The organism is Micromonospora parathelypteridis (assembly GCF_014201145.1).
GTDB lineage: Bacteria > Actinomycetota > Actinomycetes > Mycobacteriales > Micromonosporaceae > Micromonospora > Micromonospora parathelypteridis.
In genome coordinates this window covers 2,234,918-2,291,663 of record NZ_JACHDP010000001.1, presented here as the reverse complement: position 1 = coordinate 2,291,663, position 56,746 = coordinate 2,234,918, and the positions used below count along the sequence as shown (strand labels likewise).

Here is a 56,746-nt window from a genome sequence, read left to right as displayed (position 1 = left end):
GCTCCACGCCTGCTCCGTTGACGGTCGACGCGACCCCGCCGATCGTCACGCCTGCTCGGCAGCCTGGCGGCGGCGGAGCACCGCGTCGAAGACCTGCGCCAGCTCGGCCGCGTCCTCCCCGGCGTGGTGCGTGTGCGGCACGTCGTGCAGGCCCAGCTCGTTCTTGATCTTGCTCTTGTGGGTCTGGACCCACTCGCTGCCGGTCAGCCCCATCCAGTAGCTGCGGAGATCGACACCAGAGCCGGTGGCACCGAACGGGCTGTGGCCGACGAAGCGGACGAAGTACCAGTGCACGAACATCCCGTCCCAAACGGCGGGTGCGGCGAGGAAGACCGGGCGGCCGATCCGGCGCAGCCCGTCGACCCAGGCCGCCGCGGCTGACATCGCCTCCTGCGCGGTGGGCGCCTCCCGCAGCAGGCGGTCCCGGTCCAGGCCGGAGACGGCCAGCGCCGCCGGCACGAACTCGTCGGAGATGGGACGCAGCTCCGTGTAGAAGGTCAGGTCCGGCTGGCCGGTCACGGCCATACCCAGCGAGATCATGCTGTACGGCCCGGGAATCGGCCCGTCCGCCTCGACATCGACGGCGATATACAGCTCGGGCAAGGTCGAGGTCATCCCACCTCCAAGAGCGAGACATCGAATCGGGAAGGGTAGCAATGCCTGCCGGGGCACGGCGGCAGCGACGATCGATCGCCCGGCCCGTCGAATCGGAGCCGCGTGGGCCGGCCCCGTCGGCACCCGCGTAAGCTGGCTGGTCGTGAGTCTCTCCATCGGCATCGTCGGCCTGCCCAACGTCGGCAAGAGCACGCTTTTCAACGCGTTGACCAAGAACGACGTGCTGGCGGCGAACTACCCGTTCGCCACCATCGAGCCCAACGTCGGTGTGGTCGGGCTGCCCGACGAGCGGCTGGGCAAGCTGGCCGAGATCTTCTCCTCGCAGAAGGTGCTGCCGGCCCCGGTGTCGTTCGTCGACATCGCCGGCCTGGTTCGCGGCGCGTCGAAGGGGCAGGGCCGGGGCAACGCCTTCCTGGCCAACATCCGCGACGCCTCGGCGATCTGCCAGGTGGTCCGGGCCTTCTCCGACCCGAACGTGGTGCACGTCGACGGCAAGATCTCCCCGGCTGACGACATCGAGACGATCAACACCGAGCTGATCCTCGCCGACCTGCAGACCCTGGACAAGGCCCTGCCCCGGTTGGAGAAGGAAGCCAAGCTCCGCAAGGACCGATCCGCCGCGGTCGCCGCCGCGAAGGCCGCCATCGAGGTGCTCGACGGTGGCACCACCCTCTACTCCGGGGCTGCCGCCGCCAAGATCGAGCTGGAGCACCTGCGCGAGCTGCACCTGCTCACCACGAAGCCCTTCCTGTACGTCTTCAACGTCGATGAGGCCGAGCTGGCCAACGAGTCGTTCCTCGACGAGCTGCGCGCCCTGGTCGCCCCCGCCGAGGCCGTCTTCATGGACGCCAAGATCGAGTCTGAGTTGGTGGACCTGCCCGAGGAGGAGGCCCGCGAGCTGCTGGAGTCGATCGGGCAGAACGAGCCCGGCCTCAACCAGCTTGTCCGGGTCGGCTTCCGCACCCTCGGCCTGCAGACGTACCTCACGGCCGGCCCCAAGGAAGCGCGTGCCTGGACCGTCCCGGTCGGCGCCACCGCGCCGGAGGCCGCGGGTGTCATCCACAGCGACTTCCAGCGCGGCTTCATCAAGGCCGAGGTGGTCTCCTACCACGACCTGGTCGAGCACGGTTCGATGTCGGCGGCCAAGGCGGCGGGCAAGGTCCGCATCGAGGGCAAGGAGTACGTCATGCAGGACGGCGACGTCGTGGAGTTCCGCTTCAACGTCTGATCCTGCTCGGTCGCCGCAGCCGAACGGGTGGCCCCGCCGGCCGGACTTCAGCGAGGTGGGACGCACGGAGAGTCTCCGCCGGATTGACCGCCCCCAATTGGGACCGGTGCGACGGTAGGGTGACCGCGTGGATGAACGGGTGCTGCTCAGTTCGTCGTTCGGTGCGGCGGCAACCGCGTACGCCGAGCACCGCCCGGATTACGCGGAGGCCGCGGTGCGCTGGGCGCTTGAGCTCGCACCTGGCTCGCGAATTCTCGATCTCGGCGCCGGCACCGGCAAGCTGTCCGCCACGCTGGTCACACTGGGTGCGGATGTTGTCGCGGTCGAACCCGACCCGGCGATGCTCACCGAGCTACGCCGGACGTTGCCGGCCGTCCGTGCCCTGCCGGGCAGCGCCGAGGCGATCCCGTTGCCGGACGCTTCCGTCGACGCCGTGCTGGCCGGTAACGCGCTGCACTGGTTCGACATGGCGGTCGCGGGGCCGGAAATCGCCCGAGTCCTCGCACCCGGAGGCACTCTGGCGGGCCTGTGGAACATCATGGACGACCGGATCGACTGGGTCGCCGGGCTCGAACGGGTCAGCGGGAGCGCGGCCATCGGCCCCCGTGACACGCTGGGCAGTTGGCGCGCGGCGACGGCGGACCTGCTCGTTCCCGGCAGTGGCCTGGTCGCCCGGTTCGGTGCGCGGGAGCAGGCCGAGTTCCCGCACGGGCAGCGTCGTACCGCTGACTCCCTCGTCGCGACACTCGCGACGCGGGCGGGGATGCTGGTCATGGCAGATTCGGACCGGGAGGCCGCCCTCGGCGAAATCCGCGCGTTCCTGGGGAACAGAAGCGAAACCGCCCACGGCGAATTCACGCTGCCGATGCTGACCGGCGTGCTGCGCGTTCGGCGGCTGTGACCCATTACCGGACCGGGACCTTGAACGCAGTGCTGGCAGGCGTCGACGTGGCGCTGGTGGGCCTGTTTTCGGCCAAGGACAAGGAATTTGGCAGGAAGCTCGATCTTCTGGCCGCCTCCGTGGAAGCCCGCGGCGGCCACGTCGTGAGCCGACACGTTCAGCGGCGGGGTGTCTCGTCCGGCGGTGTGGACAAGATGGCCACGCCCTTCTCGCGACGGACGTTGCTCAGCCCCGGCAAGGCCCGCGAGGTCGCCGATGCGTGCCGGGCGTGCGGAGTCGGCGTCGCGATCTTCGCGAACCCCTTGACCGACCACCAGCGAGCTGTCCTCAACGACATGTTCGGCTGCCTCGTCATAAGTGGCGAGGACCTCCGGTAGACCAGTCAGCGCCCGTCAAGATCGCGCTCGATCCTGGATGTAGTGGCCTCGCCGGAGGTGGAACACCACTACATCCATGATCGAGCATGATCTTGACGAAGAAACGGGCGCCAGCCGCCCGGACGGCGTTGAGGCGCGCTACTGCTCGGCCCAGACGCCCAACTCGTTGCCGCTGGTGTCGGTGAAGTGGAACCGGCGGCCGCCGGGGAACTCGTACGGCCCCTTCACCACCTGGCCGCCAGCGTCCTTCACGGCCTGCACGGACCCGTCCAGGTCGCTCGAGTAGAGCAGGATCAGTGGGCCGCCGGCCCGGACGTCCTGGTCCAGACGGAGGCCGCCCACCTCGGGTGCGGCGTCGCCGTGCGGGCTCCGGATGCCGGCGTACCCCGGCCCGTAGTCGTTGAACTGCCAGCCGAACGCGTCGGCGTAGAAGCGCTTGGCCTCGACGAGGTCGGTCACCGTGAGCTCGACGTAGTCGATGGCGTGGTGCCGGTGCGGAGAGGGCTCAGACATACGCGGCATTGTGCGCCCCGGGTACGACGAGATCGCGAATCCCCCGGCGATCACGCCGAGCGTCACGATCGCCACGGCGCAGAGCAGCATCGTCGGGCGGGCGCCGATGGCACCCACCAGGGGCCCTCCCAGCATGGTGCCCAACGGCACCGCCAGCACGAGGATGGCGCCGTTCGCCGCGAGTACCGCGGGTAGCTGCGCCGTCGACGTGCTGCGCTGGAAGAGCGCCATCGAGGTGGACCGGTACGGCGCCCAGATCACGCCGGCGAGCGCGAAGGCCGGCAGCGAAAGGCTGACCGGTGCGCCCAGGCCGAGGGGCAGCATGGCAGCCCCGAACCCGATGACGATGCCGATGGTGGTGGCCCGCATCGGCCAGTTGCGGAGATGACCGGCGATCACGCCTCCGACGAGGCCGCCGACGCCGAAGGCGGTGTGGTAGATGCCGAGCAGCGTCGCGGAGGCGTGCAGGTCGTCGGTGATGTGGATCGGCATGGCCACGTACACCGGTCCGAAGAGGAAGAAGAACCCGAGGCTCAACACCAGCAGGCCCAGCAGGGTGTGGTCGTGGCGGATGACCGCGAAACCGGCCGTCCGCGAGGCGCCGCGCTCGGACCGGTGGACGCCGCCGCTGACAGGCAGGGCGAAACGGTACGTGAGGGCCAGCGCGGCGAAGGTGACGGCGTCGACAGCGATGACCCACACTGGGCTCACCCAGCCGATCATGATGCCCGCCAGCGGCGGGCCGACGATGGTGGCGAATGCGGCGACGGTGGTGAGCAGCGCGTTCGCCGGCAGGTGGTGCTGCGGCGGCAGCAGCTCGGCGATCAGGGTGAAGCGCCCAGCGGTACCCCACGAGTGCAGTAACGCCGAGGCGGCGAGCAGGACGACGTACAGCCAGACGGTGAGCACACCGGTGAGGTGCGCGAGAGGGATCGCCGCGAGCGCCGAGGCCCGCAGGATCGCGTCCCATCCGGCGAGTTGGGCGCCGCTGCGCCCCCGCAGCAGCCGGCCGAAGATGACGGTCCCGGCCGCGCTGGGCAGTGTGTACGCCGCCATGGCCAGCGCGATCCAGGTGCCGCGCTGGCCCGACGGCGCGAGTTGGATGGCGAGCCAGGTGACCGCGACCACCGCCATGCCGTCGCCGAGTGCGGACACGGCAAGCCCGGGCAGGACGCGCCGGAGCTGTGGGTGACTGACCACCGGCCAGTACGGCGAGGAGCGCGGGAAGCGGGACGGCATGATGCCAGCTGACCCGTCGAGGGCCCTGCGGATCAACAATGACTGCCAACAGCAGAATCCGCCCAGGGTGAGCGACAGCGCCAGGGACGACCAGGTCGGCTTGTTCGATCTCGCTTCCGCCAACGGGGATCGACCCCGGCCCCCTCGTGACTGGTCGTCGGGAGCCGGGGTCGACCGACCGCCGCTACTCCGCCCGGTAGACGGAGATGTGCGACGGGCTGTCGGCGGTGAACGGTCGCCGGTGCCAGTCGGCGTACCGCTCGGTGAGCCGGAGCCCTGCCTGCTGCGCCATCTCGTCGATCTGGTGGGGCCAGGCATAGCGCATGGCGAACGGCTTCAGGTGCACACCGTCCGCGTCGAACGTGATGGTCTGCCGGATGAACCGCTGCGCCGGCCGGTCGTACCGGTGCAGCCGAATCGTCGCGGAGTCCTCGGTGACCGCACGCACCTGCACCTGCTCGTCCGAATCGAAGCTGCGCGGGTCGGGCACGAACGTCTCGATGACGAATGCGCCGCCGGGCGACAGCACCCGGGCGACGTTGCGGAAGCAGTCCGCCTGCCGCTCGGCGTCCACCAGGTTGAACAGGGTGTTGAAGACCAGGTACGCGAGTCGGAACTCACCGACCACCGGTACGTCCGCCATGTCGGCGACGACCACCGGGATCCGGTCGCCGCCGGGCTTCGCCCGCAGTTGCGCGAGCATCTCCTCGGACGCCTCGACGCCGTGCACGGCGAGGCCGCGTTCGGCCAGCGGCAGCGCGACCCGGCCGGTGCCGATCGCCAGTTCGAGAACCGGGCCGCCGTCGGCCAGGTCGGCCAGGAAGTCCACGGCGGGTGTCGGGTCGGGGTTGGTGCCGCCATCGTCGTATCCGGCGGCCCAGAGCCGGCCGAAGAGGCCGGGATCGTCGAAGACCGACATCAGCGGCCTCCGGGGTTGGGGTCAGCGGCGCCCAGCGCCGGGGGAACGGTCCTGCTCACGAAGTCTCGATTCCTCAGGTCGGATGACGGTGGGTTCGGGGGACCTCGTCGTGTCAGGCATGGTGGCTGCTCCCTTCGCGCGGCTGTGGACCGAGGACACCAGAGACGTCGTGGGCCCGGCAAGGCAATTACGCCGGCCGGGCCCACGACGGGACGTGCGGTCAGGAGATGTGGTGCAGGATCACGTTGTGTACGTGGTGGCTCTTCTGCGCGCCACGGAACTCCACCTCGTAGGTGTGCGTCCCGACGTGGATGGCGATCGCCCCGGTGGAGAAGAACGAACCGCCCCACGACTTGTTGCTGACCACGCTCACGCTGGTGATCTTCGAGTACGGGATGCTGGTGATCGCGAACCGCTTCCCGATGAAGGAGCGGTCCTGGATGATCACGCGTCGGTCGGTCAGCCCGATGAACCCGGTGCCGGTGCCGACGGCGTCGTAGACGGCGATGATCTGCTCACCGTCGAGGAGGCCACTCTCGATCTGCTGGACCTGCTCTTTGCGGTCATACGCGATGTTCGCCATGTGTCCAAGGCTAGAAAACCGGTGCCAGCGTGCCGGCGCGGGCGATCACCACGAACTCACCGTCGCCCTGGCCCACCGGCTCGCCCCGCCAGCCGCCGTGGACGCGGTCCACAGTGAAGCCCGCCGTGGCCAGGGAGTTGCGCAGCTCGGCCTCCGTGCGGAAGCGGAGGGCCGCCGAGCTGAGCAACTCCGCACCATCGGCGAAGTGGTAGTGGTGGGTGAAGTCGACCACTCCGTCGCGTACCCCGGTGACTTTGGTCCACGCGCGGACCTCGCCGCCGTCCGGCAGCGCGATCCGCCGGTGCGAATCCACCGGGTTCCACCGTTCCCAGCGGCGGTCCGCCGGGTCGCGGGCGTCGAACGCCAGCCGGCCGCCGGGCACGAGCGCCCGCCGCAGGTCGCCGAGGGTACGCGCCCACTCCGCGGCGTCGACGAAGAATTGCGCTACGTGGCTGGTCAGGATCGCCACGTCGAACGCCTGGCTCGGCAGCAGCGCCGAGGTGCCCTCGATCCAGGTCACCCGCTCACCGCCCGGCCGGGCGCGGGCGGCGGCCAGGGACGCGCCGGCGGGGTCGACGCCGGTGACGGTGTGGCCGGCGGCGGCGAGGGCGACGGTCAGCCGGCCGGTGCCACAGCCCAGGTCGAGGACCCGGGCGGCCGGGGTCTCGTCGACCACCGCCTGGAAGAAGTCGTCGTCGGGCCCCCACGGGCACTCGGCGTCGTAGACCTGGACCAGCCGGTGGTGGCGGAACTCCCCGTGCCTCATCGGGCGTTCGCGTCGGCTGCGGCGCGGACGAACTCGCGTACCCGGGTGGTGGTGTTGCTGGGCAGCCAGACCGGCCCACGTTCGATCGGTGGCGCGTCGTGGATGGGCACGTAGGCCACGTCGGGGCGTGGGTAGTAGCGCCGCGTGTTGTCGCCCACCGGCAGTACGCCCCGACCCAGCGCGACCAGCGACAGCATCTCGGAGAAGGTGTTCCCGGAGGGACCCTTCGGCACCGGCCGGCCGGACGGGGTGCGGTCCGGGGTGCGGTCCCGCTTGAATTCCAGCGAGGTCGCTGTCGGGTACTGCACCACCGGGTGGTCGGCGAGCACCTCCAGTGACACGGACCGTTCCCGGGCGAGCGGGTGATTCGCCGGCACCGCCAGTGCCCGGTCCTCGGAGAGCAGCGCCGGGCCGGTGGCCATCCCGTCGAAGGGGTACGAGGCGATCAACACGTCCGTGGAGCCGTCGACCAGCCCGGAACGGGTGTTGGACAGCTGCGCCTCGTGCACGTCCACCCGGCAGTCGGGGTGTCGTTCGGTGAACAGGGCGACTGCGCGGAGCAGCACCGGCGCGGTCCACTCGCCGAGGAACGCCACCCGTAGCGTCCCGGTGACGCCTCGGCCGGTGTCGACCGCGCGGCGGACTGCCTCGTCCATCCCGGCGACGAGTGGAGCCAGGTCGTCGGCGAGTTGCCGGCCGATCGGAGTGAGCTGGACGACCCGACTGGTCCGGGCAAACAGTGGTGCGCCGATCCGGCGCTCCAGCTTCTTGACGACGTGGCTGACCCGGCCGGTGCTGACGGTCAGCCGCTCGGCGGTCCGGCCGAAATGCAGCTCCTCGGCGAGCGTCAGGAACGTCTCGACCTCGTACCGCTCCAGCACCACGCCTCCATCGTTGACCTGTGGACAACGATCGTAGCGGCATCAGATCTTGGTCCGAGGTCCCCGTTCGCGGATCGTAAACGCGGCACGGCAACCATTCGACCGAGAGGCTGCGAGATGAGCATCGACGACTACCTGGCCGGCCTGGCCGGCCCGCTGCGCGAGATCGGGGAGAAGCTGACACCGGTGATCGCGGCGGCCGTACCCCGGGCAACCGGCGCGGTCTGGCACGGGCACCCGGTCTGGAGCCTGGGCGACCGGCCTGGTCAACGCCCGGTCTGCTTCTTCAAGGCCCACGGGTCCTACGTGACCTTCGGGCTGTGGCGGGGGCAGGAGATCACCGACCCGTCCGGGCGACTGGTGCCCGCCGCCCGAGCGATGGCGGTGGTGAAGCTGCGTGCCGTCGCCGACATCGATCCGGCCCTGTTCACCGACTGGATGTGCGCGGCGGCCGAACTGGAGGAGGCGTGAGCGAGGTGCGGGTGACTGGCTTCGACCATCTTGTGTTGACTGTCGCCGACGTGGAGCGCTCCCTGGACTTCTACTGCGGTCGACTCGGGTTGGCACCGGTACGGGTCGACGAGTGGCGTGCGGGTGCCGTCCCGTTCCCGTCGGTGCGGATCAGCCGCGACAGCATCATCGACCTCGTCCGAGGCGAGCGGCAGGGCACGAACATCGACCACTTCTGCCTGGTGGTGGCACCGCTGGACTGGGCCCGGGTGGTCGACTCCGGGGCCTTCACGGTGCTGACCGGGCCGGTCGGGCGGTTCGGCGCGCGCGGGTCGGCGACGTCGATCTACGTTCAAGATCCGGACGGCAACTCGGTGGAGCTGCGCTGGTACCCCCAGGACGCGGAGGTGGGTCCGGACCCGGCCGTCAGGACTCGGTGACCGCCCGGTAGGCGTCCTCGATGCGGGCGGCCAACAGGACCTCACCCTCGGTCAGCGGCTCGCCGTTGCCGTGCCCGACCCGGATCTGCGTGCTGTCGGGCGAGCGGCTGATCTCGGGACGCAGGTGCAGCGCGTCCGCGACGACCTTGACCCGTTCAGTCAGGGCGGCGTGTTGGGTATCGTCGAGCGCGAGCGTCCGTCGGATCTGCTCGCCTTCGCGCGTCCAACCAGATAGCAGGGTCAACGCGTCGGAAAGATAGTCGTGCTTTGCCCTGCTGTTGAACAGCACGCGCATCACCGCACCCCCCAAGCGCCGTTGTCGGCTCGTGGCCAAATCGTCGCCATCCCGTGTCTTGTCGGTGTCCCCTAGTCTCTCGCCGCTCGGAAGGGGTGTCCACGCCCACACTTCCGTGTTCTGTTGGCCTAGCGGACGGCTACGGTACCCAAACCGCCGATTGATCTGGCACCCTGGACGCCCGTGCGGACCGAACGGGCGAATGATGGTGGGCAGGCCGAGCGACGGGACCTGAAGGTGATCGTCGGTGCGGCGATCATCCGGGACGGGCGGGTGCTCGCCTGTGCGCGTTCCGCCCCGCCGGAGGTGGCGGGGATGTGGGAGTTTCCCGGCGGGAAGGTCGAGCCGGGGGAGGCCGAGACCGACGCGCTGATCCGGGAGTGCGCCGAGGAGTTGGCCGTACGCGTGGAGATCGGCGATCGGGTCGGCCGCAACGTACGGATGGCGCACGGCCGCTCAGTGCTCAAGGTGTACGCCGCGCGCCTGCTGCACGGCGACCAGCCGCAGGCCCTGGAACACTCCGCGCTCCGCTGGCTCGCCGCCGACGAACTGGACTCGGTCACCTGGCTCCCGGCCGACGCCCCCATCGTCGCAGCCCTCCGCCCCCTCCTAAAACCCACCTAACCCCCCGGCCGGCCCCCCGCGTGCCCCCCGTTGATCATGAAGTTATTGCCGCGCTCTCCGGCGTGTCGCAGCAATAACTTCATGATCAACGGGCGGGAGCGGGAGCGGGAGCGGGGGTCGGGGTGGGTGGGGGAATGGGACGGGGGCCGGCGGCTGTTGCCGCGGCCCCCGTCGTCGTTGAGGTGCTCAGTGCTTGTCGTCCTGCTCCGGGTGCGCGAAGTTGAGGTGCTCCGGAGGCAGCGGGAAGGTCACGTCGTCGCCGAACGGCGACGGCGCGGCGGCCCGGTCGAAGGTGAGCTCGGTCAGCGGCAGCTTGCCCCGGTCGTCGACCGCCGGAGCGGTCGGGTGGGGCACCTCCCGATGCCAGTTGACGCCGCTCTGCGCCTGCGCCTCAGCCTGCGAGTCGTGGGAGCCACCCGCGTGCGAGTGCACCCCATCCCGGGCTGAGCCCGGCGTCGCAGAGCCGTGACGGGCGGTGGTCACGCTGGTCTGGGGCGTCTCGCCCCGACGGAAGATCTTGCTACCAAGCCACACAAGGGGATCGTACCTGCGGTCGACGACTCGTTCCTTCATGGGGATGATCCCGTTGTCAGTGATCTTGATGTGCTCGGGGCAGACCTCGGTGCAGCACTTGGTGATGTTGCAGAATCCGAGGCCCTGTTCCGCCTGCGCGTACTCCTTGCGGTCGGTCCGGCTGTCCAGCGGGTGCATGTCCAGCTCGGCCGCGCGGATGAAGTATCGCGGGCCGGAGAACGCCTGCTTGTTCTCGTCGTGATCGCGAATCACGTGGCAGACCGTCTGGCACAGGAAGCACTCGATGCACTTGCGGAACTCCTGCGAGCGCTCGACGTCGACCTGCTGCATCCGGTAGTCACCGGGAGCCACGTCCGCCGGCGGGGCGAACGCGGGAGTCTCCCGTGCCTTCTCGTAGTTGAACGAGACGTCGGTGACCAGGTCCCGGATGACCGGGAAGGTGCGCAGCGGGGTGACCGTGACGGTCTCCTCGTCGCCGAAGGTCGACATCCGGGTCATGCAGCCCAGCCGCGGCTTGCCGTTGATCTCCATGGAGCAGGAGCCGCACTTGCCGGCCTTGCAGTTCCAGCGGCAGGCCAGGTCGGGCGCGTCGGTGGCCTGCAGACGATGGATGACGTCGAGGACGACCTCGCCCTCGTTCACCTCGACCATGTAGTCCTGCAGGTCCCCGCCGGTCTCGTCACCCCGCCAGATCCGGAACTGACGCTTCGCGCTCATCGGTTGTCCGCCTCTCCAGCGTCGGCGACGAGGGCGTCGAAGTCAGCGAGCTCCTCGTCGGTGAGGTACTTGCCCAGCTCGGCCCGGTCGAAGAGGCCGATCAGCTCCGGCCGCATCTTCGGCAGCGGCTTGCGGGTCAGCTGCACGGTGTCGCCGTCCAACGCGCAGACCAGGTTGACCTGCCGCCACTTCGGCTCCATCGCCGGATAGTCCTCCCGGGTGTGCCCGCCACGCGACTCCTGCCGCTCCAGCGCCGCCATCGCGGTGCACTCCGAGACCACCAGCATGTTGCGCAGGTCCAGGGCCAGGTGCCAGCCCGGGTTGTAGCGTCGGCCGCCGGCCGCGCTCACCTTGGCCACCCGCTCACGCAGCTCGGCGAGCCGGCGGAGCGCGTCGGCCAGTTCGCCCTCCCGGCGGATGATCCCCACCAGATCCCCCATGACCGCCTGGAGGTCCTGCTGCAGGGTGTACGGGCTCTCGCCGGTGTCCCGCTGCAGCGGGGCCAACGCGGTTTCCACAGCAGCCTCGACCGCGTCCACGGCCACCTTCGGCCGGGCGGGCAGCCCGTCGGCGTAGCTGGCCGCGTGCCCGCCCGCCCGCTTGCCGAAGACCAGCAGGTCGGACAGCGAGTTGCCGCCCAGGCGGTTGGAGCCGTGCATACCGCCGGAGACCTCGCCGGCGGCGAACAGCCCGCGTACGTGGCCGAAGGCGGCACCCGAGTCCGGGTCCACCTCCACGCCGCCCATCACGTAGTGGCAGGTCGGCCCGACCTCCATCGGCTCGGAGGTGATGTCGACGTCGGCCAGCTCCTTGAACTGGTGGTACATCGACGGCAGCCGTCGGCGGATCTCGTCAGACGAACGCCGGCTCGCGATGTCCAGGAAGACGCCACCGGCGGGGGAGCCCCGCCCGGCCTTGACCTCACTGTTGATCGCGCGGGCCACCTCGTCGCGGGGCAGCAGCTCCGGCGGGCGCCGGTTGTTGTCCGGGTCGGTGTACCAGCGGTCCGCCTCTTCCTCGGTCTCCGCGTACTGCTTGCGGAAGACGTCGGGGACGTAGTCGAACATGAACCGCTTGCCGTCGGAGTTCTTCAGAACGCCACCGTCGCCGCGCACCGATTCGGTGACCAGGATGCCCTTCACCGAGGGCGGCCAGACCATGCCGGTCGGGTGGAACTGGAGGAACTCCATGTTGATCAGCGTCGCCCCGGCGCGCAGCGCCAACGCGTGCCCGTCCCCGGTGTACTCCCACGAGTTCGAGGTGACCTTGTAGGAGCGCCCGACGCCGCCGGTGGCCAGCACGACGGCCGGCGCCTCGAAGAGGACGAACTCGCCCGACTCGCGGTAGTAGCCGAACGCGCCGGCGACCCGGTCACCGTCGAGCAGCAGCTCGGTGATGGTGGTCTCGGAGAACACCCTGATCCGGGCGTCGTACGAGCCGAACTCCCGCTGGTCCTCCTGCTGCAGCGAGACGATCTTCTGCTGGAGGGTGCGGATCAGCTCCAGGCCGGTCCGGTCGCCCACGTGTGCCAGGCGCGGGTACTCGTGGCCGCCGAAGTTGCGCTGGGAGATCTTGCCGTCCTTGGTGCGGTCGAAGAGCGCACCGTACGTCTCCAGCTCCCAGATCCGCTGCGGCGACTCCTTCGCGTGCAGCTCGGCCATCCGGAAGTTGTTCAGGAACTTGCCGCCGCGCATGGTGTCGCGGAAGTGCACCTGCCAGTTGTCCCGGCTGTTCACGTTGCCCATCGCGGCCGCCGCGCCGCCCTCGGCCATCACCGTGTGCGCCTTGCCGAAGAGCGACTTGGAGATGATCGCGGTCTTCTTGCCGGCGAGCCGGGCCTCGATCGCCGCGCGCAGACCGGCGCCGCCGGCCCCGATGACGACGACGTCGTAGTGGTGTCGTTCGATACGAGTGGTAGTGGTCATGTCAGGGGCCCTTTAGTTGATGAACCGCAGGTCGGAGAACCAGTCAGCCGCGAGCGCCATGATGTAGAAGTCGGCCAGCGCCAGGGTGCCGAGGGTGATCCAGGCGAGCTGCATGTGCCGGACGTTCAGGGCCGAGACGAACGTCCAGGCCTTGTACCGCACCGGGTGCTTGGAGAAGTGCTTGAGCCGGCCACCGATGATGTGCCGGCACGAGTGGCAGGAGATCGTGTACGCCCAGAGCGCCACCACGTTGACCAGCAGGATGATGTTGCCCAGCCCGAAGCCGAAACCCTTTGGCGAGTGGAAGGCGAGGATCGCGTCCCAGGTGTTGATCAGCGAGATGATCGCCGCGGCGTAGAAGAAGTAGCGGTGCAGGTTCTGACCGAGCAGCGGGAAGCGCGTCTCACCGCCGTACTCCTTGTGACCGTCCGGGACGGCGCAGGCCGGCGGCGACAGCCAGAACGACCGGTAGTAGGCCTTGCGGTAGTAGTAGCAGGTGAGCCGGAATAGCAGCAGGAACGGCAGGGTCAGCGCGGCATCCGGGATGATCCACCAGCCGGGCAGGAACCGGCCGAAGTGCGAGGCTGCCTCGACACACCGGTCAGTCACGCACGGGGAATAGAACGGGGTCAGGTAGTGGAACTCGTCCACCCAGTAGTTGTCATGCTGGAAGACCCGGACCGTCGCGTACGCGACCCAGGCGCTGAGCCCGATCACGGTGATCAGTGGGGCGAACCACCAGCGGTCGGTACGCAACGTCTTCGCCGCGATGGCGGCGCGCGCCCGCGCTCCCCGCGGCCTCGTTGCCGTTGAAGTCATTCGAGTCGTCTCCTCGACGGGCCCGTACGGGCGGGCTGATCTTTCTCCGGTCGGCACGCGGACCGGCGAACCCGCACCCGCTGCCACGTCATGCGCACACCAACGACCACGCCGGGTCGACCGACGCAGCTAAGTGACACACGTTACGCCGATCTCTGCGAGCCGTCCGCGCAAGGGAGTGTCCCGTGTGTCTGGCCTGCGGAAAAGCACCGGCACGCCGATCGATGAGGCGCTGGCACGAACGTCACTGCGCTCAGCCGGACGCACCTCCGGTGAAGTGCCAGGACGCGAGTCGCAGCGAGGGCGCAGCCCACCACGCACCGTCCACCCGGTCCGGTTGGCGCACCGCCCGCGCGCCCAGCCCGAGCACCGCCCCGGGCCCGAGGGCCCGCGGGTACGACTCGGTGAACCGCAGGTCGCGTACCGCCCGCACGACGGTGCCGTCCTCGATCAACCAGACGCCGTTGCGGGTCAACCCGGTGACGACGAGGCTCTTCGGGTCCAGCACCCGGGTGTACCAGAGATCGCTGACCAACAACCCTCGGCGTACGCCAGCGACCAGCGCCGCGGTGTCCGCGTCGACCACCGCACCGGCCGCCGCGCCGGTGGTGCTCCGGCCAACCGGGCTGGCCGGGCCGGCCTGCGCGCCGGAGAGGCGTAGGTTGCGGGCCATCGGGCCCCAGGTTGCCCCACCCGCGACCGCGTGCCCGGTGGACTCCGCGCCCGCCTCGGCGGCCGTCCGCCGGTCGTGTGTCACCGCCCGGGTGGTGCCCGCCTCGACCAGGGTCAGCGCCCGTCGACCGGTGCCCTCCGCGTCGAACGGTAGACCCGACGAGCCCAGCGGGTCGTCGACCAGGGTCACCGTCGAGTCGAACTGGGCCGCCCCCGGCTCCGCGAACGACTGCCGCTCGGCGTACCGCTTGCCGTTGAAGCCGTACCAGGAGAGGTTCTGCAGCAGGTCGGCCACAGCGGCCGGCTCGAACACCACCTCGTAACGCCCCGGGGGCAGCTCGAGCGGGTCCGCCGCGGCCTGCGCCTTCGCCGCCGCCTGCGCGCCCAACTCGGCACCGTCGAGGTCGGAGAGCTGGTCGGTGTAGCGCCGGGCCACCCCGTCCGCGCCGTCGAGGCGGGCGATGCCGTCCATCGCCGCCTCCGCGGAGCGGCCGTGCGCGGTGTGCCCGGCCGAGTTGGCGAACGCCGACGAGCGGTGCGCGGTGCGGCAGTATCCGGCCGTGGTGAGGCCCCCGGCGGCGGCCACGAACGCGCCGACCCGGTCGGCCCGCTGATCCGGCTCGGCGTACGCGGTGGCCTCGTCGACTCCCGGCGCGTCCGGTGCGGGTGCGGGCGGTGCAAGCCCCGGCCAGCCCGGATCGGGCGGGCAGAGCCGCGCCGCGGCCAGGGTGCGCTCCACCAACGCGCGCAGCCCGTCGGCGGTGACCACGCTTCCGCTGCCCGCGGCGGTCCGACCGTCGACGTGCAGCCGGAGCCGAACTCCGACGGTCGACTCCGCGACGTTCTGGTGGATGGCCGAGTTGGCGAAGCGGGTCAGCGCCAGATCCGCGCGCGTCACCACCGCCTCGGCCTGCGCGGCCGGGCCGCCGAGGCGCCGGACCAGCTCGATGACCTGCCCAGCCAGCTCCAACTCCGTAGGCCCACTCACGATGCCTCCTTGGTTCGCGACTGCGGGGCTCCCAAGACCGGCTCACTCCTCGCGCTCACGCGGACACCCCCACCCGGACGTTGCGGAACCGGGCCGGCGCGGCCGGGTGGCCGGTGTGCCCGGTCTGGCCGGGTTGGCCCTTGCCGCAGTTGGGCGTGCCCCAGGAGACCGTCTCGCTGGAGAGCATGTCCATCGACCGCCAGAAGAGCGGGCCGATTCCGGTGTACGTGGGATTGCGCAGCATCCGCCCCCGCCGACCCTTCTTGATCTCCCACCCGACCTCGCAGCCGAACTGGAAGTTGAGCCGCTTGTCGTCGATCGACCAGGACCGGTTGAGGTCCATCAGCACGCCGTCGTCGGTCGCCTCGATGATCTCGTCCAGAGTGTGCGGACCGGGTTCCAGACCCACGTTGGTCATCCGCACCATCGGCAGCCGGGCCCACCCGTCGGCCCGTACGCTGCCGCCGTAGTCCAGGCTGGCGATGGCGGCGGAGTCCCGGCCGGCGAGCACACCCACCCAGCGGCCGTCGCGGACCGCGTCCCGCTTGACCGCCGGGGAACCCTCGTCGTCGAAACCGAAGCTGCCCAACGCGCCCGGGATCGTCGGGTCGATGGTGATGTTCATCAGCTCCGAGCCGTAGCGCAGCGAGCCGAGCTGGGCCAGGTCCAGCCAGGACGTGCCGGCGAACGCCGCCTCCCAGCCGAGGATCCGGTCCAGCTCGATGGCGTGACCCACCGACTCGTGGATCTGCAGGGCCAACTGCTCGCCGCCGAGGATCAGATCGGTCTCACCGGCCGGGCACGGCGGTGCGGTGAGCAGCGCCCTGGACTCCTCGGCGATCTGCGCGGCGTGCGCGGCCAGGTCGAGCGACTCGACCAGCTCCCAGCCGGTGGTGCCGTACTGCCCTCGGTAGCTCGGCCAGGACCGGCGCTGCGTCTCGCCGTCACCGATCGAGGTGGCGGAGATGCCGCCACCGCACTCGCGGATCCGCTGGTCGATCCGGTGGCCCTCGCTGGAGACGAACCACTTGGCGGTGTCCCAGATCTGGTAGAGGCCTTCGGCCAGGTCCGCGCCGTGTTCGGCCATCGTGCGGGTCGCGCCGACCAGCAGGTCACCCTTGTCCGACAGCGGCACCCCGAGCGGGTCGATCTGGCAACCGGAGGCCCAGCTGGCGGTGACCGCCTCGACCGGCACCAGGTCGACCGGCGGGCCGGGCACCCGAGCGCTGGCCATCGCCGTCCGCGCCGCACGTCGGCCGGCGTCGCGGGCGGCGGCGTCCGAGAGATCGGGTACGGCGTAGAAGCCCCAACTCGCCCCGACCAGCGCCCGGACACCGAGCCCGATGCTCTCGTCCTGGGTCAGCTCTTCCACGTCCCCGTTGCGCGCGGTCATCGACTCGTAGCGGCGGTGCATCACCCGGGCGTCGGCGTACCGTGCGCCCGCGTCGAGGGCGGCTTGGACGGCGGCGGTGGCCGCGTCGAACTCGGTCATGCGACCGACCCTAGGCCAGCCGGCCGACACCCGTCAGGGGACGAGATCCTCCGGCCGGATCGTGGCCCGCACCGGCTCGGTCAGCTCCAACGCCTCGCCGCGCTTTGTCGTTGCCTTCTCCACGAAGTGGCCGCCCTGCCGCCGGTAGAGGCGCATGGCACCCGTCACCTGCTCCACCAACAGATACCACTCGATGCCGGCCGCGGCGTAGTAGTGCATCTTGAGCACCTTGTCGGTGGACGCGTTGCTCGGCGAAATGATCTCGCAGACCAGCCGGACGTCGGTCGCCTCGATGGTCAGCTCGTCGAGATCGATCGGGTTGGTGACGACGAGGTCGGGGATCGGTATCCGACCGGGCCGGAGCCGGACGTTCACCGCCTCCAGCAGTTCGAGACCGGCGGCCTCAGCAGCTGCTTCGAGGATGTTGCCGAGCCTGCGGGAAATGCGTTGATGCCGGGGGGTGGGGGCTGGGGTCACGTGGAGGCTCCCGTCGAAGAGTTCGACGCGTTGCTGCGTCTCGCCGAGGGCGAGGTACTCCTCTTCGGTCCACGGGCCTTCGTGGTTGAACACTGCCGCGGTCATCGTCACCTCCACCTCGTGCCGGCGGGAATCCTCCCGGTGCTGCCGACACCATGGTCGCACCCGACGTGCGAACACGGCATGAATGGGCGTGGATGGCGAGGTGACGGGGGTGCGAGGCCGATGCTGACTCGTTACGCTCGGGCACGCTGACACGTGCCGACTTTGTAGCTTATTTTCACCCTCGGGACTTTCCTGTAAGTTCTCTTCGTCACTGAGGGAGGTGGCCGTGGACAGCTCGGAACCGTTGCCGTCCGGCGAACCGGACGACCATCCCACCGTGCCGGCCCAGCGCACCAACGAGGACGCCTACCTGCGGGTGAGTGATCTGCGGGTCCGGTTCGACACCGAGGACGGCGTGGTGCGCGCGGTCGACGGGGTGTCGTTCGCCGTCGAGCGGGGCCGCACCCTCGGCATCGTCGGTGAGTCCGGCTCCGGCAAGAGCGTCACCTCGCTGGCCATCCTCGGCCTGCACGACCCCAAGCGGACCACCATCACCGGGGAGATCTCCGTCGGTGGCCGGCAGGTGGTCGGCCTCGGGGACGAGGAGGTACGTCGGCTGCGCGGCCGGGACATGGCGATGATCTTCCAGGATCCACTGTCGGCACTGCACCCCTACTACACGGTGGGCCGGCAGATCGCCGAGGCGTACCGGGTGCACCACCCGAAGGTCAACCGGCGCGCGGCCCGTCAGCGAGCGATCGACATGCTGGACCGGGTCGGCATCCCGCAGCCGGCGCGCCGCTTCGACCAGTACCCGCACGAGTTCTCCGGCGGTATGCGGCAACGGGCGATGATCGCGATGTCCCTGGTCAACGACCCGGCGCTGCTGATCGCGGACGAGCCGACCACCGCACTGGACGTCACCGTCCAGGCGCAGATCCTGGACCTGCTCGCCGACCTCCAGGCCGAGTTCCACTCCGCGATCATCCTGATCACCCACGACCTCGGCGTGGTCGGCCAGGTCGCCGACGAGGTGCTGGTCATGTACGGCGGGCGCGCCGTCGAGCGGGGCAGCGTGGAGCAGGTGCTCCGCTCGCCGCAGCACCCGTACACCTGGGGGTTGCTCTCCAGCGTGCCGTCGCTGCACGGCGACGCGGACGCGGACCTGTTGCCGATCCGGGGCAACCCGCCCAGCCTGATCAACCTGCCGCCTGGCTGCGCGTTCCACCCACGCTGTCGGTACGCGGACCGCACCGGCGGCCGCTCCCACAGCGAGGTGCCCGCGCTGCGCCCCGCCGGCGAGGCCGACGCGGCCGACGGCAACGGCCACCTGGTCGCCTGCCACCTGAGCGCCGAGGAGCGCACCGCGCTCTACGCCGAGGACATCGCATCCGTGGGGGTGGCCCGATGACCGATGAGCCGTTGCTGCGGGTCCGCGGCCTGAGCAAGCATTTCCCGGTACGCCAGGGGTTGCGCGCCACCGGCCTGGTGCGGGCGGTGGACGGGCTCGACTTCGATGTGCGCCCGGGCGAGACGCTCGGGCTGGTGGGGGAGTCGGGCTGCGGCAAGACCACCACGGGCCGGATGCTGGTGCGGCTGCTGGAGCCGACCAGCGGCACCATCGAGTTTGCCGGGCGCGACATCACCCACGCGGGCCGCCGGGAGTTGCGCCCGCTGCGCCAGGACCTGCAGATCATTTTCCAGGACCCGTACGCCTCGCTGAACCCCCGACACACGGTCGGCCGGATCGTGGCGATGCCGTTGCAGGTCAACGGGATCAAGCCGCCGGGTGGGATCAAGGCCCGGGTGCAGGAGTTGCTGGAGCTGGTCGGGTTGAATCCGGAGCACTACAACCGGTACCCGCACGAGTTCTCCGGCGGCCAGCGTCAGCGCATCGGCATCGCCCGCGCGCTCGCCCTGCGACCCAAGCTCATCGTCGCGGACGAGCCGGTCTCCGCGCTGGACGTCTCGATCCAGGCACAGGTCGTCAACCTGCTGCGCGACCTGCAGCGGGAGCTTGGCCTGGCGTTCGTGTTCATCGCGCACGACCTGGCCGTGGTCCGGCACTTCTGCCAGCGGGTCGCGGTCATGTACCTGGGCCGGATCGTGGAGATCGGCGACCGGGCGGACATCTACGAGCGCCCGCAGCACCCGTACACCCGGGCGCTGCTCTCGGCGATCCCGGACGTCACCAAGCTCGGCCCGGCGGGCCGGATCCGGCTGACCGGTGACGTGCCCACCCCGCTCGACCCGCCCTCGGGATGCCGGTTCCGCACCCGCTGCTGGAAGGCGCAGGACATCTGCGCCACCGAGGAGCCGGCGCTGGTCCCACGCGACGGCGGCAACCAGGCCACCGCGTGTCACTTCCCCGAAGGGGAAGCGGCCAGCACGAGTCCCGAACCGGTGGGGTCGGCTGCCCCGATCGTCGAGGAGGTGCCGTCGTGAGCCTGTCCCCGGTGGAGGGTGTGGCGCTGGCCGAGATCGAGTCCGGTGCCGAGGGGGGCGCGCCCGAGGTGAAGGGTGTCGTCGGCCGCTCGCCGGGTCAGCTCGCCTGGCTCCGGTTGCGCCGCGACCGTACGGCCAAGGTCAGCGGGATACTGCTGATCTTCTTCATGCTGCTGGCGCTGGCCGCCCCGCTGGTCGAGATGGTCTACGGGATCAGCCCGCGGGACCAGTTCCAGAACCTGCTGGACGGCTTCGGCATGCCGCTGGGTTACGCCGGCGGTGTGACCGGGGACCACTGGTTCGGTCTGGAGCCAGGGCTGGGTCGGGACATCTTCATCCGGCTGATCTACGGGCTGCGGACCTCGCTGTTCATCGCGTTCGCCGCAGCCCTGATCACCGCGACGATCGGCGTGGTGCTCGGTGCCCTCGCCGGCTACCTCGGCGGCTGGTTCGACGCGGTGATCAACTGGATCACCGACCTGACGCTGGCCATGCCGTTCCTGATCATCGCCTTGGCGCTCACCCCCACCCTGACGCTGCGCTTCTACGGCGAGCGGGGGCAGGTGTCGGCGGCCTTCGGCGTGGGCGTGCTGATCGCCGTCTTCGCCATCTTCGGCTGGACCAGTACGGCAAGGCTGGTCCGTGGGCAGGTGATCGCGCTGCGCGAGCGCGAGTTCGTGGAGGCGGCCAAGGCCAGCGGCGCCGGGCTGGGGCACATGCTCTTCCGGCAACTGCTGCCGAACATCTGGGCGCCGATCCTGGTCTCGTTCTCGCTGGCGGTGCCGCAGTTCATCACCAGCGAGGCCGCGCTCTCGTTCATCGGCGTCGGCCTCAGCGACGAGACCCCGAGTTTCGGCCGGATGATCTACGACAGTCTGGACTTCCTCCAGACCGACCCGGCGTACGTGTTCTTCCCGGGCATCATGATCTTCGCTCTGGTGTTCGCCTTCAACCTCTTCGGCGACGCGTTGCGTGACGCGCTCGACCCGAAGTCGTCCCGGTAGGGGATAGCTCATGGCGCGATTTCTGATCAAGCGGCTCTTCTCGGCCACGCTGACCCTCTTCGCGGTGAGCGTGCTGACCTTCCTGATGTTCTTCGCCCTGCCGCGCGACCCGGTCACCGGCATGTGCCCGAAGAACTGCAACCCGGAGCGGCTGGAGCGGGTCCGCGACGATCTGGGCCTGAACGACCCGCTGGTCAGCCAGTACGCCGGCTACATGAAGGGCATCGTCACCGGACGGGACCTGGGCAGCGCTCAGGGCGGCCGGTGCGACGCGCCCTGCCTGGGCTGGTCGTACGTCAGCAACGAGGCCGTCTCGGACACCATCGCCCGGGTGCTGCCGGTGACGCTGAGCATCGTGATCCCGGCGGCCATCCTCTGGTTGCTGCTCGGGGTGGGGCTGGGCATGGTGTCCGCGTTGCGCCGGGGCACCTGGGTGGACCGGGCGGCCATCGGCTTCTCGCTGACCGGCGCCTCGCTGCAGCTGTACTTCGTGGGCGCGGTGCTGCTGCTGGTGTTCGTCTACAACCTGCGACTACTGCCGGTGCCCAGCTACACGTCCCTGTTCGACAACCCGGTGAAATGGGCCAGTGGGCTGGTGCTCGCCTGGGTGGCGTTGGCCTTCCTCTTCTCGGCCATCTATGCCCGACTGTCGCGGGCGCAGATGTTGGAGACGCTGTCCGAGGACTTCGTCCGCACCGCGCGGGCCAAGGGCCTGGCCAAACCCAAGGTGTACGGGCGGCACGCGCTGCGCGCGGCGATCACGCCGGTGGTGACCATCGCCGGCCTGGACGTGGGCGGGGCGCTGGGCGGCACGGTGATCACCGAGACGACGTTCGGCATCCAGGGGTTGGGGCGTACGGCGGTGGACGCGGTGCGCTCGGGTGACCTGCCCACCATCATGGCCACCGTGCTGATCGCGGCCGTCTTCGTGGTGTTGGCGAACGTGCTGGTGGACCTGCTCTACGCGGCCATCGATCCCCGGGTGCGGCTGCGCTGAGCGGCCGGGTGTCCGGCACGCCGACCGTGGCGAAATTTATCGACAACTGTTACACAATTTGTAGGTTTTCTTCCTTACGATCCTCGGGACGTCGGCGGTTCTCGCCCCGACGGACCGCACGGCACACATGGTGAAGGAGGTACTTCATGCGACCACGCGTGGCGGTTGCCGCAGGCGGCGCGATAGCTCTGGTTGTGGCATTGGGTGCGTGCTCGAAGAACACGGGCGAGGGCACCACGGTGGACAGCGAACGGCAGCAGACCGGGGTCATCGCGACCGACCCCAAGGACTCGCAGGGCCCGGCGGCCGAGGTGAGTGGCGCCCAGAAGGGTGGCACCTTCACCATCATCCGGGAGTCGCCGATCTCCCACCTCGACCCGCAGCGGACGTACTCGTTCGCCGGTCTGATGACCAACCCGCTCTTCGCCCGCTATCTGACCACCTGGAAGGACGACGGCAAGGGCGGCCTGGTCCTCGTCGGCGACCTGGCCGAGACCCCGGGCAAGAACGTCAACAACGACTGCAAGGTCTGGGAATTCAAGATCAAGGACGGGGTGAAGTTCGAGGACGGCCGGCCGATCACCTCCAAGGAGATCGGGTACGGCATCGCCCGCTCCTTCGACCCGGACCTCTCCGGCGGCCCCACCTACATCCAGGAGTGGCTGGCCGACACCCCGCAGTTCGACACCAAGTGGGACTTCAAGAAGAACAAGACGTCGCTGCCGCCCGGCCTGACCGCGCCGGACCCCAAGACGCTGCGCTTCGAGTTCGCCAAGCCCCGCTGTGACCTGCCGTTCGCGGTCTCGCTGCCGACCACCGCGCCGCTGCCGGCGGACAAGGACACCGGCGTCGACCTGGACAAGCAGCCGTTCTCGTCCGGCCCCTACAAGGTCGCCAAGAACCAGGTCGGCGTGCAGATCACCCTGGACCGCAACCCCAACTGGGACGCGAAGACCGACCCGGTCCGGCACCAGTACCCGGACCAGTTCGTGTGGAGCTTCGGCCCGACCGCGGACGCCGCCAACAACCGGGTGATCGCCGACAACGGCGCCGACCAGAGCGCGCTCGCCTTCAACGCCGTACCCGCCTCGCTGGTCGCCAAGGTGGCCGGGGACGCGTCGCTGAAGTCGCGCAGCATCCTCTCGCCGACCCCGAGCGCCAACCAGCTCGTGATCAACAACCAGCGGGTCAAGGACCTGAAGGTCCGTCAGGCGCTCAACTACGCCATCGACCGCGAGGGCATGGTCAAGGCGCTCGGCGGCCAGACCGTGGCCGCGCCGCTGACCACGCTGATGCCGCCGGCCACCATCGGCTACAAGGCGTACGAGGCGTACCCGGCGGGCCCGAACGGCAACGTCGACAAGGCCAAGGAACTGCTCGGTGGGCAGACGCCGGAGCTGGTCCTCGGTGTCGCCGACAACTCGACCGAGCAGCAGCAGGGCGCCCAGCTCAAGGCCAACCTGGAGCGGGCCGGCTTCAAGATCACGCTGCGGAACATCTCGGACGACGCGAAGCTCGACGAGATCAAGAAGAAGGACAACCCCTGGGACCTGTACATCGGTAACTGGGCGGCGGACTGGCCGAGCGGCGCCTCGATCCTGCCGGTGCTCTACGACGGCCGGACCATCAAGGCCGAGGGCAACAGCAACCAGTCCTACTTCAACGACCCGGCCGTCAACGCCGAGATCGACCGGATCCTCGCGCTCGAGCCGGGCGCGCAGGGTCCCGAGTGGGCCAAGCTCGACGAGCGGATCATGAAGGAGTACGCCCCGGTGGTGCCGCTCTACGTCGACGTGGCCTACAACGTGCACGGAACGAAGGCCGGTGGAATCTTCATCTCCAGCGTCTTCGGCTACCCGTCGTTCGTCAACGCGTACGTCAAGCCGTAAGTCACACCACAGGCAGGCAGGGTCCCCTTCCGACAACGTCGTCGGGAGGGGACCCTTGCCGTCCAACGCCGCGTTCAGCGGCGCGGGTGCGCGTCAGGTGCGTTGGCGTTCCTTCTGTTGCTGCATGAGCTCCTCGATGGCGGTGGGCATGGTCGTCTCGAAGTCGATCAGCTTGACCCAGGTTGGCTTCACCATGACCCGGACCATGCCGTCGTAGAGCGACTTCACGCCTTCCTCCCACTCGGCCCGTTGCTCGAGCGTCATCTGGTAAGTGCCGTTCCACTGGTAGTACTCGTCCGGGATGCCGTCGACGGCATCCATCTCCGCCTGGCCGCGGATGAGCAGGACCTTCGGCGGGTGCGACTCGGTGTCGATCGTCAGCGCGACCGCGGGATTGCGGCGCAACGCCGGGAGCTTCCGCGCGTTGGTCGCGGTGCACATGACGATTTCCGTGCCGTTCCAGACGATTCCGATCGGGATTGCGCGCGGGGTGCCGTCCAGCGCGATGAAGGCCAGCCTGGCCAGGTCACGGGCCAGTAGCTCCTGACTGAGTGGACGGTTCAGTACCTCATCGATGGCGTCCTGGTCCATGGGTTCGAGTTCCTCAGTTGTAGTAGCGGCGGGCGCTGGACCCGAGGCGGGTGATGTCGGTGCCGTAGATGTGCAGGCTGATGGCGGTCTCGTCGCCGACGTTGCGGATGCGGTGGATGTCGCCGGGCGGCGCGAGGCCGCTGACCTCGCCGGGTGGGTTGTCCCGCGTGCCGATGAGGTTGAGCGCGTCGTCGAAAAGCTCCTCGTGCTCGATGCCCGACAGCACGCCCACGACGCACCAGGTGATGTGGTCGTGGATCCGGGTGGTCTGCCCGGGACGCCAGATCAGGCCGAGAATGGAGAACGCCCCGTCGGGCTCGGCGTGCAGCAGGTGGCCCGCCACCCGGTCGGGCCGGCCGAGACGCTGATCGGGCGTCAGGATCTCGGGGCCGGGCAGATGCGCGCGGAGCTGGTCGGCGACCAGTTCTGAGGTGTCCGTCCAGCCGGCTCGCAGGTCGACCGCCTGGCGCACGGCCGCAGCGAGATCGGTGAGCGTAGCCAGTGACCGGATCATGGCCGCGTCCTCCATCGCGCAGGGGGTTTGACCCGCTCAGCGTCCCGCGCGCCGACTCATTCGTCTAATGACAATAGTTGGGCGAACCCATGCGTATCCTCTATGTATGCTGGATATCCTGCGGTTACGGGTTCTAGCGGCGATCGCCGCGCAGGGATCGGTCACCAAGGCTGCCAAGCACCTGAACTACTCCCAGCCGGCCGTCAGCCATCATCTGGCCAGGCTGGAGGCCGAGACCGGGGCCAAGCTCGTCCAGCGGGTCGGCCGGGGCATCCGGCTCACCCCGGAGGGCGAGCACCTGGCCCGCCGCGCCACCGAGATCGTCGGCCGGGTCGACGCCGCCGCTGCGGAACTGTCGGCGATGGTGGGCCTGCGCACCGGCCGCGTCCGGGTCGCCGGTTTCCAGTCGGCGCTCGCCGCGCTGGTGCCACATGCCGCGGGCACCCTGCGCCGCGAGCACCCCGGCATCGAACTGCAGTTGATCGAGGCTCACCCGCTCGTGGCACTCGACCTGCTGCGGGCCGGACAGGTCGACGTCGCAGTCGTCTTCCGCTACGACGACACGACCCCGGACGACGTCCGCGCCACGCACCTGTTCGACGACCCGATGTACCTGCTCAGCCTCGAACCCGGCCAGACACTGGCCGGTAACCGCGACTCCGCATGGATCGCGGGCTGCGAGAACTGCCGCCGCGAGTTCCTTGAGGCCTGCGAGCAGGCAGGCTTCGTCCCGCCCATCGCCTACACCAGCGACGACATCATCGTCCAGCAGGCACTGGTCGCCGCGGGCATGGGCGTGACCACCATGCCGGGGCTGGCACTGCGCACCCACCACGCTCCCGGAATCGAGGCCAGCGTCCTCCGCGACTTCCGGCGGCACGTCTACCTGGCCACCTATGGCGACCCGCCGGATCCACCCGCGACCACGGCCTTCGTCAGCGCACTGCGCCACGCCGTCCAGCAGACCCAACCAGGCGAGCCCACCCCACCCGCCTAGGGGAAGAGGACGTCGAGTTTCAGGGCGAGCAGCCGCTGATGACGGCAACCCCACGCGGTCACCGGCGCGGATCGTTTTTGTAGGCGCTACGGCTACTTCGCCTCGGCTGCTCGGCGGTTGACCCCGCTATATCGATCTGCTTGGCTGCCTTCGCAATGACCTTGAGAACCTCTCAAAAAACGGGAGATAGTTATGTCCTTCGTTGCAGCCGTCAAGTCGGTCCTCAGCAACTACGTCGGCTTTACGGGCCGGGCCCGCCGGTCTGAGTACTGGTGGTTCGTCTTGTTCACAGTCCTTCTCGGCATTGTCGCGTCCATCCTGGACAACGCGCTGGGACTGAACTTCGTGGAGGGTTCGTCGAACGGCGTCATCGGCCTAATCGTCTCGCTGGGGCTCCTGCTGCCGGGGCTGGCTGTCGCGGTGCGACGCCTGCACGACACCGACCGGGCGGGGTGGTGGGTGCTGATCGGCCTGGTGCCGATCGTGGGCGCCATCGTCCTGATCGTGTTCTTCGTACAGGACGGCACGCCCGGAGCGAACCGTTTCGGACCCAGCCCCAAGAGCTGACCGCCGTCCCGCGCTACAACCTGCACGGATTCAAGACTGGGCAGGCGGCTCCCCTTCCGGCAGCGCTGTCGGAAGGGGACCACCTCCGTCCCCCCGAGATCCGCCACCGGCCATCGACGCACGCGCTCACCCCGCTCGGCCATGAGATCCACGGCCCACCAGGTCGTCCAGCCGGCCCGGGTTCTTCCAAGGTCACGCTCGATCCTGGATGTAGTGGCCATCCAGCGCTGGGTCACCACTCGATCCAGGATCGAGCGCGATCTTGGGAGTGCGCGGCACGGAACGTGGTCGTCCGCGACCCGGACGCCCAGCGACGATCACCCAGCTCGCCACCAACCTGGGGTTCACAGCAGGTGGGTACGGAGGAAGTCCAGTTCCAGGGGGAGCAGGCGCTCGGCGGTGCCGTTCGCGGCCATGTGGGTGGCGCCGGTCAGCGGCAGCACGGCATGCGGGCGGCCGGTGCTCAACAGGGCCGCGGAGAGCCGGAGCGTGTGTGCGGCCACCACGTTGTCGTCGGCCAGGCCATGCACCAACAGCAACGGGCGAGCCTGGTCCGGGCCGGTGACCGCCTCGGCGGCCAACTCGACAAGCGAGTGGTGCGCGTAGACGTCCATGCCGTCCTCCGGCAACCCCAGATAACGCTCGGTGTACGCGGTGTCGTACAGCGCCCAGTCGGTGACCGGAGCGCCCGCGATCCCGCACCGGAACAGCTCCGGGTGACGCAGCACCGCCAACCCGGCCAGCCACCCGCCGAACGACCAGCCGCGCACCCCCACCCGACCCAGGTCCAGGTCGGGATGCTTGCCGGCGAGCGCGGTCAGGGCGTCGATCTGGTCGCTCAGGATCACGTCGGCCACCCGTCGGTGGATCGCCTTCTCGAACGACGGGGCCACTCCCGGCGTACCCCGGTTGTCGATGGTGACCACCGCGAACCCGGCGTCGGCCCACCACTGCCGTTCCAGCCAGGCGGCCCGGGCCGCCACCACCTCCTGGTGCCCCGGCCCGCCGTAGATGTCCAGCAGCACCGGCAGCCGCCGACCCGTGACGTGGTTGTCGGGGTAGAGGACCGCCGCCGGCAGCCGCCGATCGGTCACCCGTTCCAACAGCGGCAGCGGCTGGTACGGCGGGGTGGCCGCGAAGGACCGCAGCTCGGCGATCTCCTGGTCGCCGCGACGAACCGTCCACCGCACCCCGGCGTGGTCCAGCGACGCGACCCCGACGGCCAGCACGTCACCGCCCACGGCGGCGGTGTGCCAACCCGAGTCGGTAGTGACCCGGCGTGCGTCCACCCCACCACCGATGGTGGTGCGGACCCGGAACAGGTGCCGCTCGCTCGGTTCGCCGTCGCTCGCCTCCACCAGCAGGTCGGCCGGGCCGCTGGCGGCCGGCAGTCGACCCACCACCCGCCGGACGTACAGCGACGGCGGGGTGAGCAGGGTGCCGTCGGCGAAGAGGCAGCGGGCGTCGTACCCGTCGTGTGCCAACTCCCCGCCGACCAGCACCCGGCCGTCCGGCAGGTGCGCCGGTGTGCCGGCGATCGGCTCGACCCAACGCGGATCGGCCAACTCGGCGTGCACCTGCGTCTCACCCGTGCGTGGGTCCACCGCCAGCACCAGCCCGTGCTGCTGCGAGCGACGCAGCACGGTGATCAGTGGGCTGCCCTCGACCCAGCTGACCGCGGTCAGGTACGGGTAGGTCTCCCGGTCCCAGTGCACGTCGACCCAGCCGTCGTCGAGGTCCAGCAGGTGCAGGCTGACCTCCGCGTTCGGCCCACCAGCCCGGGGGTACGCGACGGCGGTCGGCGGGCTGGCCGGCTCGGCCGGGTCGTGCAGGTGCCAGCGTTCCAGGCGGGACTCGTCGACCCGGGCGGCGAGCACCATGCGGCCGTCCGGCGCCCACCAGTAGCCCCGGAACCGGCCGAACTCCTCAGCCGCGATGTGCTCGGCCAACCCCCAGCTCACCCCGGCGTCCTCGCCGGCCAGCAGACTGTCGGTGCCCTCGGCGTCGATCACCCGCAGCTCGCCCCGACGCACACCCTCGGCCGCGTCGGTCACGTACGCCAGACGCTGCCCGGTCGGGTCCGGACGTGGGTCCAGCACCGGGCCGACAGCGGCCACCTCGACCACGTCGCCGTGCACCAGATCGGCCCGGAACAACCGCCCGGCCAGCGCGAACACCGCAACCCGACCGGCGGCGTCCAGCGCGTACGAGCCGATGCCGGCGGCGCTGAGCCGTAGCCGCTCGCGCAGCGCGCGTTCGCCGGGGGACAGGACCCTGACATCCCCGCCTTCGCCCAGCAGGGTCGCCGGATCGGCGACCAGACGTTCCTCGGCGGTGGCCACGTCCAGCAGCCAGAGCGCGTCCGCCGGATCCTCCGGGCCGGCAGAGCGCAGGAAGATCACCCGGGCGCCGTCCTCAGCCACGGAGACAGCGCGTGGCGCGCCGTGGCTGAACCGGCGGGTGCGGGCGGCCAGCTCCGGAAAGTCCACACGCCAAATCGTAGAGCGGTACGGGAGGTGATGTGGCCGACCTGGGCGGACGCGTCAGTGCCGGCCGGCCGTAACCGCCAGTTAGAGTGACCGTCGTGACGATGCTGCCCGACCGCCGCCTGCTGCTGGTCCACGCGCACCCCGACGACGAGTCGATCGGCACCGGCTCGACGATGGCTCACTACGCCGCGGACGGCGCGCACGTCACGCTGGTGACCTGCACCCTCGGCGAGGAGGGCGAGATCCACGAACCCGCGCTGGCCCAGCTCGCCGCCGCCGAGGCCGACCAGCTCGGCGGGTACCGGATCACCGAGCTGGCCGCCGCGTGCGCGGCGCTCGGCGTCAGTGACTACCGCTTCCTCGGCGGCGCCGGCCGCTACCGCGACTCGGGGATGATGGGGCTCGCGACCAACGAGCACCCCCGCGCCTTCTGGCAGGCCGACCTCGACGAGGCCGCCGGGCACCTGGTGGAGATCATGCGGGAGGTCCGCCCGCAGGTTTTGATCACGTACGACCCGAACGGCTTCTACGGTCACCCCGACCACATCCAGGCGCACCGGGTGGCGATGCGCGCTGTCGAGTTGGCCGCCGCCGAGGGCTGCGCCCCGCTGAAGGTCTACTGGACGGCCATGCCGCTCAGCGTGCTGGAGGCCGGCATGACGCACTTCGCCGAGTCCTCCGACAACCCGTTCGGCGGTATCAAGGACATCGCCGACCTGCCCTTCGGCACCCCGGACGCCGAGATCGCCGCCCGGATCGACGGCACCGACCAGCACACGGCCAAGGAGGCCGCGATGCGGGCGCACGCCACCCAGATCCCGTCCACCTCCTGGCTCTACTCGATCGCCGGTAACTTCGGCGGCGAGTTCATGGGCGTGGAGTTCTTCACCCTCGCGGTCGGCGAGAAGGGCCCAGGTGCCGGGCCGTACGGCTGGGAGGACGACCTCTTCGCCGGGCTCCCCGAGGAGACCGCCCCGGACCGGTCCCCGGTCGCGGCGGCAGGTCTCCGGTGACCCTGCCCGCCGCACCGATGACACTCGTGGACGACCAGGACGCCCCACCCCCGGCAGGGCCGCCGCCGCGACTGCTGGACCTGGGCCTGCGGCTGGCCGGCGCGATCGTCGTGGTGGTCGCCGGAGTGCTCACCGGGGTGCTGGAGTTGCTGCTCGCCACGGTCCGCGTCGGCGGCCAACTGATCGGCGTGTCGGCACTCCTCGCCGTCGGCGCCAACATCGCGCTGAGCTGGTTCGCGTACGAGGCGGTTGGCCGCAGGTGGGCCGTGGCGCTGCCCGCGGTGCCCTGGTTCGCGCTGATGGCGGTCGCCGCCATCCGGACCAGCGAGGGCGACCTGTTGCTGTCCGGCGACAACTGGGTCGGTCTCGCCATGATCGTGGCCGGAGCGATGACCTTCGCGGTGATGGGCTTCCGCCAGATCCTCGCTCCGCCGACCACGCTCGGACTGATGACGCCACCCAGGTAAGGGTGGTAGATATTCCAGCCAGGGATGCGAGCCCCGCGACGGGGCGTACGGCAGGAGGTCCTGCGATGGACAGACGGTGGCGTGATGTCGGGGTGCTCGTAGCAGCACTGTTCGCGGTCAACGTGATCGCCCGGCTGATCATCCGGTTCGGCTTCGAGGGTGACGACACCACCGCCGACCGGGTGTCGTTGGCGATGTTCGCGGTGATCGGGCTGATCCTGGCCGTGGTCGCCTTCCGCTGGGGGCGTCGCCGACCGCTCGCGGACTGGGCGGCCGACATGGCCCTCGTGGTGCTGATCGCGATGGTGCTGACCGTGCTGATCGGGCCTCTGCTGATCGGTCACAACCCGTTCGCTGGCGGCGCGCCGACGTTCTTCGCCCAGATCTGGCTGTACCTGCTCGCCTCCGGTGCCGGCGTGCTGATCGGCTACCTGGTGCTCACCGCGCTCGGACGCGACTACCGCTCCTGGCAGCTCAAGCGGTACGCCGAAGTCAAGGCCGCCAAGCCCCGCCGCGTCGTCCGCCGCTGAACGCCGCTGGCCCCCGTTGTCGGCGTCGGCAGCGGGAGCACGCCTGATCGACTCGATATCGCCGATGTGGGGGTGTCCCGGGAATCCGATACCCCACGTCGGGGATATGGGAGTCGTTCATCGCCCGGGAGTCGCTCCGGCGGGTCGGTCACCGTTGTGAGTTCGGGGCGAACCGGGTCAGATAGGTGTGGTGGGTGGTGAAGCCGAGCCGCTGGTAGAGCGTGACGGCCTCCGTGTTGCGCTGCTCGACCTGGAGGAACGCGTGCGTCGCGCCGGCGGACACGCCCCAGGCGGCCAGCTCGTGGATCAGCCGGCGCGCCAGCCCCCGTCGGCGGGCCACCGGCAGCACCTCGATCAGGCTGAGGCCCAACCAGCGCCCCTGGCCGGTCACCGTGCCCCGGCCGACCGCCACCAGCTCGCCGTTGGCGTACACGTGGGCGAACCGGACCTGGTCCACGGCGGTGAGCACGTGCCGGGCGGCGTCCGGTAGGCCGCCCTTGCGGCCGGCGGCTACGGCCAGCCACGCCTCGCTCGGCGCGCTGGCCAGCTCGACGACCGCGCCGCTCCAGGCATCGGCGGGCCCGCCAGCGGCACCGACCGGGTCGGCGGAAGCGGCGGGGCCGGCGGAAGCGGCGGCGTGCCCGCCACCGTCCGGTGAGCCGGCCGTCGGTGGGTCGGCGGCTGGCGGGTTGGCCGCGGGTGGGTCCGTGGCTGGCGGGTTGGTGGGCGGGGCTCCGGCGGACGCCGACGCCAGTTGGGGGAGCGGGGTGGTCTGCACCAGTACCGGCGGGTTGACTCCCCAGCCGCGGGCGTCCAACTCCGCACCGACCGGGGCGGCGAGTGGCAGCGGCGTGTTGATCTTCGGTGTCTGGCCCTGATTGGCGTACCAGCGCTCGACCGCGTCCACGGCGGCGGGCAGCGGGCGGTCCGGGTCGCCGATCGGCAGCGCGGAGTTGGCCCGCCCGGTCCAGCCGTCAGCCGAGCGGAGCAGCCAATCACCGAGCCGATCCCGGGTCGGTGCCGGCCAGGCCTCGTCGGCGGCCCGCTCGAGCGCCACGACCGCCGCGGCGGTCGGCCGGCGGGTCGGCGGCACCCGCTTGGCGCGGTGGACCTGCGCCACCGGGACCCGCAGCTGGCCCTGTGCGGTGGAGAGGGTGAGATGAGTCTCGCTCAGCTCGACCAGCTCGCCGAGTGCATCGGAAAAGAGCGGGCGACCTTCGCGAATCCCCACAATCCGGCGGACCACGATCCGGTGTCCCACATCCTGCTGTCGGAGCACGATCGACCCCCTCCCCGGCGAGATACTAGGCTCTTACCGTCGCGGGAGATCGCGGCGCGTCTTGCGGAGGAGAAGACCGGTGACCTACATCATCGCCGAGCCGTGCGTGGATGTGCTCGACAAGGCATGTATCGAGGAGTGCCCGGTCGACTGCATTTACGAGGGCAACCGGATGCTCTACATCCACCCCGACGAGTGCGTCGACTGTGGTGCCTGCGAGCCCGTCTGCCCGGTGGAGGCGATCTTCTACGAGGACGACGTCCCGGAGCAGTGGAAGGACTACACCGGCGCCAACTACGAGTTCTTCGAGGACCTGGGTTCGCCCGGTGGCGCCTCGAAGGTCGGCAAGGTGGAGAAGGACGCCACCTTCGTCGCCGCGCAGGCGCCGCGCGGCGAGGGCCACTGAACCGGCCCGCGCCGGTCTCGTCGCGACTGCCCGAGTTCACCTGGGACACCCTGGACGCCGCGGCCACGCTGGCCGCGGCGCATCCGGAAGGCCTGATCAACCTCTCCATGGGTACGCCGGTCGACCCGGTGCCCGAGGTGATCCGCCAGGCGCTCGCTGACGCGTCCGATGCTCCCGGTTATCCGCTGACCGCCGGCACCCCGGCGTTGCGTGCCGCGATCGCGGCGTGGGTGTCCCGGGCGTGTGGCGCCGGGGTCGACGGTCTCGGCGTGCTGCCGACCATCGGCTCGAAGGAAATGGTCGCCTGGCTGCCCACCCTGCTGGGCATCGGTCCGGGTGACGTGGTGGTGGTGCCGTCGATCGCGTACCCGACCTACGAGGACGGGGCCCGGCTGGCCGGTGCGACCGTCGTCCGCACCGACTCGCTCACCTCGGTCGGGCCGACCTCGCGGGTCCGCCTGGTCTGGGTCAACTCGCCCGGCAATCCCACTGGCCGGGTGCTGCCCGCAGCGCACCTGCGAAAGGTGGTCGACTGGGCCCGGGAGCGTGGCGCGGTGGTCGCCAGCGACGAGTGCTACCTGCCGCTCGGCTGGTCGGCGGAGCCGGTCTCGGTGCTGTCCCCGCAGGTCAGCGGTGGCAGCTACGACGGTGTGCTGGCCCTGCACTCGCTCTCCAAGCGTTCCAACCTCGCCGGCTACCGGGCCGGGTTCGTGGCCGGCGACCCGGCGCTCGTCGCCGAGCTGCTCAAGGTTCGCAAGCACGCGGGCATGATCGTGCCGGCGCCGGTGCAGGCGGCGATGGTGGCGGCACTGCAGGACGAGCGACACGCCGACGAGCAGCGGGAGCGCTACCGCGCGCGTCGCGAGGTGTTGACGGCGGCCTTCACCGGTGCCGGCTTCACGGTCGAGCACTCGGAGGCCGGTCTCTACCTCTGGCTCACCCGCGGTGAGGACTGCTGGCAGACCGTCGACTGGCTGGCTCGGCGCGGCATCCTGGTCGCGGCCGGCGTCTTCTACGGCCCCAGCGCCGGCCAGTACGTCCGGGTCGCGCTGACCGAGACCGACGAGCACGTCGCGGCGGTCGCCGGCCGCCTCGCCCACGCCTGATCGCGGTCCGGGCGGTCGACCCCTGAGAGTCGACCGCCCGGACGGCGTCAGTCGGTGATCCGGCGGAAGACCTTCAGCAGGGTGTTCCGGCTCTGCTTCTCCAGCAACTCGCTGGACATCAGCTCCTGCAGAGCGACCACCCGGCCGTCGTGCAGGGTGAGCTCCGCCTTCAGCGGCACCTCCCGCTTGACGCTCACGGAGACGATCTCCTCGTACGGCAGGAACGTGTGGCGGGCCGCCAGCTCCGCGATCGGCACCGAGCCGACCAGCTCACGCAGCCGCTTCTCGCCCTGGCTGGCCTTGCCGGGATCGACGATCAAGACCAGCCCTCGGTCGAGGATGAGCACGTCGTGCTCCCTGTCGTCGATCTTGATGTTGGCCAGCGCGCCGATCAGGTCGGCGTCCCGTCCGGAGACCCGGTCCTCCACCACCGTCGCCCCGGAGGGGTCGATGCCCAGCTCGGCCAGGCGGGCGAGCGCCACGTCCAGGGTTTGCGGCGCGACGGCCAGCTTGGCGATCTCGGCGAGGTCCCACGGCTGCCCGTCCGGGCCGACGAGCTGCGCCGGGCCGGACCAGGAGAGTTGCCAGTGGGCCTGGCCGGACCGGACGGCCGCGTTGTCGAGGAGGGTCTCCATCGGCCCGGCGAACCGGGCGCTTGCCTCCTTGCGGGTGGCGTCGGAGAAGAACTGCTCGGCGAACTCGCCCAGCCGGCCGGAGCTCACCAGGTCCAGCACCGTCGTCAGGCCCGGCCCGGTGACACCGGTGAACCGCCCCGCCGCCCGGTAGATGCCGTCCGCCTGCTGTTGCACCCCGGCCGCCACCGACGCGGCGGTGAACTGCGTCCAGGGCAGCGCCTGACGACGGCCGTGGTCGACCACGATGCCCTGCAACTGCCTTCCGGCGGTGGCGATGTCAGCGAGCAGCAGCGCGGCCGGCCGTTCGTCCGGCGCGACGGTCCCCGCCGGCAGGGCCGCCATCGCGGCGACCCGGACGCCGATCGGCGGGTGGGTGTCCCACGGCGACGGCTCCCGATCGGGAGTGTTCTCCCGCATCTCGGTGATCTCATCCCGCCGGGCGTGCAGCAGTTGGCCGAAGCCGCCGAAGAGGTCGTCCGGCACCAGCTCGGCAGACCAGCCCGGCTCGACGTACCGGCGCATGAAGAAGCCCCAGGCCGCGTCGAGCGCAGGCAGCGTACGCAGCGCGGAGGCCGCGGCGTCCTGCCCGGCCAGCAGCACCGAGGACCGGTCGGCTTCCAGTTCCTGCCGCCGCGACGCGGCGTTGTCCACCATGAGGTAGAGCCTCGAGTAGCCCTTGAAGACCCAGCCGATCGGGTTGCGCGGGCTGATCCGCTCCAGCGTCTCCGCGATCGCCAGCCGACCCCGGTACGCCACCGCGCCGAGGCGGGTGTGGTTGCCGGAGTAGTGACCCAGCTCGTGAGCGAGCACCGAGCGCAACTGGTCGATCCGCATCGCCTGGAGCAGCGGCAGTCCGACATAGAGGGTGCGCCGTCCACCAACCAGGCCGAGCATCCGGCTCTGCTCGGCGACCGCGGCATTCACCTCGGGCACCAGGCGGATCTCGTCGGGCGCGCGAGTGCCGACGGCGGTGGCCAGCTCGCGTACGTTGGCCCACAGCCCCGGGGCCTCGCGTTCGGTGACGATCAGACCGGGTGCGGGTTCGTTCTTCGTACGGATCGCACGCCAGAGCCCGACGGCCACCGCGCCCAGCGCGACGACCAGGGGCAGCAGGACCTTCCCGGTGACGATTCCGTTGGTATGGCCGAACAGCCAGACCCCCAACGCGGCTACCGCGGCGAGCTGTAGGAGCGCGACGACGTAGAAGCCGATCAACATGACCACCGAGGCGAGCGCCCGGTATGTCGCGGACATTTTCGTATCCTTCCCCGCTGTGACCCCGCGTCGAAGCGGCGGGCGGAGCGGACCGTACGACGTTGGTCTGAAGAGGACAACCCCCTTCCGGATCGGCCTTGTCCAGATCTACGATCTGCCGGTCGTCACGGGGTGAGAGGAAAATTCGGCATGTGGCCGTTCCGGCGTAGCAGCAAGCAGGTGGCGGCGCCCACGCTGACCGTGGACCCGGCGGAGGGTGACCCGACCGCGCGGGCACTGCGGGAGGCCGGCGAGCGGCGGGACTGGGGTGCCATCCGGGAACTGCTCACCCCCGTGACCGATCCGGACGAGCACGCCTTCTATGTCTCGGCGGTCGCCGACGTCGACGGCCTGCAGGACTGGATCGGTGAGTGGATCGAGGCTGAGCCACGGTCGACGCTGCCGGTGCTGGTCCGTGGGGCGCACGCGGTGTACTGGGCCTGGGAGGCCCGCACCAGCGCCCGGGCCTCGCAGGTGAGCGAGGATCAGTTCAAGGAGTTCTGGCGGCGGCTGCGGTTGGCCGAGAACTGCCTGGACGAGGTGATCGGCCGCGACCCGGACGACACCACGGCGCGTACCTTCCTGGTCACCTCGGCACGCGGCCGTCAGGTGGACCGGGACGAGGCGAACCGGCGTTTCGACGAGGTGGTCACCCGGCACCCGTGGCACCGGATCGCGCACGAGCAGATGCTGCAGTACCGCTGCCGCAAGTGGTACGGCAGCCACGACGAGATGTTCGAGTTCGCCCGGGAGGCGGTGGCGAAGTCGCCCGCCGGCTCGGCGCTCGGGCACCTGGTCGTCGTCGCGCACCTGGAGAAGTGGCTGGACCTGCCGGTCGGCGAGGACGAAGAGTACCTGGACGACGACGCGGTGCGTGCCGAACTCAGCGCCGCCGCCGACCACTCGGTGCGCCACCCCGACTACCGGCGCGGGCCGGGCTGGGCGAGCGTGCACAACACCTTCGCGATGGGTTTCTCGAAGGTCGGAGACCTGCGATCCGCCGCCGGCCAGTTCGAGGTGATCGGTGATCAGGTGACCGCCTGGCCCTGGCAGTACATCAACAGGAACCCGGTGATCCCGTTCATCGCGTGGCGCGACGACGCGATGGCCGCCGAGGACTGACCCGGTCCTTGGCCCGGCCCGGGCGATATCCTCGGCCCCGGACCTGGTCGGGGCCGCGTCGGCCCCGCACCCAGTAGGAAGGTCGAGGCGTGCGGATGGTGGACAGGCCCGGTGCGCGGGTGCGGGTGGCCGTGATCGGCACCGGCCTGATCGGTGGATCCGTGCTGCTGCGCCTGGCCGACGCGGGCCTGGACGTGGCGGGTTGGGACCCGGACCCGGCGACCCGTGATCGCGCCCAGGGTCGGGGGGTGGTCGCCCCGGCCACGATCGAGCAGACCGTGGCCGATCGGGACCTGGTCTTCCTCTGCGGCCCGCTGCCCACCCTCCCGGACACCCTGGCCCGGGTGGCCGAGCTGACCGCGCCGGGCTGCGTGCTCACCGATGTCGGCAGCACCAAGGTCGAGGTGGCCGAGGCGGCTGACCGGCTCGGGCTCACCGACCGGTTCGTGCCGGGGCATCCGATGGCGGGCGCGGAGTCGGCTGGCCTGACTGCCGCCTCGCCGGCCCTGCTGGCCGGTGCCGCCTGGGTGCTCTGCCCGATGCCGGGCGCCGCGACGGACGCCTTCCGCTGGCTGACCGGGCTGCTGGTGGAGTTGTTCGGTGCGCGGGTCGTGCCGATGTCCGCGCCGGCACACGACTCGGCGGCCGCGCTCGCCTCACACGTGCCGCACCTGCTGGCCGGCGCGTTGGCCGGGGCGACGCAACGGGCGCCGCTGCGCGACGCGGTGCTGGCGCTGGCGGCGGGCAGCTTCTCCGATGGCACGCGGGTCGCCGGCACACCAGCGGAGCGGACCGCGAACATGCTGCTCGGCAACCGCGACCGCGTGCTGCACGAGCTGGCCGAGGTCCGCGCGTTCCTGGACGGGCTGGCCGCGGAGCTGCGGGCCGACGACGCGCCCGCGCTCATCGCGCGCTACACCGAGGCCAGGGCGGCCCGGTTGGCGCTGGTGGACCGACGGTTCGTCGGTCAGGCTCGGGAGTTCCCGGCCGGCGGCGACCATGACGCCGAGGTGACCTGGCTGCGCGGTCTGGGCGACGCCGGGGGGCACCTGACCGGGTGTCGGATCGGCCCGGACGCCGTCTCCTACACCGCGCGGCTCCCGGTGGCTGACTAGGCTGAGGGGCATGGCGGTGGACAGTCCGGTGGTGCAGGTGCGCGGCGAAGCGTACCGGGAGGTGCCGCCCGAGCTGGCCCGTTTCGCGGTCACCGCGACAGCGCGGGATCGGGACCGCGAGGCCACCCTGACCCGGCTGGCCGAGCGTGCCGCCGCCATCCGGGTGCTGCTGGACGGCTCCGGGCCGGCGGTGGCGCGGCGGGAGACCGGCGACCTGCGGGTGCGACCGGAGACCCGGCGCTCGGGCGAGCGGGTGGTCGCCTGGCACGGCAGCGTGACCACCACGGTCACCGTCACCGACTTCACCGCCCTCGGCGAGCTGATGCTCCGGTTGGCCGATCAGGATCAGGTCGAGGTGGCCGGGCCCTGGTGGGAGCTTCGCCCGGACAGCCCCGCGCACCGCGAGGCCCGACAGGCCGCGATCCGCGACGCGTTGGTGCGGGCCCGGGAGTACGCCGAGGCGCTCGGTGCCCAGGTCACGTCATTGCTTGAGCTGGCCGACGCCGGTCCGGCTGACCGGCCGATGTTCGCCCGTGCGGCGTTCGCCGGCGGCGGCGGCTCGGGTGGTGGGCCGCCGGAGCTTGAGCTGGACCCACAACCGCAGACCGTGCAGGCGGCCGTGCAGGCGAGGTTCACGATCAGCGCGCCGGTCCTCGACTGATGCCACCGGCTCAGGTGTTGTCCGTCGACGAATTGGTGGAACGGGCGTTGGCGCTGGCCGAGGCGGGCCCGCGACAACTGCTGGGCATCGCCGGTGCGCCGGGCGCTGGAAAGTCCACGCTGGCCGAGCAGGTCGTGGCCGCCCTCGGGGCGACGGCCCGGCTCGTGCCGATGGACGGCTTCCACCTGGCGCAGTCCCAGCTGGCCCGGTTGGGCCGCGCGGACCGCAAGGGTGCGAGGGACACCTTCGACGCCAACGGGTACGTCTCGCTGCTGCGCCGGTTACGCCGGCTGGAGCCCACCTCGGTGTACGCGCCGGAGTTTCGCCGGGAGTTGGAGGAGCCGGTGGCCGGCTCGATCGAGGTGCCGCCGTCGGTTCGGTTGGTGGTGACGGAGGGCAACTACCTGCTGCTGCCGGACTTCCCGTGGCAGGAGGTGCGGACGCTGTTGCACGAGGTGTGGTTCCTCGATCTGGACGCTGAGCTGCGCCAGCGTCGGCTGACCGCCCGCCACGAGGCCTTCGGGCGCTCGCCGGAACAGGCGCGTGAGTGGGCGCTGGGCAGTGACGAGGCCAACGCGGCCCTGATCACCCCCACCGCCGACCGGGCCGACCTGGTGGTCCGCCTGCCCGATCCGCCGGCGGCCTGACCGGCCCGCCGATCAGTCCAGTTCGCGGACCGGCCGGGCGGGGTTGCCGACGGCGACCACGTTGGCGGGTAGGTCCCGGGTTACCACCGCGCCCGCGCCGACGACGGTGTTCGCGCCGATTGACACCCCGGCCAGCACGATGGCCCCGCCGCCGAGCCAGGCGTTGTCGCCGATGGTGATCGGCTTGGCGGCCTCCCACTTGTCGCGGCGCGGGCCCGGCTCCACCGGGTGGGTCGGGGTGAGCAGCTGCACGTTGGGTCCGATCTGGACGTCCGCGCCGATGGTGATTGGTGCGACGTCGAGGAAGACCGCGTTGTAGTTGACGAAGCTGCGTGGCCCGATGCGGGTCTGCCAGCCGTAGTCGCAGTAGAACGGCGGGCGGATCCAGGTGCCCTCGCCCAGCTCGCCGAGGAGGTCGCGGAGTGCCGCGAGGCGGGCCTGCGGGTCGGCCGCGGCACTGGTGTTGAAGCGTTCCATCAACCGAGCGGCCCGGTCCAGGTCGGCGATGATCTCTGGATCGTCAGCGAGGTAGGGCTCGCCGGCGAGCATCCGGTCCTTCATGGAGGTCACCCGGTCGATGATGCCTGCCGAGACTGTCGCTGGTTGGCAGGTTCGTCATATTTTCGACCCCTTATTTGCATACCGGGTATGCAATACTGACGGCGGTCTATGCACCTCTCATAGGAATGAACGCTCCAACGAGGAGGATCCGTTGCATCGACGCAGCAGATTGACCACCGCAGTCACCGCCGTAGCAGCCCTCGTCCTGGGCACTCCGGCGGCCGCCGTGGCCAGCCCACCCGCCACCACCACCAACACCGCCCCGGCCGCCGCCCCGCGCACCGCGGTCGGCGCCGCCACCACGACGAAGACCGTCACCCTGCTCACCGGCGACCGGATCACCGTCACCGCGTCCGGGTCCGCCGCCGTCCAGCCTGGCCCCGGTCGTACTCATCTGCGCTTCCTCACCAGCCGCGAACGCGGCCACCTCACCGTGCTGCCGCAGGACGCCCTGCCGCTGGTCCGCTCCGGCCGGGTCGACCGGCGACTGTTCGACGTGACCGGGCTGATCGCCGCCGGTTACGACGACGCCCGCCGCGACCACCTGCCGCTGCTGGTCACCGGTGCCGCGGGCGAGCGGCAGCGCGCCGCGGCAGTACCCACCGGGCTGACCGTCACCGCGCAGTTGCCCGCGATCGACGGTGTCGCCGCGAGGGCCGACAAGGGGCGGGCCTCGGCGATCTGGGCGACGCTCACCGGCACCAGCGCCGGCGCCCGGGTCGGCACGGCGGGGGGTGCCGACCGGATCTGGCTCGACGGCCGCCGACGGGTCACCCTGGACCACAGCGTGCCGCAGATCGGCGCGCCAGCGGCGCACCAGGCCGGGTTCACCGGCCAGGGTGTCCGCGTCGCGGTGCTGGACACCGGGGTCGACGCCGACCACCCCGACCTGACCGGCCGGGTCGCGGAATCGCGTAATTTCAGCGCGGTCCCCGAGGCGGCCGACACGGTCGGCCACGGCACCCACGTCGCCTCGATCATCGCGGGCAGCGGCGCCGCCTCCGGCGGCAAGTACCGGGGCGTCGCCCCGGACGCCACGCTGCTCTCCGGCAAGGTCTGCGAGGACCAGGGCTGCTCGGATTCGGCGATCCTGGCCGGCATGCAGTGGGCTGCCGTCGACCAGCACGCCGACGTGGTCAACATGAGTCTGACCGGGCCCGACACACCCGACGTCGACCCGCTGGAGGCGGCGATCGAGACGCTGACCGCGCAGACCGGCGCGCTCTTCGTGATCTCCGCCGGCAACGACGGCTCGGACGGGTCGGTCGGCTCCCCGGGCACGGCGGACTCCGCGCTGTCGGTGGGCGCGGTGGACCGCGACGACGCGTTGGCCGACTTCTCCAGCCGCGGTCCCCGCGTTGGCGACGGCGGGCTGAAGCCGGACATCACCGCTCCCGGGGTGGAGATCGTCGCCGCCCGCGGTGACGGCACGGAGCTCGGCGCGCCGGTGGGGGAGGAGTACGTCACGCTCTCCGGCACCTCGATGGCCGCCCCGCACGTCACCGGTGCGGTGGCGCTGCTCGCCCAGCAGCACTCCGGCTGGGCGGGGGCCCAGCTCAAGGCCACCCTGATGGCCTCGGCGAAGCCGCACCCGGAGCAGACCGCCTTCCAACAGGGTGCCGGCCGGGTCGACGTGGCCAGGGCGATCACCCAGCGGGTCGTCAGCGACCCGGTCAGCGTTTCCTTCGGACAACCGGCGTGGCCGCACGACGACGACACCCCGGTCGCCCGCAAGGTCGGCTGGCACAACGACAGCCCCGACCTGATCACCCTGGACCTGACCCTCGAAGTCACCGGACCCGATGGGCAGCCGGCCCCCGCCGGCATGTTCACCCTCGCGGCTGGCCAGGTCACCGTGCCGGCCGGTGGCGACGCCGGCACCACGGTCACCGCGGACACCCGCCTCGGCGACGCCGACGGTCACTGGACCGGGCGGATCGTGGCCCGGTCCGGGACGGCGGTCGCGGTCACCCCGCTGGCCGTGAACCGGGAGGTGGAGAGCTACACGCTGACCGTAGAGCACCTGAACCGCGCCGGCGAGCGCACCTCGGACCACTGGACCACCCTGCTCGGGCTGGACACCTTTGGCTTCTGGGACCTCATCAGCCCCGACGGGGTGGCCACCGTGCGGCTGCCCAAGGGGCACTACGGCCTGAACGGCCTCGTCTTCGAGCCCGCGCCGGAGGGTGAGCAGGGCGGGATGTCCATGTTGGCGCAGCCCGAAGTGACAATCGACCGGGACACCCGGATCGTCGTGGACGCCCGCCGGGCCAAGCCGATACGGATGACCGTTCCGGACCGGAGCGCCGCCCCGCAACTGATCGACGTCAGCGGCAACTTCACGGCCGACGACGGCAGCGGATACGGCATCGGGCTCTGGGCGGACACGTTCACCGGCCTGACCAGCGGTCAACTCGGCAAGCCGGTCTCCGCCGACCGGTTCGTCGCCACCATCAGCAGCCAGTGGATCAAGCCGGACACGGCCAACAGCCCGTACCTGTACGCGCTGGCCGAAGCGATCCCTCGCCGGATGCCCACGGGGTTCGTCCGCGACTACACCCGACGGGACCTGGCCACCGTCGTGCACCGGTTCCGCGGTGGCTACCCGGGCCTGGAGGCCGAGCGGACCGTGTACCCCGCGCTGGAGTACAACGTCGGCGGCTCCGCGCTGGTCCTGCCCACCGTCGTGCCCGGCCAGCGGGTCGAGCACTACAACACCAAGAATGTGAAGTGGGAATCCGAGATCTACTTCGGAACGCGGGACGAGGAAGGCTGGTTGAACCCGCGGGCGGCGCTCTTCTCCACCCCCACCGCGTACCGGGCCGGGCGGACGGTTTCGGAGGTCTGGAACCAGGCCCCGTACGCGCCGTCCTTCCCGACTCCGCACTGGCCGCACCAGAGCGTCACCCGGGTCGGCGACGCCATCTCGGTCGACGTGCCGATGTTCAGCGACGCGGCCGGGCACCCGGGCGGCTCGCTGAGCGACAGCGAGCGAACCGAGCTCTGGCGTGCTGGCAAGTTGGTCGGCGAGAGCGAGTACGCCGGCTACGGAGAGTTCACCGTGCCGCCGGGCAGGGCGGACTACCGGCTCGTCGTGTCGTCGAAGCGTAGCTTCACCGACCTGAGCACCGAGGTGGAATCCAGCTGGACCTTCCGGTCGGGGCACGTCGCCGGTGACACGCCGGCCCGACTGCCCCTGTCGGCGGTGGGCTTCGCGCCGCCGTTGCGGGTCGACAACAGCGCGCCCGCCGGTGAGGACTTCGTCGTCCCGGTGCGGGTGCAGCGGCAGCCCGGCGCACAGGCCGCCCGGGTGGAGAAGCTCGCTGTCGACGTCTCGTACGACGGCGGGAAGACCTGGGGCAAGGCGAAGCTGGTCCGTACCTCCGCCGACGGCTGGTCGGCCCTGTTGCGCCATCCAGCCGGCACCGGCCACGTTTCGCTGCGGGCCACCGCCCGGGACTCCGCCGGTAACACGGTGACGCAACGAATCATCCAGGCGTACCGGTTGCGCTGAGGCGTACCCCTGTCGGGTCCGCGGCCGAGTGCCGCGGACCCGGCGGGTCCGTCAGTCGTTGGCGTGCAGGGCGGCGTTGAGCTCGATGCCCCGGCCGGTACGCGGCCGGGCCTCCAACGCGCCGGTCACCGAGTTGCGCCAGAACAGCAGGCCGTCGACGCCGGACAGCTCCCGGCCCTTGACCACCCGGCCGTCGGGGAGCGTGATCTTCGACGCGGCGGTGATGTAGCAGCCGGCCTCGACCACACAGTCGTCGCCGAGCGAGATCCCGACGCCGGCGTTCGCGCCGACCAGGCTCCGCTCGCCGATGCTGATCCGGTCGGTGCCGCCGCCGGAGAGGGTGCCCATGATGGAAGCCCCGCCGCCGATGTCGGAACCGTCGCCGACCAGCACGCCCTGCACGATCCGCCCCTCGACCATCGAGGTGCCGACGGTGCCGGCGTTGAAATTCACGAAGCCCTCGTGCATCACGGTGGTGCCGGCGGCCAGGTGCGCGCCGAGGCGGACCCGGTCGGCGTCGGCGATCCGCACCCCGGCGGGGACCACGTAGTCGGTCATCCGGGGGAACTTGTCCACCCCGTAGACCGCCAGGTGGCGGCCGGCTGCCCGCTCGATCACGCGCAGCTCGTCCACCCGCTCCGGGGGGCACGGCCCGGCGGACGTCCAGGCCACGTTGGCCAGCTTGCCGAAGATGCCGTCGAGGTTGAGCTGGTTGGGTCGGACCAGCCGGTGGGAGAGCAGGTGCAACCGGAGGTACGCGTCCGGGGCGTCCTTGATCGGGTCGTCCAGCGAGCCGATCACGGTGACCACCTGGACGGTACGCAGACCGGGCAGTGACCGGTCCCCGAGCGCGGCCGGCGGCAGGTCGAGCACGTCCGACTTGTCCTCACCGGCGACCAGCGGCAGCTCGCCCAGGCCCAGCTTGCCGGTCGGGTACCAGGTGTCGAGCACCTGCTCGTCTGCGGTGACCGTGGCCAGGCCGATGCCCCAGGCGGAATCTGCGGACGTCACTGTTACACCTCTCGGTCGCAGCCGGGCTGGCCTCGGCTCGCTCCTCGCGCTGACAGACCTGAAGGTACCGTGCGAACCATGGAGAACCCGCTGACCCCCGAGGTCCTCGCCGATCCGGTGCAGCTGACCCGCGCTCTGGTCGACATAGAGTCCGTGTCCCTCAACGAGAAGGTGATCGCCGACTGTGTCGAAGAGGTGCTGCGGGGCGTACCGCACCTGACCACCCACCGGCACGGCAACACCGTGATGGCGCGCACCGATCTTGGTCGGTCGCAGCGCGTCGTGCTGGCCGGGCACCTCGACACGGTGCCGTTGAACAACAACTTCCCGTCGACCATGCGCGGCGACCTGATGTACGGCTGCGGCACCTCGGACATGAAGTCCGGCGTCGCGTACGCGCTGCACCTGGCGGTGACGCTGCCCGACCCGCGCTACGACGTGACGTACTTCTTCTACGAGGCCGAGGAGATCGAGTCGCGGTACAACGGGCTCAACCTGGTCGCCCAGGCGTACCCGGAGTGGCTGGAGGCGGACTTCGCGGTGCTGCTGGAGCCGACGTACGGCATCGTCGAGGCGGGCTGCCAGGGCACCATGCGGGCCATCGTGACGACGGCGGGTGAGCGGGCGCACGCGGCGCGCTCCTGGCACGGGGTGAACGCCATCCACGCGGCCGGTGAGGTGCTGCGGCGCCTCCAGACGTACGAGGCGCGCCGGGTCACGATCGATGGGTGCGACTACCGCGAGGGCATGAACGCCGTGCGGATCGTCGGCGGCGTCGCCGGCAACGTGATCCCCGATCGCTGCGAGATCGAGGTCAACTACCGGTACGCGCCGGATCGCGACCCGGCGGCTGCGGAGGAGCACCTGCGGGAGGTGTTCGCTGGCTTCGAGGTGGTGGTGACCGACGCGGCGGCCGGTGCCGCCCCCGGGCTCGAGGCGGCTCCGGCGAAGGAGTTCCTGGCTGCGGTGGGCGCGGCGCCGATCGGCAAGCTGGGCTGGACGGACGTGGCCCGGTTCGCGGCGATGGGTATCCCCGCGCTGAACTTCGGTCCGGGTGACCCCAACCTCGCCCACCACAAGGACGAGCACGTCGAGATCAGCAAGATCCGTGATGGCGCGGCAACCCTGCACCGCTGGCTGGCCCCGGCCTGACCAACCCAACCAGACCTGACCCGGCCGGCCCGGTCGCGCCGGTCGGGCCGGTGATCAAGAGGTTTGCGTCAGCCGGGCCCGTTGTCGGCGACGCAAACCTCTTGATCAGCTCCGGAGGGCGTGGGAGTCGAGGCGGGGGAGGGTGTCGGGTCCAGTTGGCGGGTGCGGCGGCGTTCGGCCACCACGTCTCGGATCCGTCGCTGCATCTGGCGACGGATCCGGATCATCTCGTTGTTGCTGATCACGCTGTCTCCTCCCCCGAAGGCGCGCGCCCGGGCATACCCGGTATGTGAATAGTAAGACGTACGGGGGAGCCGAATAGTTGCCCATGATCCCGAACTATTTCTCGGCGTCCGCGCCCCGCGCACCCGGCAGGTGTCGCTCCACTACGGTTGCTCCATGAGCCAGAGCAACGGGCGGGAGGCCGGTCGCGGTCCGGGACGGGAGCGGCACCGGGGCGCGGTCACGCTGCGCAGAGGTGCGATCCCGAGCAGCACCGCCGACCAGCGGTTGCTGGATTCACGTGGGCGGGGCGACTGGAAGACCAGGGACGCCTGGCGCGCGCTGCGCATCCTCTCCGAGTTCGTCGAAGGCTTCGACACTCTCGCCGACCTGCCTCCGGCGGTCAGCGTGTTCGGTTCCGCCCGCAGCGGACCGGACAGCGCGGAGTGCCGGCTGGCCGAGCAGGTGGGCGGCGCACTGGCCCGGGCCGGCTACGCGGTGATCACCGGGGGTGGGCCGGGGGTGATGGAGGCGGCCAACCGCGGCGCCAGCGAGGCCGGCGGGCTCTCCGTCGGGCTCGGCATCGAGCTTCCGTTCGAGCAGGGCATCAACGAGTGGGTCGACCTGGCCATCGACTTCCGCTACTTCTTCGCCCGCAAGACCATGTTCGTCAAGTACGCGCAGGCGTTCGTCGTGCTGCCCGGTGGGTTCGGCACCATGGACGAGCTGTTCGAGGCGCTCACCCTGGTGCAGACCGGCAAGGTCACCCGGTTCCCGGTGGTGCTGATGGGGGTCGCCTACTGGCAGGGCCTGCTCGACTGGATGCGCGACACGATGGCCGCCGACGGCAAGGTCGGGCCGGTCGACCTGGAGCTGATCTGCCTGACCGACGACGTCAACGCCGCGGTCCGGTACATCGTCGAGGCCGAGGCCGCACTCTCCGTCGAGCAGGAGGCGGTCCGCGACGAGGCTGTCGCCCGTACCGGCGCCGACCAGCAGGCCGCCGCCGAGCAGGCAGCCGACCAGCCGAGGGACAACTGATGGCGGCGATCTGCGTCTTCTGTGCCTCCTCCCGCACCATCGACCAGCGCTGGTTGGACCTGGCCGCCGAGACCGGAGCCGAGTTGGCCCGGCGCGGGCACACGTTGGTCAGTGGTGGTGGCTGCGTCGGCATGATGGGCGCGCTGGTGAACGGCGCCCGCTCCGCCGGTGGGCGCACCGTGGGGGTGATCCCACAGGCGCTGGTCGATCTGGAGGTCGCCGACCTGGCCTCGGATGAGCTTCTGGTGACCGACTCGATGGCCAGCCGCAAGACCCTGATGATCGACAAGTCGGACGCGTTCCTCACCCTGCCCGGCGGGCTGGGCACCCTGGACGAGTTGTTCGAGGTCTGGACCACCGCGACCCTCGCCCTGCACTCCAAGCCGATGGTGCTGATCGACACCGGCGGGTTCTACCGCCCCCTGCTGGACTGGCTGGACAAGCTGGCCGACCAACGCTTCCTCAAACCCGCCGGCCGCGACCTCCTGACAGTGGCACCCTCAATCCCCCAGGCCCTGGACGCCCTGGAGTCCCGCCTGACCTGACCCCACCCCCTCCCTCCCTCCGGCCCTTCCGGGCCGCCTCACCTCGTTGATCATGAAGTTGGCGGCGCCGCTGTCGGCGTGTCGCGCCGCTAACTTCATGATCGACGGAGGTGGATGGGGTGGGGTTGGGGTGGGTGGACGGAGGGGAGTGGGTGGGGGGCGGGTTGGTGTCGTATGGGCGTGATGGGATGAGCTGATGCAGGCGTACCGGTTGGTGCGGCGGGCCGGGGGGTCGGCGCGGGGGGACGACACCGTGGCCGACGTTGGCGTTGGTGCTGCGGTGGGTGATGGCGGCGCTTCGAGGGGTGCTGTCCTCTCTACCGACGGGGCGGGCCTGCGGGTCGACGCGGTGCAGGCGGAGGTGGTCGGGCACACCGACGGGCCGATGCTCGTGCTCGGCGGTCCGGGCACCGGCAAGACCAGCACGCTGGTCGAGGCGGTCGCCGCCCGGGTGGCCGAGGGGGTCGACCCCGAACGGATCCTGGTGCTGACCTTCGGCCGCCGAGGCGCCACCGCGCTACGCCAGCGCATCGAGGCCCGCGTCACGCAGGACGGCCACCGGGTGCTCCGCGAGCCGCTGGTGCGCACCTTCCCCGCGTACGCCTTCGGGTTGCTCCGCCGAGCCGCCGCCGAACGAGGCGAGCCTTCGCCCCGGCTGCTCACCGGCCCCGAGCAGGATCTGATCATCCGCGAGCTGCTGGACGTGGTGGGCGAGGAGCCCGAGGACGACCCGGTCGGCTGGCCGACCGACCTGCGCCCCGCCCTGCGGACCCGGGCCTTCGCCAGTCAGCTGCGCGACCTGCTCATGCGTGCCGCCGAGCGCGGCGTGGGCCCGGTCGACCTGGCCCGGCTGGGCGAGAAGCTCGGCCGCGCCGACTGGCCGGCCGCCGCCCGCTTCCTGCGGGAGTACGTCGCCGTGCTCGCGCTGCGCGACGTCAGCAACCGGGGCTCCATCGCGTACGACCCGGCCGAGCTGGTCCGGGCGGCCACCGGTCTGCTGCGCGACGACGAGGAGTTGCTGACCGCCGAGCGCCGTCGGCTCGCCCACGTGTATCTAGACGAGTTGGCCGACACCGACCCCGCCCAACTGGAACTGCTCTCCGTCATCGCAGGCGGAGGCAAGTCGCTGGTCGCGTTCGCCGATCCAGATTCCTCCACGTACGCCTTCCGGGGCGCCGACCCGGCCGGGGTGACCACGTTCCCGCACCGCTTCCGGACCGCCTCCGGAGCGCCGGCCGCGCAGGTGCTGCTGACCACGTCGTACCGGGCCGGGCCGGGTCTGCTCGCCGCGATCGCGCGGCTGGGCCGCCGACTGCGTGGCCCGGCGGCGCACCGTCGGCTGCACCCGCTGCCGGACGCGCCACCCGGGGCGGTCGAGGTGCACACGTTCCGCTCCGCGACCAGCGAGGCCGCCTGGTTGGCCCACGCGCTGCGCTCGGCCCACCTGCTCGACGGCGTCCCCTGGTCGCGGATGGCCGTGCTGGTGCGGTCCACCGCGTTGCAACTGCCCACCCTGCGACGGGCACTGCACGCTGCCGGCGTACCCACCGTGGTGCACGGCGAGGATCTGCCCCTGCACCTGCAACCGGCGGTCGCACCGCTGCTGCTCCTGCTGCGCTGCGCGTTGGAGCCGGAACGGCTTGACGAGGAGGCGGCCGTCGCGCTGCTGCACTCGTCGCTCGGCGGAGCCGACCCGTTGGCCGAGCGGCGGCTGCGGCAGGGCCTGCGTGCCCTCGCGCTGGCCGGCGGCGACCGCCGCCCTTCCGGGGAGCTGATCGTCGAAGCGTTGCGCGATCCGGAGGAGCTGGCCGGCATCGACCGGCGATGGGCCGAACCGGCGCAGGCGGTGGCAGGGCTGCTGGCCACCGCACGCCATGCCGCCGCTCGGCCGGGGTCGACCGCAGAGGACGTGCTCTGGGCCGTATGGCACGCCAGTGGTCTCGCCGAGCGTTGGGCGGGCGCGATCAACCAGGGGCGGCCGGCGGCCGGCGAGGGAGACCTGGCCCGGAGGCGGCGGGCCGAGGCGGCCGACCGTGACCTGGACGCCGTGCTGGTGCTCTTCGACGCGGCGGCCCGGTTCACCGACCGGCTGCCCGGTGCCCGCACCGAGGTCTTCCTCGACCATGTGCTCGCCCAGGACCTGCCGGCCGACACCATCGCGCCGACCGCCGACCGGGGCGCGGCGGTGCGCCTGCTCACCGCGCATGCTGCGAAAGGCCTGGAATGGGATCTGGTCGCGGTGGCCGGCGTGCAGGAGGGCATCTGGCCGGACCTACGACTGCGCGGCAGTCTGCTCGGCTCCGAACGGCTGGTCGACGTGCTGGCCGGCCGGTCTGTCGACGGCGCCACCGCGGCGAACGTGGTGGGCCAGACGTCGGCGTTGTTGGACGAGGAACGCCGACTCTTCCACGTCGCCATCAGTCGGGCCCGGCATCGGCTGCTCGTCAGTGCCGTGGCGTCGGCCGCCGTCGGCGGTGACGACCACGAGGAACAGCCGAGCCGGTTCCTGCACGAGCTGGGCCCCAGCACCCCGCCGACACCGCCGAGCGGTGCCGGGCCGGTCGACCCGACCACACCGCCGGGTCCGCGTACCGGCCCGCAGGCTGAGGAACCCGCCGGCGGCCCTCCGACTGCCCCGCCCTCCGGCGACGGCCCGACCGAGGGCGCGACCAGCAGCGCGACCGACGGCGGGACCAACAGCCCAACCGGCGGCGCGACCAACAGCCCATCCGGCGGCGCGACCAACGGCGCGACCAGCGGCGACGGCGACGGCGAGCCGGACCGTCCCGGCGCGTTGCCGGTGACCCGCCCGCCCCGGGCGCTCACTCTGCCGGCGCTGGTGGCCGAGCTGCGTACCGCCATCACCGACCCGGCCGCCCCGGCAAGCCGGCGGCGCGCGGCGGCGGCCGAGCTGGCCCGGCTCGCCGCCGCCGGGGTTTCCGGTGCACACCCCGACGACTGGTGGGGGTTGCGCGGGCTCTCCGACGACCGGCCGCTCGTCGACGACGGGGATCCGGTGCGGGTCACCCCGTCGGCGATGGAGAGCGCTCTGCGGTGCAGCCTGCGGTGGCTGCTGGAACGGCACGGCGGCAGCGGCCCGACCAGCACGGCGCAGGGGGTGGGCAACCTGGTCCACGCCGCCGCGATGCTCGCCGAGGACGCCAGTGCCGATCGGGGCGCTCTGCTCGACTACGTGGCCGCCCGGTTCGACGCGATCGAGCTGGCGGCCCGGTGGATGGCCGGGCCGGAGCGGGAGCGAGCCGAGGCGATGGTCGACAAGCTGCTGCGCTGGCTGGCCACCAATCCGCGTCGACTGCTCGCCATCGAGCACGAGTTCGCGGTCCGCCTGGACGACCCGAACCGGCCGGTCGACCTGACCGGTCGGGTCGACCGGCTGGAGGTCGACGAGGCCGGGCGGCTCGTGGTGATCGATCTGAAGACCGGCAAATCCACCGCTGTCACCGGCACCGAGCTGGCCGAGCACCCGCAGCTCGGCGCGTACCAGGCTGCGGTGGAGGCGGGGGCGTTCGCCGAGTTCGGTGACGAGTCCGGGGGCGCGGCGCTGGTGCAGCTCGGCACCTCCGCCAAGGACGCCAGGGAGCAGAATCAGCCGGCGGCCGGCGAAGGCCCCGCGGCCGGTTGGGCGACCGCGCTGGTCCGTCGGACCGCCGATACGATGGCAGCCGCCACGTTCGCCGCGGTGGCCAACTCGAAGTGCCGGGTCTGCCCGGTACGCACCAGCTGCCCGGTCTCCGGGCAGGGGCGTCAGGTCGTCGAGCCGCCCACCCGACGCACCCGTGAGGGCGAGGAGTGAGCGGTGTTGCGAACTGAGACGGCACCGTGAGTCAGCCCACCCTGTTCGGCACCGGTCCCGCGCCGGCGCCCCGGCTGGCGGACTCCGGCCCCCGGTACACGCCGGTGGAGCTGGCCAAGCTGCTGCGGTTGCCGGCGCCCACCCGGGAGCAGGCCGCGATCATCGCCGCCCCGGTGGAACCGCTGCTGGTGGTCGCGGGCGCCGGGTCGGGCAAGACCGAGACGATGGCCTCGCGGGTGGTCTGGTTGGTGGCCAACTCGTACGTGCGCCCGGAGCAGATCCTCGGGCTGACCTTCACCCGTAAGGCGGCCGGCGAGCTGGCCCACCGGGTCCGCACCCGGCTCGATCAGCTGATCCGCCGACTCGGCCGGCAGGGTCGTGACCCGCTGGACGATCCGCTCGCCGGTGAGCCCACCGTCTCCACCTACCACTCGTACGCGGGGCGGATCGTCTCCGAGCACGGGCTGCGGGCTGGTTACGAGCCGTCCACCCGGTTGCTCACCGAGGCGTCCCGCTGGCAGTTGGTCGACCTGCTGGTGCGTAACTACGACGGCGACATGTCCGAGGTGGACCGGATGCCGAGCACCATCACCGACGCGGTGCTGGCGCTGGCGGGGGAGCTGGACGAGCACCTGGTCGCGCCGGACCAGTTGGCGGCCTGGACCGGTCGGTTCTTCGCCGAGGTGCAGTCCCGGCCGGGTCGGGTGTACGCCGACGTGCGCAAGGCGCTCACCCTGCAGCAGACCCGGCTGCGACTGCTGCCGCTGGTGCGGGCGTACGCCCGGCGCAAGGAGGACTTCGAGGCGATGGACTTCGCCGACCAGCTCGCGCGGGCGGCTCGGGTGGCCCGGGATCACCCGGCGGTCGGCGAGGTCGAGCGGGACCGTTTCCGGGTGGTGCTGCTCGACGAGTACCAGGACACCAGCCACGCCCAGGTGGTGCTGCTCAACGCGCTGTTCGGCGGCGGGCACCCGGTGACCGCGGTGGGCGACCCGTGCCAGTCGATCTACGGCTGGCGGGGGGCCAGCGCGGGCACCCTGGACCGGTTCCCCACCGAGTTCGCCCGCGTCGACGGCCAGCCGGCCCCGGCGCTGGGGCTCACCACGAGCTGGCGCAACCGCCCGGAGATCCTGCGGGTGGCGAACGCGCTGTCGACTCCGTTGCGGGCGGCGGGCGCCCGGGTGCCGGAGCTGCGCTCCGCGCTGACCGTCCGGGACCCGATCCCGCACCGCAGCCCCGGCGGCGCCGCGGGCGGCACGGTGCACTGCGCGATGCTGACGACGTACGCCGACGAGGCGGACTGGATCGCCGACAGTGTGCTCGCCGCCTGGCGTGGTGCGGCCCGGATGCCGGGCGCCGCTCCCGAGCACATCCCGGTGGCGCAGCGCCCGACCACTGCCGTGCTGGTCCGGGTCCGCAGCCAGATCCCGGCGATCGAGTCGGCGCTGCGCGAGCGCGGCCTCCCGGTGGAGGTGGTCGGGCTGGGCGGCCTGCTCGACACCCCCGAGGTGCGTGACGTGGTCTGCACGCTGCGGGTACTGGCCGACCCGACCGACGGTGCCGCGCTGCTGCGGTTGCTCACCGGTGCCCGTTGGCGGATCGGGCCGCGTGATCTGGTGGCGTTGCACCGACGGGCTCGGGCCATCGCCAACGCCCGGCGGCAGTTGGCCGCCGACGACACCTCGGAGATCACCCCTGACCTGCTGGACGAGGCGACCCTGGTGGAGGCGCTGGCCGATCTCGGGCCGGCGCAGGCGTACTCGGCGGAGGGTTTTGCGCGGCTGCGCGCGTACGGCATGGAACTGGCGCTGTTGCGCTACCGGCTGGACCAGGCCCTGCCGGATCTGATCGCGGACATCGAGCGGACCATCGGCCTGGACGTGGAGGTCGCGGTGCGGGCCGGCCGGGACGGCGCCGGCGACGCCGGCCTGGCCCGGGGCCACCTGGACGCGCTCGGTGACGTGGCCGCCCGGTTCAGCGGGGAGACGCCGGGCGCGACCCTGTCCGGCTTCCTGTCCTACCTGGCCGCCGCCGAGGACGAGGAGCGCGGTCTGGCGCCGGGCGAGGTCGAGGTGGTGGAGGGCGCGGTGCAGGTGGTCACCGCGCACGCCGCCAAGGGCCTGGAGTGGGACGTGGTGGCGGTGGCCGGGCTGAGCCGTGGGCTGTGGCCGGGGCCGGTACGCAACTCCGACCACTGGTTGGGCGGGCTGGGCGTGTTGCCGTTCCCGCTGCGTGGTGACGCCGACGGGTTGCCCGAGTTGGCGCTCGACGAGGCGGCCGACCAGCGGGCGGTGGCGCGGGCGGTGACCGACTTCACCGACGCGTGGCGGGCCCACGACGAGCGGGAGGAGCGCCGGCTGACCTACGTGGCGGTCACCCGACCGCGTCGGCTGCTGCTGTGCTCGGGCTACTGGTGGGGTGAGGGCACGAAGCGACCGCGAGGTCCGTCGGTCTTCCTGTGCGAGATCTACGACGCCTGCCTCGACGGCGGGCCGGGGCACCTGATCGACGCGTGGGCGCCGGAGCCGACCCCGGATGCGACGAACCCCACCGCCGAGGTGGTGCTCCGCGCCGAGTGGCCGGCCGACCCACTGGGCGGCCGCCGGCCGGCGTTGGCCGAGGCGGCCGGGCTGGTGCGCCGTCTGATGACCGATGGCCCGATCTCGGTGGTTGCCGAGCCGGTGGGGTCGGTGGACGCCGGGCCGATGGTGTCGGTCGAGCCGGCGGTGGACCCGGAGGTGGCGCGCTGGCAGCGCGAGGCGGACCTGCTGCTGGCCGAGCGGGCCGAGCTGACCCGGCTCTCCGGTGCGGTCGAGGTGGCCCTGCCCGGGCAGTTGAGCGTCACTCAGTTGGTCGCGTTGCGACGCGATCCGTCGGCCCTGGCCCGTACGCTGCGCCGCCCGGTGCCGACCGAGCCCAACCCGTACGCCCGCCGAGGCACCGCATTCCACGCCTGGTTGGAGCAGCGCTTCGGGGCGGATCGCCTGCTGGACCTGGACGAACTGCCCGGTGCGGCCGACGCGGATGCCGCGCCCGACGAGGCGCTGGTCGAGCTCCAGGAGCGGTTCCTGGCCAGCGAGTGGGCCGACCGGTCACCGGTGGAGGTGGAGGTGCCGTTCGCCACGGTGATCGCCGGGGTGGTGGTGCGGGGGCGGATGGACGCGGTCTTCGCCCGGCCGGGTGGGCGGTTCGACGTGGTCGACTGGAAGACCGGGGCGCAACCCGCCGGGCCGGCGGCGGAGGTGGCCGCCGTGCAGTTGGCCGTGTACCGGCTGGCCTGGGCGGATCTGGCCGGCGTGCCGGTCGACCGGGTGGGCGCGGCGTTCCATTACGTCCGTCATGGGGTGACCGTCCGGCCCGCCGACCTGCTGGACGTGACAGGGCTCACGGCCATGATCGCCCAGTTGCCCGAAGATTCCGCCCAACATTGACCCGGGCGGGAAAATCCGTGGTAGGTTGACCGGGTTGCAGTTTTGGTTACCAGAGACTCTGTGTGCGCCTGGCGGGATTGTGGCCCCAGGCGCTCTTTGTTGTGTCCGGAGTTCTCCGGGCGGGGCGACCAGAAGCGACAGGCGATTCGCGCATCCCCGCGCGGAGCGCTCCTCTTCGGGCTCGCAACAAGTGCGAGTCCGACGTTCCGTCAAGGAGACGAAACACATGGCTATTGGCACCGTGAAGTGGTTCAACGCTGACAAGGGCTTCGGCTTCATCACCCCGGACGGCGGCGGCGCCGACGTCTTCGCCCACTTCTCGGCGATCCAGTCCTCCGGCTACCGGAGCCTGGACGAGAACCAGCGGGTCGAGTTCGAGGTGACCCAGGGCCAGAAGGGCCCGCAGGCGGAGAACATCCGCCCGCTCTGATCTTCGGATCGGTCAGCATTACCTGTCGCGCCCTCCGGGCGTGACGGTGACGGGACCGGGCCCGCCCCGCCGCTGCCTGCGCACGCAGGCGGCGGCCTGGCGGCGGGCCGGCCCGTACTCCAATCGGTTCGTGCTTGTGAGTCCTGGCTGCCTGTTCGCCGCCGGTGACAGCGCCGACTTCGGCGCCCTCCCTCGACACGTGCCGCGTCGAGGAAGGCTTTTGCGTGACCACAGTTATTCCTTCTTTCGCTCATACCGGTCTGGCACCGGCGCTGCTCACCGCGCTGACCGCGCAGGGCATCACCGAGCCGTTCCCGATCCAGTCGGCGACGCTGCCCGACTCGCTCGCCGGCCGGGATGTGCTTGGTCGGGGCCGTACCGGCTCCGGCAAGACCCTCGCCTTCGGGCTTCCGCTGCTGTCGCGCACCGCTGGCCGTAAGGCCCGCCCGGGTCGTCCGTTGGCCCTGGTGCTGGTGCCGACCCGCGAGCTGGCCCAGCAGGTCACCACCGCGCTGGCCCCGTACGCCCGCAGCGTCGGGCTGCGCTGCGCCACCGTCGTCGGCGGCCTCTCGCTGCAGCGGCAGGCGGACGCCCTGCGCGCCGGCGCCGAGGTCGTTGTCGCCACCCCCGGTCGGCTGCACGATCTGATCAACCGCGGCGACGCCCGGCTCGACCAGGTCGAGATCACCGTGCTGGACGAGGCCGACCAGATGGCCGACATGGGCTTCCTGCCGCAGGTCACCAAGCTGCTCGAGCAGGTCGCACCGCAGGGGCAGCGGATGCTCTTCTCCGCCACCCTGGACGGCGGCGTGGACCGGCTGGTCCGCCGCTTCCTGAGCAACCCGGTCACCCACTCGGTCGACCCGGGCACCGCCACGGTCACCGCGATGACCCACCACGTGCTGCACGTCGAGGCCGCGGACAAGCCCGACGCACTGACCCGGATCGCCGCCCGTGAGGGCCGCACCATCCTGTTCATGGGCACCAAGCACCGCGCCGACCGGCTCGCCCGCCAGTTGCTCTCCAAGGGAGTACGCGCGGCCGCGCTGCACGGCGGCAAGTCCCAGCCGCAGCGCACCCGCATCCTGGAGCAGTTCCGCAACGGCCAGGTGACCGCTCTGGTCGCCACCGATGTGGCGGCCCGGGGCATCCACGTGGATGGCCTGGACATGGTGGTCAACGTGGACCCGCCGACCGAGGCGAAGGACTACCTGCACCGGGGCGGCCGCACCGCCCGGGCCGGCGAGTCCGGTTCCGTGGTCACCCTGGTCCTGCCGGAGCAGCGCCGGGACGTGTCCCGGCTGATGGCCACCGCCGGCATCCGCCCCGAGTCGGTCCAGGTGCGCTCCGATGGCGAGGCGCTGGCCCGGGTGACCGGTGCTCGCGAGCCGTCCGGTGTGCCGGTGACCATCGTTGCCCCGCCGGCACCCGCTGGTCGGGTACGCACCGCTGGCGGCCCGGTCGCCGACGGCGCCGCCCGGCCGGCGCACCGCGCGTCGGGTCGCTCCCGCCGCCCGCGCCGCCCGCGCACCGTCTGATCTCCTGAGCGCCGACCGACCCGCCCCGCTTCGGCTGGGCGGGTCGGTTCGTCTGCGGGGCCTCCGGGTCGGTGGGTTGGCCGCCCGGCCCGCTCACCGGGCCACCTGGTCCGCTCGCCGCGCCGTCCGGCCTGCCCGCCGCGCCGTCCGGCCCTCTCGTCTGAGTCGGTAATCAGCCTCGGCTGGGTCGGCTGGCCGACTGTGCCCCGGCGGTCCGTGGTCGAAGCTGACCAGCGGGGGGAAAGCCGGGCGGGGGGCC

52 protein-coding genes and 1 pseudogene (1 of these 53 only partly in view) are annotated in these 56,746 nt (G+C 71.3%); 31 read left to right on the top strand and 22 right to left on the bottom strand.

What is annotated here, in order from left to right:
* Positions 1-21, top strand: partial view of a Type 1 glutamine amidotransferase-like domain-containing protein gene (locus HNR20_RS10015; protein WP_184178466.1) — the final stretch only. It extends 714 nt beyond the left edge of the window; 21 of the gene's 735 nt are visible here — the last part of the coding sequence; its start codon lies off the left edge, out of view; the stop codon is at positions 19-21.
* Between the two features lie 24 nt (positions 22-45).
* Here HNR20_RS10015 and HNR20_RS10010 read toward each other — a convergent pair whose 3' ends face one another.
* Entirely contained in the window at positions 46-615 is a 570-nt protein-coding gene (locus tag HNR20_RS10010; protein WP_184178464.1) for an exonuclease, read from the bottom strand.
* 142 nt (positions 616-757) lie between these two features.
* Here HNR20_RS10010 and ychF point away from each other — a divergent pair, with 142 nt between their 5' ends.
* The 3 genes from ychF to HNR20_RS09995 all read left to right on the top strand — a co-directional run bounded on the left by ychF (position 758) and on the right by HNR20_RS09995 (position 3,121).
* Entirely contained in the window at positions 758-1,843 is a 1,086-nt protein-coding gene (gene ychF / locus HNR20_RS10005) for a redox-regulated ATPase YchF (protein WP_184178462.1), read from the top strand.
* Positions 1,844-1,970: 127 nt separating this feature from the next.
* A complete protein-coding gene (locus HNR20_RS10000; protein ID WP_184178460.1) occupies positions 1,971-2,744 on the top strand; it encodes a class I SAM-dependent methyltransferase in 774 nt (257 codons plus the stop codon).
* A 29-nt stretch (positions 2,745-2,773) separates the two neighbouring features.
* On the top strand, positions 2,774-3,121 hold the full coding sequence (locus HNR20_RS09995; RefSeq protein WP_184188277.1) for a cysteine hydrolase family protein: 348 nt from the start codon (positions 2,774-2,776) through the stop codon (positions 3,119-3,121).
* Positions 3,122-3,259: 138 nt separating this feature from the next.
* Here HNR20_RS09995 and HNR20_RS32870 read toward each other — a convergent pair whose 3' ends face one another.
* From HNR20_RS32870 to HNR20_RS09965, 6 genes and pseudogenes are all read right to left on the bottom strand, one after another.
* On the bottom strand, positions 3,260-3,634 hold the full coding sequence (locus HNR20_RS32870) for a VOC family protein (RefSeq protein ID WP_184188274.1): 375 nt from the start codon (positions 3,632-3,634) through the stop codon (positions 3,260-3,262).
* A gap of 30 nt (positions 3,635-3,664) precedes the next feature.
* Positions 3,665-4,873, bottom strand: a pseudogene (locus HNR20_RS09985) (MFS transporter); the annotation flags it as partial.
* 184 nt (positions 4,874-5,057) lie between these two features.
* Entirely contained in the window at positions 5,058-5,792 is a 735-nt protein-coding gene (locus HNR20_RS09980; protein WP_184178458.1) for a class I SAM-dependent methyltransferase, read from the bottom strand.
* A gap of 220 nt (positions 5,793-6,012) precedes the next feature.
* Positions 6,013-6,375 (bottom strand): PH domain-containing protein, encoded by a 363-nt coding sequence (locus HNR20_RS09975; protein ID WP_110563545.1) that lies wholly within the window; start codon positions 6,373-6,375, stop codon positions 6,013-6,015.
* A gap of 10 nt (positions 6,376-6,385) precedes the next feature.
* A complete protein-coding gene (locus HNR20_RS09970) occupies positions 6,386-7,141 on the bottom strand; it encodes a class I SAM-dependent methyltransferase (protein ID WP_184178456.1) in 756 nt (251 codons plus the stop codon).
* Positions 7,138-8,022, bottom strand: a complete 885-nt coding sequence (locus HNR20_RS09965) for a LysR family transcriptional regulator (protein ID WP_184188271.1) — start codon at positions 8,020-8,022, stop codon at positions 7,138-7,140. The genes HNR20_RS09970 and HNR20_RS09965 overlap by 4 nt, the downstream gene beginning before the upstream one ends.
* A gap of 117 nt (positions 8,023-8,139) precedes the next feature.
* Here HNR20_RS09965 and HNR20_RS09960 point away from each other — a divergent pair, with 117 nt between their 5' ends.
* Together HNR20_RS09960 and HNR20_RS09955 are read left to right on the top strand one after the other, a co-directional pair.
* The gene (locus HNR20_RS09960) at positions 8,140-8,493 is read left to right on the top strand and encodes a DUF1801 domain-containing protein (RefSeq protein WP_184178455.1); all 354 of its coding nucleotides are present in this window, start codon (positions 8,140-8,142) and stop codon (positions 8,491-8,493) included.
* Entirely contained in the window at positions 8,490-8,912 is a 423-nt protein-coding gene (locus tag HNR20_RS09955; RefSeq protein ID WP_184178453.1) for a VOC family protein, read from the top strand. The genes HNR20_RS09960 and HNR20_RS09955 overlap by 4 nt, the downstream gene beginning before the upstream one ends.
* Here the strand turns inward: HNR20_RS09955 and HNR20_RS09950 are convergent.
* A complete protein-coding gene (locus HNR20_RS09950; RefSeq protein WP_184178451.1) occupies positions 8,899-9,207 on the bottom strand; it encodes a 4a-hydroxytetrahydrobiopterin dehydratase in 309 nt (102 codons plus the stop codon). The genes HNR20_RS09955 and HNR20_RS09950 overlap by 14 nt on opposite strands.
* 183 nt (positions 9,208-9,390) lie before the next feature.
* On the opposite strand from HNR20_RS09950, the gene HNR20_RS09945 reads away from it, so the two are divergent.
* Positions 9,391-9,831 (top strand): (deoxy)nucleoside triphosphate pyrophosphohydrolase, encoded by a 441-nt coding sequence (locus HNR20_RS09945; RefSeq protein ID WP_184178449.1) that lies wholly within the window; start codon positions 9,391-9,393, stop codon positions 9,829-9,831.
* A gap of 186 nt (positions 9,832-10,017) precedes the next feature.
* On the opposite strand, the gene HNR20_RS09940 is transcribed toward HNR20_RS09945, so the two are convergent.
* The 6 genes from HNR20_RS09940 to HNR20_RS09915 all read right to left on the bottom strand — a co-directional run bounded on the left by HNR20_RS09940 (position 10,018) and on the right by HNR20_RS09915 (position 17,560).
* Positions 10,018-11,082, bottom strand: a complete 1,065-nt coding sequence (locus tag HNR20_RS09940; protein WP_184178447.1) for a succinate dehydrogenase/fumarate reductase iron-sulfur subunit — start codon at positions 11,080-11,082, stop codon at positions 10,018-10,020.
* A complete protein-coding gene (locus HNR20_RS09935) occupies positions 11,079-13,007 on the bottom strand; it encodes a fumarate reductase/succinate dehydrogenase flavoprotein subunit (protein ID WP_184178445.1) in 1,929 nt (642 codons plus the stop codon). Before HNR20_RS09935 ends, HNR20_RS09940 begins: the two co-directional genes overlap by 4 nt.
* 12 nt (positions 13,008-13,019) lie before the next feature.
* On the bottom strand, positions 13,020-13,826 hold the full coding sequence (gene sdhC, locus HNR20_RS09930; protein WP_184178443.1) for a succinate dehydrogenase subunit SdhC: 807 nt from the start codon (positions 13,824-13,826) through the stop codon (positions 13,020-13,022).
* A gap of 253 nt (positions 13,827-14,079) precedes the next feature.
* A complete protein-coding gene (locus HNR20_RS09925; RefSeq protein WP_373291002.1) occupies positions 14,080-15,486 on the bottom strand; it encodes a TldD/PmbA family protein in 1,407 nt (468 codons plus the stop codon).
* Positions 15,487-15,541: 55 nt separating this feature from the next.
* The gene (locus tag HNR20_RS09920; RefSeq protein WP_184178441.1) at positions 15,542-16,978 is read right to left on the bottom strand and encodes a TldD/PmbA family protein; all 1,437 of its coding nucleotides are present in this window, start codon (positions 16,976-16,978) and stop codon (positions 15,542-15,544) included.
* 33 nt (positions 16,979-17,011) lie between these two features.
* Positions 17,012-17,560 carry a Uma2 family endonuclease gene (locus tag HNR20_RS09915; protein WP_184178439.1) on the bottom strand — a complete coding sequence of 183 codons (549 nt, stop codon included), beginning with the start codon at positions 17,558-17,560 and terminating at the stop codon, positions 17,012-17,014.
* Between the two features lie 277 nt (positions 17,561-17,837).
* On the opposite strand from HNR20_RS09915, the gene HNR20_RS09910 reads away from it, so the two are divergent.
* The 5 genes from HNR20_RS09910 to HNR20_RS09890 all read left to right on the top strand — a co-directional run bounded on the left by HNR20_RS09910 (position 17,838) and on the right by HNR20_RS09890 (position 23,835).
* Positions 17,838-18,911 carry an ABC transporter ATP-binding protein gene (locus tag HNR20_RS09910; protein WP_184188266.1) on the top strand — a complete coding sequence of 358 codons (1,074 nt, stop codon included), beginning with the start codon at positions 17,838-17,840 and terminating at the stop codon, positions 18,909-18,911.
* The gene (locus HNR20_RS09905; protein ID WP_184178437.1) at positions 18,908-19,945 is read left to right on the top strand and encodes an ABC transporter ATP-binding protein; all 1,038 of its coding nucleotides are present in this window, start codon (positions 18,908-18,910) and stop codon (positions 19,943-19,945) included. Before HNR20_RS09910 ends, HNR20_RS09905 begins: the two co-directional genes overlap by 4 nt.
* Positions 19,942-20,949 carry an ABC transporter permease gene (locus tag HNR20_RS09900; protein WP_184178435.1) on the top strand — a complete coding sequence of 336 codons (1,008 nt, stop codon included), beginning with the start codon at positions 19,942-19,944 and terminating at the stop codon, positions 20,947-20,949. Before HNR20_RS09905 ends, HNR20_RS09900 begins: the two co-directional genes overlap by 4 nt.
* Positions 20,950-20,959: 10 nt before the next feature.
* Complete coding sequence (locus tag HNR20_RS09895) at positions 20,960-21,946, top strand: ABC transporter permease (protein WP_184178433.1); 987 nt, start codon at positions 20,960-20,962, stop codon at positions 21,944-21,946.
* 146 nt (positions 21,947-22,092) lie between these two features.
* Positions 22,093-23,835 carry an ABC transporter substrate-binding protein gene (locus tag HNR20_RS09890; RefSeq protein WP_184178431.1) on the top strand — a complete coding sequence of 581 codons (1,743 nt, stop codon included), beginning with the start codon at positions 22,093-22,095 and terminating at the stop codon, positions 23,833-23,835.
* A gap of 93 nt (positions 23,836-23,928) precedes the next feature.
* On the opposite strand, the gene HNR20_RS09885 is transcribed toward HNR20_RS09890, so the two are convergent.
* The gene (locus tag HNR20_RS09885) at positions 23,929-24,426 is read right to left on the bottom strand and encodes a pyridoxamine 5'-phosphate oxidase family protein (RefSeq protein ID WP_184178429.1); all 498 of its coding nucleotides are present in this window, start codon (positions 24,424-24,426) and stop codon (positions 23,929-23,931) included.
* 13 nt (positions 24,427-24,439) lie between these two features.
* Positions 24,440-24,940, bottom strand: a complete 501-nt coding sequence (locus tag HNR20_RS09880) for a cysteine dioxygenase family protein (protein WP_184178427.1) — start codon at positions 24,938-24,940, stop codon at positions 24,440-24,442.
* 106 nt (positions 24,941-25,046) lie between these two features.
* On the opposite strand from HNR20_RS09880, the gene HNR20_RS09875 reads away from it, so the two are divergent.
* On the top strand, positions 25,047-25,937 hold the full coding sequence (locus HNR20_RS09875) for a LysR family transcriptional regulator (protein WP_184178426.1): 891 nt from the start codon (positions 25,047-25,049) through the stop codon (positions 25,935-25,937).
* Positions 25,938-26,129: 192 nt separating this feature from the next.
* Positions 26,130-26,504, top strand: a complete 375-nt coding sequence (locus tag HNR20_RS09870; protein ID WP_184178424.1) for a DUF805 domain-containing protein — start codon at positions 26,130-26,132, stop codon at positions 26,502-26,504.
* Positions 26,505-26,848: 344 nt separating this feature from the next.
* Here the strand turns inward: HNR20_RS09870 and HNR20_RS09865 are convergent, their stop codons facing one another.
* Positions 26,849-28,993, bottom strand: coding sequence for a S9 family peptidase (locus HNR20_RS09865; protein ID WP_184178422.1), 2,145 nt, complete (start codon positions 28,991-28,993; stop codon positions 26,849-26,851).
* An 86-nt stretch (positions 28,994-29,079) separates the two neighbouring features.
* On the opposite strand from HNR20_RS09865, the gene mshB reads away from it, so the two are divergent.
* From mshB to HNR20_RS09850, 3 genes are all read left to right on the top strand, one after another.
* Positions 29,080-30,006 (top strand): N-acetyl-1-D-myo-inositol-2-amino-2-deoxy-alpha-D-glucopyranoside deacetylase, encoded by a 927-nt coding sequence (gene mshB / locus HNR20_RS09860; protein WP_184178420.1) that lies wholly within the window; start codon positions 29,080-29,082, stop codon positions 30,004-30,006.
* Between the two features lie 17 nt (positions 30,007-30,023).
* Positions 30,024-30,473, top strand: a complete 450-nt coding sequence (locus HNR20_RS09855) for a hypothetical protein (protein WP_184188263.1) — start codon at positions 30,024-30,026, stop codon at positions 30,471-30,473.
* Positions 30,474-30,538: 65 nt separating this feature from the next.
* Positions 30,539-31,003 (top strand): hypothetical protein, encoded by a 465-nt coding sequence (locus HNR20_RS09850; protein ID WP_184178418.1) that lies wholly within the window; start codon positions 30,539-30,541, stop codon positions 31,001-31,003.
* Positions 31,004-31,151: 148 nt separating this feature from the next.
* On the opposite strand, the gene HNR20_RS09845 is transcribed toward HNR20_RS09850, so the two are convergent.
* Positions 31,152-32,282: a GNAT family N-acetyltransferase gene (locus HNR20_RS09845; RefSeq protein WP_184178416.1), complete on the bottom strand. Its 1,131-nt coding sequence runs from the start codon at positions 32,280-32,282 to the stop codon at positions 31,152-31,154.
* Between the two features lie 79 nt (positions 32,283-32,361).
* Here HNR20_RS09845 and fdxA point away from each other — a divergent pair, with 79 nt between their 5' ends.
* Together fdxA and dapC are read left to right on the top strand one after the other, a co-directional pair.
* Entirely contained in the window at positions 32,362-32,688 is a 327-nt protein-coding gene (gene fdxA / locus HNR20_RS09840; RefSeq protein WP_184178414.1) for a ferredoxin, read from the top strand.
* On the top strand, positions 32,685-33,794 hold the full coding sequence (dapC, locus tag HNR20_RS09835; protein WP_308425429.1) for a succinyldiaminopimelate transaminase: 1,110 nt from the start codon (positions 32,685-32,687) through the stop codon (positions 33,792-33,794). The genes fdxA and dapC overlap by 4 nt, the downstream gene beginning before the upstream one ends.
* A 47-nt stretch (positions 33,795-33,841) precedes the next feature.
* On the opposite strand, the gene HNR20_RS09830 is transcribed toward dapC, so the two are convergent.
* Positions 33,842-35,683, bottom strand: coding sequence for a M48 family metallopeptidase (locus HNR20_RS09830; protein WP_184178412.1), 1,842 nt, complete (start codon positions 35,681-35,683; stop codon positions 33,842-33,844).
* 150 nt (positions 35,684-35,833) lie between these two features.
* On the opposite strand from HNR20_RS09830, the gene HNR20_RS09825 reads away from it, so the two are divergent.
* The 4 genes from HNR20_RS09825 (at position 35,834) to HNR20_RS09810 (ending at position 39,228) form a co-directional block, all read left to right on the top strand.
* On the top strand, positions 35,834-36,805 hold the full coding sequence (locus HNR20_RS09825; protein WP_184178410.1) for a DUF4034 domain-containing protein: 972 nt from the start codon (positions 35,834-35,836) through the stop codon (positions 36,803-36,805).
* Positions 36,806-36,900: 95 nt separating this feature from the next.
* Entirely contained in the window at positions 36,901-37,920 is a 1,020-nt protein-coding gene (locus HNR20_RS09820; RefSeq protein ID WP_184188257.1) for a prephenate dehydrogenase, read from the top strand.
* 10 nt (positions 37,921-37,930) lie between these two features.
* Positions 37,931-38,581, top strand: a complete 651-nt coding sequence (locus tag HNR20_RS09815) for an SIMPL domain-containing protein (RefSeq protein ID WP_184178408.1) — start codon at positions 37,931-37,933, stop codon at positions 38,579-38,581.
* Complete coding sequence (locus HNR20_RS09810) at positions 38,581-39,228, top strand: nucleoside/nucleotide kinase family protein (RefSeq protein ID WP_184178406.1); 648 nt, start codon at positions 38,581-38,583, stop codon at positions 39,226-39,228. Before HNR20_RS09815 ends, HNR20_RS09810 begins: the two co-directional genes overlap by 1 nt.
* A 12-nt stretch (positions 39,229-39,240) precedes the next feature.
* Here HNR20_RS09810 and HNR20_RS09805 read toward each other — a convergent pair whose 3' ends face one another.
* Complete coding sequence (locus HNR20_RS09805; RefSeq protein ID WP_229687078.1) at positions 39,241-39,798, bottom strand: sugar O-acetyltransferase; 558 nt, start codon at positions 39,796-39,798, stop codon at positions 39,241-39,243.
* Between the two features lie 160 nt (positions 39,799-39,958).
* On the opposite strand from HNR20_RS09805, the gene HNR20_RS09800 reads away from it, so the two are divergent.
* A complete protein-coding gene (locus tag HNR20_RS09800; RefSeq protein ID WP_260321807.1) occupies positions 39,959-43,303 on the top strand; it encodes a S8 family serine peptidase in 3,345 nt (1,114 codons plus the stop codon).
* Between the two features lie 51 nt (positions 43,304-43,354).
* On the opposite strand, the gene dapD is transcribed toward HNR20_RS09800, so the two are convergent.
* Positions 43,355-44,314, bottom strand: coding sequence for a 2,3,4,5-tetrahydropyridine-2,6-dicarboxylate N-succinyltransferase (gene dapD / locus HNR20_RS09795; protein WP_184178404.1), 960 nt, complete (start codon positions 44,312-44,314; stop codon positions 43,355-43,357).
* Positions 44,315-44,392: 78 nt separating this feature from the next.
* Here dapD and dapE point away from each other — a divergent pair, with 78 nt between their 5' ends.
* On the top strand, positions 44,393-45,466 hold the full coding sequence (gene dapE, locus HNR20_RS09790; protein WP_184178402.1) for a succinyl-diaminopimelate desuccinylase: 1,074 nt from the start codon (positions 44,393-44,395) through the stop codon (positions 45,464-45,466).
* 68 nt (positions 45,467-45,534) lie between these two features.
* Here dapE and HNR20_RS09785 read toward each other — a convergent pair whose 3' ends face one another.
* Complete coding sequence (locus tag HNR20_RS09785) at positions 45,535-45,711, bottom strand: hypothetical protein (protein WP_184178400.1); 177 nt, start codon at positions 45,709-45,711, stop codon at positions 45,535-45,537.
* A 154-nt stretch (positions 45,712-45,865) separates the two neighbouring features.
* Between HNR20_RS09785 and HNR20_RS09780 the strand changes: the two genes are divergently transcribed.
* From HNR20_RS09780 to HNR20_RS09755, 6 genes are all read left to right on the top strand, one after another.
* Positions 45,866-46,729 (top strand): LOG family protein, encoded by an 864-nt coding sequence (locus HNR20_RS09780; RefSeq protein WP_184178398.1) that lies wholly within the window; start codon positions 45,866-45,868, stop codon positions 46,727-46,729.
* A complete protein-coding gene (locus HNR20_RS09775; RefSeq protein ID WP_184178396.1) occupies positions 46,729-47,274 on the top strand; it encodes an LOG family protein in 546 nt (181 codons plus the stop codon). Before HNR20_RS09780 ends, HNR20_RS09775 begins: the two co-directional genes overlap by 1 nt.
* 196 nt (positions 47,275-47,470) lie before the next feature.
* A complete protein-coding gene (locus HNR20_RS32970; RefSeq protein WP_184178394.1) occupies positions 47,471-51,088 on the top strand; it encodes an ATP-dependent helicase in 3,618 nt (1,205 codons plus the stop codon).
* A gap of 26 nt (positions 51,089-51,114) precedes the next feature.
* Positions 51,115-54,519, top strand: coding sequence for an ATP-dependent helicase (locus HNR20_RS09765; protein WP_184178392.1), 3,405 nt, complete (start codon positions 51,115-51,117; stop codon positions 54,517-54,519).
* Between the two features lie 226 nt (positions 54,520-54,745).
* Positions 54,746-54,949, top strand: a complete 204-nt coding sequence (gene cspE / locus HNR20_RS09760) for a transcription antiterminator/RNA stability regulator CspE (RefSeq protein WP_007464836.1) — start codon at positions 54,746-54,748, stop codon at positions 54,947-54,949.
* 224 nt (positions 54,950-55,173) lie between these two features.
* A complete protein-coding gene (locus HNR20_RS09755) occupies positions 55,174-56,487 on the top strand; it encodes a DEAD/DEAH box helicase (RefSeq protein WP_184178390.1) in 1,314 nt (437 codons plus the stop codon).
* Positions 56,488-56,746 lie beyond the last annotated feature (259 nt).

Coding starts and splice junctions, on each gene's coding strand:
- HNR20_RS09890 (WP_184178431.1), top strand. CDS start 22,093: ATGCGACCACGCGTGGCGGTTGCCGCAGGCGGCGCGATAGCTCTGGTT.
- sdhC (WP_184178443.1), bottom strand. CDS start 13,826: ATGACTTCAACGGCAACGAGGCCGCGGGGAGCGCGGGCGCGCGCCGCC.
- HNR20_RS32970 (WP_184178394.1), top strand. CDS start 47,471: ATGCAGGCGTACCGGTTGGTGCGGCGGGCCGGGGGGTCGGCGCGGGGG.
- HNR20_RS09960 (WP_184178455.1), top strand. CDS start 8,140: ATGAGCATCGACGACTACCTGGCCGGCCTGGCCGGCCCGCTGCGCGAG.
- HNR20_RS09850 (WP_184178418.1), top strand. CDS start 30,539: ATGGACAGACGGTGGCGTGATGTCGGGGTGCTCGTAGCAGCACTGTTC.
- HNR20_RS09935 (WP_184178445.1), bottom strand. CDS start 13,007: ATGACCACTACCACTCGTATCGAACGACACCACTACGACGTCGTCGTC.
- HNR20_RS09895 (WP_184178433.1), top strand. CDS start 20,960: ATGGCGCGATTTCTGATCAAGCGGCTCTTCTCGGCCACGCTGACCCTC.
- HNR20_RS09780 (WP_184178398.1), top strand. CDS start 45,866: ATGAGCCAGAGCAACGGGCGGGAGGCCGGTCGCGGTCCGGGACGGGAG.
- dapE (WP_184178402.1), top strand. CDS start 44,393: ATGGAGAACCCGCTGACCCCCGAGGTCCTCGCCGATCCGGTGCAGCTG.
- HNR20_RS10010 (WP_184178464.1), bottom strand. CDS start 615: ATGACCTCGACCTTGCCCGAGCTGTATATCGCCGTCGATGTCGAGGCG.
- HNR20_RS09855 (WP_184188263.1), top strand. CDS start 30,024: ATGACACTCGTGGACGACCAGGACGCCCCACCCCCGGCAGGGCCGCCG.
- HNR20_RS09980 (WP_184178458.1), bottom strand. CDS start 5,792: ATGTCGGTCTTCGACGATCCCGGCCTCTTCGGCCGGCTCTGGGCCGCC.
- HNR20_RS09830 (WP_184178412.1), bottom strand. CDS start 35,683: ATGTCCGCGACATACCGGGCGCTCGCCTCGGTGGTCATGTTGATCGGC.
- HNR20_RS09975 (WP_110563545.1), bottom strand. CDS start 6,375: ATGGCGAACATCGCGTATGACCGCAAAGAGCAGGTCCAGCAGATCGAG.
- HNR20_RS09820 (WP_184188257.1), top strand. CDS start 36,901: ATGGTGGACAGGCCCGGTGCGCGGGTGCGGGTGGCCGTGATCGGCACC.
- HNR20_RS09885 (WP_184178429.1), bottom strand. CDS start 24,426: ATGGACCAGGACGCCATCGATGAGGTACTGAACCGTCCACTCAGTCAG.
- HNR20_RS09825 (WP_184178410.1), top strand. CDS start 35,834: ATGTGGCCGTTCCGGCGTAGCAGCAAGCAGGTGGCGGCGCCCACGCTG.
- HNR20_RS32870 (WP_184188274.1), bottom strand. CDS start 3,634: ATGTCTGAGCCCTCTCCGCACCGGCACCACGCCATCGACTACGTCGAG.
- HNR20_RS09905 (WP_184178437.1), top strand. CDS start 18,908: ATGACCGATGAGCCGTTGCTGCGGGTCCGCGGCCTGAGCAAGCATTTC.
- HNR20_RS09815 (WP_184178408.1), top strand. CDS start 37,931: ATGGCGGTGGACAGTCCGGTGGTGCAGGTGCGCGGCGAAGCGTACCGG.
- HNR20_RS09875 (WP_184178426.1), top strand. CDS start 25,047: ATGCTGGATATCCTGCGGTTACGGGTTCTAGCGGCGATCGCCGCGCAG.
- HNR20_RS09870 (WP_184178424.1), top strand. CDS start 26,130: ATGTCCTTCGTTGCAGCCGTCAAGTCGGTCCTCAGCAACTACGTCGGC.
- HNR20_RS09880 (WP_184178427.1), bottom strand. CDS start 24,940: ATGATCCGGTCACTGGCTACGCTCACCGATCTCGCTGCGGCCGTGCGC.
- HNR20_RS09775 (WP_184178396.1), top strand. CDS start 46,729: ATGGCGGCGATCTGCGTCTTCTGTGCCTCCTCCCGCACCATCGACCAG.
- HNR20_RS09940 (WP_184178447.1), bottom strand. CDS start 11,082: ATGAGCGCGAAGCGTCAGTTCCGGATCTGGCGGGGTGACGAGACCGGC.
- HNR20_RS09915 (WP_184178439.1), bottom strand. CDS start 17,560: ATGACCGCGGCAGTGTTCAACCACGAAGGCCCGTGGACCGAAGAGGAG.
- HNR20_RS09810 (WP_184178406.1), top strand. CDS start 38,581: ATGCCACCGGCTCAGGTGTTGTCCGTCGACGAATTGGTGGAACGGGCG.
- HNR20_RS09920 (WP_184178441.1), bottom strand. CDS start 16,978: ATGACCGAGTTCGACGCGGCCACCGCCGCCGTCCAAGCCGCCCTCGAC.
- HNR20_RS09970 (WP_184178456.1), bottom strand. CDS start 7,141: ATGAGGCACGGGGAGTTCCGCCACCACCGGCTGGTCCAGGTCTACGAC.
- cspE (WP_007464836.1), top strand. CDS start 54,746: ATGGCTATTGGCACCGTGAAGTGGTTCAACGCTGACAAGGGCTTCGGC.
- HNR20_RS09950 (WP_184178451.1), bottom strand. CDS start 9,207: ATGCGCGTGCTGTTCAACAGCAGGGCAAAGCACGACTATCTTTCCGAC.